Here is a 57671-nt window from a genome sequence, read left to right on the forward strand (position 1 = left end):
TTAGGGCCAGAAACATGATCAGCGAGGCTTGTGTCCAGTGCCAGAAGCGTTCAAACCCTTTATAAATATATACTTTTCGCATAGCTTGATAAGTTAATTGTAAAATGAACGTATAACTGTGTTGGCTTAATCGGTTATGTCGGGTTTGTCATAATCAATGACCTGTTTTTCGTAGTTGTTCTTTATGATGTTCGTCAGTATTCGCATCAATCCATGACCAATGACTGCGATCAGAGCCAGCACGATCAGCCATGTTCCTGCCGTGTCAAGTGTTTTGTTTCGGTCACGTCCGGGCATGTAAAAGCCTGTAAGTTCGGCCAGCCTTCCGTTGTGGGAGTGGCATTCCACGCAGCTCAGTGCCTGTTCTTTGGGAGCTACCATGTGGTTGACCGGCCAGTACATTTCGGTTTCCACAAAGCCATAGTCGCCACTAAAAGGTAAGCCTACGTCGTGCATTCCGGCAGCGGCAGCTTTTTCCCAGTCAAAATCTTTCCAAAAAGCACTGTCGCCTTGGTTGGCTGCGTAGAGTTTGGGTTGAATTAGTCGTTTGTATTTTTTATCGAAGATTTGGTCACCCACATGAATTTTTACCGGGATAATTTTTGCGTTTTTGTCGTTGTAGGAGCCATTCAGGGTGTTGATTTGTAGCGGCAGTGTTGTGATACTGTCGCCCAAGTGGTATTGGTCAGCTGTTCCGTTGAACCAGACGTAGTCGGGCTTGACATTTTTCTCCCATTTAAATGATCCTTTAATAGAGAGGTACCGGTGATTGCCAATGGAGTCTTCTTCGGAGTAGGGCTGACCATCTTTAAGTTTGCCGGCTTCCGACCATTTCCAGGCCATTTTGGTCGCATTAACTTTGGCGTACTCCGGAATATGGCAGGTCTGGCACGACACTTTGGATCCATGCCGGTTGAGCACGTGGCTGAAGTGCGGGGTGCTGGTGTGGCATTGCTCGCAGGTGGCCCGGTCGGTATTGCTTGTTGATACAGAATAGAGTTTTCCTTTGATTTGGTGGTTTTCGGCAGTGTGGCAGTCCACGCAGCTCATGTTCATGCCGTTTACTGCCATGTGAACGTCCACTTCGCGAGTGGTTGACAGTTGAGCCACTTCGAGATCGCCGTGTTTCACATTGTTGCCACCACCACTGAAGAAGTGACAGGAGCCACAATTGTTTCGTTCCGGAATACCTACGGACTGTGCTACTTTTTCGAGGTTAACCGTTCGGTCGGGATAACCTGCCATGGAGGAACCTTTTTTATATTCTTCGCTGTTGTCGTGGCAAACCATACAGTCCACATTCAGGGCATTGTTGTAGTCGAAATGATTGTCATTCATGCCAAAGCCAATGTGGCAGGCAGCACAGGCTTGTTGGTTGGAGTTGGAGCCGATGCAGAAATTATTGAGGACGGTGTTTTTCCCGGATGCCGAAATTCCCCGCCCTTCAACATAGGAAAGGCGCTCCCAGTTCCAGTGTGAGGAGTTCATAATTTCTTTGTGGGTTTCCGTATGGCATGAAATACAGGCCTCGGTTACTTCCTGTGGTGTGTTGAACTTTTTCTGCAAGGCCGGAAGTTTGCTGTGGTCAACAGAAGGCGTTGGCTTGATGGCATATTCCTGCTTTAACGTTTCCAGTTTGAGGTTGTACGATGGTTGTTTGTGAAGTACATTAACCAGAACAAGAGCAGTGATGACTGCCAGGATGATAAAAAGTATGTTTTTATACATGACTTTCATGAGCGTAAGGTTTAATGTGAGTCAAATTCGTTGAACTAATGTTCTTTTCTTACATGCAAATATATCGATATTTACAAATCAAGCTATTGATATGTGTTGGTTTGTAGATGTGTTGGGACTTTTGAGTTCGATTTTGACTTGGCGTTTGCTTTCTTTTATTCTGATATTTAGTGAATTGTGACGTAATTTGTAATCGTTCTAAATTATAAGTTTACTTTCTGTTAATGAGGTGTTTCGCATCGTTTTGTCTTTAATTTTAAGTTTGTTTCGCTGAGTTTTGAGCTGGATTTTTTTTCAGAATCAAGCATTGCAGTGATCAGGAAGGAGGTCAGCTTCGTTACTTTGCTGGTTTTGTTTTATGTGTATATTAAAGCCCCGTTTCAGCAATTAAACTGAATTTTTGAAAATGATAGTTTTGTGGGTTGTTGGCCAGCCTGGTTCTGAGTTGGCATACGATCTGGTTGGAAAGGGACTTTGGGGTGAAGTCAGCATGGTCGGGGAGGAGTGCAAGCGGTAGCCGTTTGTTGACTTTGTCCTTAACTATTAATACGTATGTTTACAAAGCGCGCAGAGGAATGCCGTTGACTTGTTGCGGCTTAAAGCGATGAATTCATGATTTTTTCACGAAAATACATTACAACAATTTCCAGTTTGCAGTTTATTCAAATGCTGCGGTTTGCTGTTTTGCTGCTGATCGGGGTGGTTTTGGTTCGTTTTTATCCCAGGCAGGAAATTGGGCAGTACGAATCCTTTTTATTTATTGCTGGTGCGCTTTCCTTCTTTTGGCTTCGGGGGGTGTTGCAAGCTTTTCTGGCATTGGACGATCAGGAGCAGGAAACGGGCGCCAAAGAAAGTGGGGCTGTGCTTTACTTCAATAGCTTTTTGCTTTTACTGGGATTCAGTGCCCTGGCCGTTTTGTTTTTGCTGATCTTCAAGCAGCAATTTCAGGTTGTGCTTAACGGAAATGCTGAAATACCGTTTTTCAACTGGTTACTGGTTTATCTCTTTTTGGCTTCGCCTTCAAATTTTATCGAATATCTTTTTCTGAAAAAGAATAAACCCCATGCAATTATTGCTTATGGATTGGTTTCTTATGGGGTGCAGTTTGTGTTGGTTATTCTTCCGCCTTTGGCCGGATGGCCCATTTTGTATGCTATTCAGGCCTTGGTGTTGGTTAGCGGACTTCGTTTTGTTTTTCTATTGGGCGTATTGAAACGCTATGCTGATTTTTCGCTGTCATGGCCATTTTTAAAGCGTCACTTTAAGTTGGCCTATCCGTTAATTGGGAGTTCCTTGCTGAGTGGCTCCGGACAGTATATTGACGGTGCCATTGTGTCGCATTTTTACAATCCGGAAATGTTCGCTGTTTTTCGGTATGGCGCACGCGATTTTCCCTTGGTTATTATTATGGCCAATGCCTTGAGCCATGGTATGATTCCGCACTTTGGGCGGTTGTCTTTAGCTGAAGCGTTGGCAAAACTGAAAGCAAGCTCAGCACGCTTGATGCATTTTCTTTTTCCACTGACACTTGTTGTGCTGGTATGCTCAAATTTGCTTTTTCCTGTAGTGTTCACCCCGCAATATGCTTTAAGTGCAAAGATATTCAACATTTATTTGCTGTTGATTACCTTGCGTTTGATTTTTCCGCAAACCATTTTGATTGGACGACAAATCACAGGTGTCTTCTTATTGGTGTCGTTGGGTGAAATTGTGGTGAATGTTGGGTTGAGTGTTATTTTGGTTCAGCATGTGGGGGTGATTGGCGTGGCCTATGCTACGCTGTTTGCCAATTTGTTTGAACGTATCGTGTTGGTTTATTTAGTCAGGAAGAAGCTTCATGTCGGAATGTCTCAATATGTTCCTGTTCGACTGTATCTTGGCTATAGCTTTGTCTTTGTTGTCAGCTATTTCGTGATTGATTTTCTGGTTTTTCCTTTTCCCCTCTAAGCCGAATTCGGATTTAACATCCCGGTAATAAAGTGGCTGAATAGTTTCAGGCAGCTAATCTATTCGCTATTTTTGCTCATTCAACTTTTGTGCGAACGAATTTGAAATTTTGAACTATGGACATACTTCTTGACGATCCGGTAGTGGATAAACAATTTATGGAGATTTTGGCGAAAATCAGAGGCCTGAAGAACGGTGCAACTGTGGCCCAGATGAAGCGCATGGGCTTGCAGTATCGAATAAACTGGGGTGCCTCTGTAATTTCGTTGCGCGAACTAGCCAAAAACTATGAGAAGAACCACTTGCTGGCACTGAAACTTTGGAACAAACAGTGGCGTGAGAGTATGATTTTGGCAACGCTCCTGGACGAACCGGAAAAAGTGACAGAGGAACAGCTCGATTTTTGGACCAAAGGTTTTGTGACAACGGAAATAGCCGAACAGGCAGTTGCCAACCTTTTTGTGTATTCTAAGTTCGCCTACATTAAGGCGTTGGAATGGTGTCGTGGAAAAAAGCACTTGGTTCGCTATACCGGCTTACAGCTGATGGGACGCTTGGCAATGGTGGATAAGCAGGCTATTGATGAAATGTTTGAGCCTTTCTTTGAGGTGATTCAACCTTTGATTAAGGATCCTGAACTGGGACAGGTATTCTACCGGAGCATGACGCTTTTGATTAACCGAAGCGATAAGCTGAGTGATGCGTGCCGTTCTTTTCTGGAGCAAGCCCGGGAAGCTGAAGAGGAGCAGGCACGTAAAATGGCTGCCTTGTTGTTGGAAGATATTGCCGAGCTGTAGTTTTTTAGTCGTATTCCAATTTGTACAAATTGGCAGCATACATAAAATTTGGTACAGTTTTTATAGTAAGTGAGGAAACAATTTAAATAACGAATTATGAATTTGACAAAATCATCGAACCCTGCATTGTCGAACTCGGTGTTTAGCAAGGTGCAAACCGGCGTTCAGACGGATGTGATGACAGTTGAGGGAACCGTAAATAAGACGGGCTTGATGTTCTTAATATTGGCCTTTGCTGCCACGTTTACCTGGCGGAAGTTTTTTGGAGCGTTGGAATACGGGTCGGCAGAAGGTGCCTTCTCGGTTGTTTCTCCCTGGTTGATTGGTGGAGGTATTGGTGGATTTATTGTGGCTTTGATAACCGTTTTTAGTCCCCGTTATTCCAATATTACAGCTCCCATTTATGCTGTTTTTGAAGGACTTTTTCTGGGCGGACTGTCTGCCTTTTTTGAAATGCAGTTTCCGGGAATGGTGATGCGCGCTGTGGCATTGACCTTCGGTGTGTTTTTCATTATGCTCTTTTTATTTCGCTCAGGTAAAATCCGCGCTACCGGGAAGTTCCGAATGGCCATTGTTGGAGCAACAGGCGGTATTGCTTTAATTTATTTCATCAGTTTTATTGCTGGCTTGTTTGGCGCAAACATTGGCTTTCTACACGGGAACAGCATGTTTAGCATCGGGTTTAGCCTGGTGGTGGTCGGTATTGCTGCATTGAACCTGATTCTGGATTTTGATTTTATTCAGCGAGGTGCCGACGCACAGGCTCCCAAAATTATGGAGTGGTATGGTGCTTTTGGACTCATGGTAACCCTGGTGTGGTTGTACATCGAAATTTTGAGGTTGCTATCCAAATTGGCAAGTCGCGATTAAACAGAAAAAATATCAACAGGCAGGGACTTCGGTCCCTGTTTTTATTTTCTTTTGATAAGTATTATTTTCGGTGCTCTTAAAAAATCAAGATAAAGGTAAATGCAGTTAGTAAAGGTAGAGGACAAAAGGCAGGTTGATGCTTTTCATCAACTTCCATACATAATTTACAAGGACGACAAAAATTGGGTTCCACCATTACGCATGATGGTGGAAGATGTGTTTAATCTTAAAAAGAACAACGCGCTAAAAAAAGGGAATGCCTGTAGATGGGTTTTGTATAAAAACGATGAGTTGGTTGGGCGTATTGCTGCTTTTCATACTTCTGGCTATGCTGGTCAGTTCGACCAATTGACCGGGGGCGTTGGCTTTTTTGAGAGCATTGATGATCAGGAAGTCGCAAATACCTTGTTTGATACTGCCAAGGCATGGCTTGAAAGCGAAGGGATGGAGGCCATGGATGGTCCGATTAATTTGGGAGAAAACTTTTTCAACTGGGGCTTGCTGGTCGATGGGTTTATGCAGCAAAGTTATGGCATGAACTATCATCCGCGTTATTACCAGCAGTTGTGGGAAAATTATGGTTTTCAAACCTATTACCAGCAATTCAGCTATCATTTGAACATTACCAGCCCTGATCTGCCAGAGCGTTTTTGGAAAATCGCTGCCTGGATGTCTAAAAAGCCGGGCTACAAGTTTGAGCACTTCCGGTTTAAAAAGTGTGAAAAGTACATCACTGACTTCATCGAGATTTACGATAAGGCCTGGAATAAGCATGATAACTACAAGCGTATTGACCGACAGGACTTGCGCGACATGATCAGCCAGTCGAAATTGATACTTGAAGAAGAATTTATCTGGTTTGTGTATCGCGATGGTAAGCCAATTGCTTTTTTTATGATGATTCCCGACGTTAATCAGTTGGTTAAGTATTTCCCGAGCGGAAAAATGAATTTGTTAAAATTGCTTCGGATGCTCTATTTGAAACGGAAAAAGGTAATTAACCGTTGCCGCGTGCTGGTGATGGGGGTTGTGCCGGAGTTTCAAAAATCAGGCATTGAATCGGCCATTTTTTACCAGCTTCGTCAGGTATTACTGAAAAAAGACTGGTATGACGAAATGGAACTGAGTTGGGTGGGGGACTTCAACCCCAAAATGATTTCTATTTTCGAGGCTGTTGGTGGGAAAAAAATGAAGACGCATCTCACACTGCGTTATTTGTTTGACCGGGACAAAGAGTTTAAGCGGTCCTCAATCATTGTGGACTAATGAAATTTAGTACCTGAGATTTATTTTTATTGTATCTTGTCACCAAAACTAGGAACCAAAACATGCAATTATACACAGTTAATAATTCAGCAACTAAAAAGCAGTTTCACCAGCTGCCACACCTTATTTATAAAAACGATCCGAACTGGGCTGCCCCTATTCAGGGAATGGTGGAAAATACGTTCAACCCGGAAAAGAATCCTTCGTTTAAAAACGGAGAAGCCGAACGATGGGTGATTGTCAATGAAGCCGGAACACCTCTTGGCCGAATCGCGGCTTTCATTAATTACGATAAAGCCAAAGCCTTTGAACAGCCTACGGGGGGGTGTGGTTTTTTTGAGTGTGTTGACGACCAGGAAGTCGCCGGTTTGTTGTTTGATACGGCTCGCGACTGGCTGAAGGAGAGAGGTATGGAAGCCATGGATGGCCCCGTTAATTTTGGTGAGAACTACATGAACTGGGGCTTGCTGGTTGACGGATTTATGCCTCAAGGCTATGGTATGCCATACAATGCCAATTACTACCAGAAGTTGTTCGAGAACTACGGATTCAAGCTCTACTTTAAGCAGTTCAGCTATCACCTGGATTATTCTGTTCCTTTTCCAGAGCGCTTTTGGAAAATTGCTGGCTGGGTAGCGCAAAAGCCGGGCTACAATTTTAAGCATTTCGACTACAACAATGCCGAGAAGTTCATTCAGGATTTTTGTTATATCTATGATGAAGCCTGGCGTTTTCATGAGCATTTTAATCCGCTGGATCCGCAGGATTTACGCGATTTTATTCAGGATTCGAAAGCGGTACTTGACCCCGAAATGATTTGGTTTGCTTACCATGACGATGAGCCCATCGCCTTGTTTGTGATGGTGCCTGACATTAATCAGATTCTGCAAAAACTAAACGGGAAGCTGAATTTCATCAACATGTTGAAGTTCTTGTATTACAAGAAGAAAAAAGTAATTACACGTACCCGGATTCTCATCATGGGGGTTACGCCCAAGTACCAGCGCTCAGGAATTGAGTCGGCTATTTTCTGGCATCAGGATAAACTGATGAAAAATAAGCCGCAGTACACCGAAGTCGAGCTTTCATGGGCGGGCGACTTCAATCCAAAGATTGTTTCCCTGTATGAGTCTGTGGGTGGTAAGCACGTAAAAACGCACCATACCATGCGTTATTTGTTCGACAGGAATAAACCTTTTGAACGGGCTCCTATTATAGGAGCTGAAAAAGAGCAATAAAAAGAGAAATTTCTTTGGAAAATAAGAAACAGTACTTATCTTTGCAACCCGATTGAAATAATGTTGAAAAAAGAATCAGCAATGAAAAAAGAAATACATCCGGAAAATTATCGCATAGTTGCGTTTAAAGATATGTCAAATGGCCAGGTTTATTTGACTAAATCAACCGTTAACACAAAAGAAACAGAAGTGGTTGACGGCGTTGAGTATCCATTGGTAAAAGTGGAGATCTCAAGTAGTTCCCATCCATTTTACACGGGTAAAATGAAGCTGGTTGATACCGCAGGACGTGTTGACAAATTCATGAACCGGTATAAAAAACACATGGATAATAAAAAGAAATAATTGAAGAATTATTCGATATACAAGCTTCGCTTTTTGCGAAGCTTTTTTTTTGCCTTATTTTTGCAAAAACCTCAAGATGAATATCATTTTATATGACGGGCAGGCACGCCAAGACCTTCTGCCGCTTTGCTTTACACGCCCTGTTTCAGAACTTCGAACTGGAATTTTGACCATTCGGGAAAAGTGGGAGCATCGCCTGGTAGGCACCTACTCGTGGAAAACCGAAGCATATTTACAGCCCAAATATCCGACGCACTTGACTTCGGATAATTGGCTTATTATGGGCAATGTGTGTCCTACCAATCGTTTAGTTGAGCAAGTGCGTCTGCTGAATAACGGTTGCGGAATTTCTTACCAGGGGTATCCGGTGGCTGCCCGATTGGATGAGACTTTGCTGGCCGCCTATCTGGTCAATGAAGCCAATGTTCAATGGACTGAATATTCGGAACCGTTGGAGCTTGTTCAATATTCATGGGATTTAATACGGATTAATGCGAATCAGTTGCAGCAGGATTTTGATTTGCTGACAGCTAACCGCGAGTCGGAAACGCTCAGTTTGACGAATCAGCTAATTCATCCGGAGAATATTTTTGCCGAGCCTGGCGTGAAAATGGAATTTGCTACGATCAACGCCACTGATGGCCCGGTTTTTCTGGGGCGTGATGCAGAAGTGATGGAAGGGAGTTTGATTCGTGGTCCTTTTGCTTTGGGAAGTCAGGCTACCGTAAATATGGGAAGCAAAATTTACGGCGCAACTACGATTGGACCAAATTGTAAAGTAGGAGGTGAAATTAGTCAGTCGATTTTAATGGGATTTTCCAATAAAGGGCATGACGGATTTTTGGGCCATTCCGTTTTGGGTGAGTGGTGTAATCTGGGGGCTGGAACCAATGTTTCCAACTTGAAAAATAGCTACGAACAAGTAAGAATTTGGAACTATCGCTCTCAGCGGTTTATGAAAACAGATTTACAGTTTGGCGGGGTGATTATGGGAGATCATTCCAAAGCCGGCATTAATGCCATGTTCAATACTGGAACCGTGGTTGGCGTAGGCTGCAATATTCATGGCTCAGGTTTTCCCCGGCAGTTTGTCCCTTCTTTTGCTGATGGTGGACCGGGAGGGTTTAAACTACATCCGCTAAAAACTGTTTTCAATACAGCAGGACGGGTCATGGAGCGCCGCAATAAAACACTGACACGGGTAGATGAGGAAATTCTAAGCCATGTTTTTGAGCAAACAGCTCCTTTTCGTCGTTTTTAAGAAAACAGCGTTTTCTTGGCATGGCTATTGACTTACAACAGACCATATTTATGGAGGGTGGCATTGCGCCAGATTGACACAACGATACAGAAAGAGATACAATGGGAAAAAATAGAGGACAATCATTTGGAAATATGCTTTTTACAGGAATGGGAGATGATGATGCAGAAATTATTCCGATCATCGCAGATGGAACTGAAGAAGAACTGAAGAACTTTCAGGCTCCCGAAATACTGCCAATTTTACCGCTTCGGAACACGGTTTTGTTTCCCGGTGTGGTGATTCCGATTACGGTCGGAAGGCAAAAATCATTGAAATTAATACAAGATGTTTTTCGGGGCGATAAATTATTGGGAACTGTTACGCAGATTGACGGAAGCATTGATGATCCTGATCAAAAGGATTTATACCAGGTTGGAACGGTTGCCCAGATTCTGAAAATTCTGGAAATGCCGGATGGCTCAACTTCTGTTATCATTCAAGGAAAACGTCGTTTTGAAGTGGCCAACTATTTGGAAGAATTTCCATACTTCCGGGCTCAGGTTACTTTGTTGGATGAAATACTTCCCAAAGAGAATAATGTCGAATTCAATGCGGTTGTTAGCTCGTTGAAAGACTTGTCCATCAAGGTGGCACAGTACTCAAGTAATGTTCCGCCGGAAGCTACTTTTGCTGTAAAAAATATTGAAAACTCTACATTTCTGATCAATTTTATTTGTTCGAACACCGACTTAAGTGTAGACGAAAAACAGAATCTACTGGAGATTGCCGACGTTCGCGAACGCGGAATTCAGGCCATTTCCTACTTGGTGAAAGAAGTTCAGATGCTGGAGTTGAAGCATGATATTCAATCCAAAGTAAAAACGGACCTGGATCAGCAGCAGCGTGAGTTTCTGCTGAATCAGCAAATGAAAACCATTCAGGATGAATTGGGTGGTAATCCGATTGAGCAGGAAGTAAACGAGATGAAAGAGGTTGCCAAAAGCAAAAAATGGAGCGAAGAAGTCGCGAAGTTTTTTGACAAGGAGGTGAACAAGCTTCATCGTTTAAATCCGGCAGCAGGCGAATATTCGGTTCAGTTTTCATACTGCCAGACCCTGCTTGATTTGCCTTGGAATGAATATACCGAAGATAATTTTGATCTGAAGCATGCCGAAGAAGTGCTGAATGAAGATCACTACGGGTTGGAGAAGGTGAAGGAACGAATACTTGAGCACTTGGCTGTGCTGAAGCTGAAGAAGGATATGAAAGCGCCGATTTTGTGTTTGTACGGTCCTCCAGGAGTTGGAAAAACGTCTTTGGGGAAATCAATCGCGCGTGCGTTGAATCGTCAATACATCCGAATGAGTTTGGGGGGATTGCACGATGAAGCTGAAATCCGTGGACACCGGAAAACATATATTGGTGCCATGCCCGGACGCATTCTTCAGAACATTAAGAAAGCAAAAACATCAAACCCGGTTTTTATTCTGGATGAGCTGGATAAAGTTTCCAGCGATTTTCACGGAGATCCCGCATCGGCCTTGCTGGAAGTGCTCGATCCGGAGCAAAACAGCGAGTTTCATGACAACTATGTGGAACTGGATTACGACTTGTCGAATGTCATGTTTGTTGCCACGGCCAATACGTTGAGCACAATTGCTGCCCCGCTGCGCGACCGCCTGGAGCTGATTGATGTGAATGGCTACATTGTAGAAGAAAAAATAGAGATTGCTAAAAGACACTTGATTCCGAAACAACTGGAAAATCATGGGGTGAAGAAAAGCCAGGTGAGTTTTTCAAAAGAGGTATTGGAATACATTGTTGAAAATTATACACGCGAATCGGGAGTTCGTGAGCTGGATAAAAAGCTGGCCAAAGTGGTGCGACGCATTGCCAAGAAAATCGCTTTTGAAGAGCCTTTTAACAAGAAGCTGACGAAAGATGATATTCGGGAGTACTTGGGAGTGGTGGAATACACCCGCGAAAGTTATCAAGGGAATGAAATCCCCGGGGTAGTGACCGGATTGGCCTGGACAGCACATGGCGGCGAGATTTTATTTGTTGAGTCGAGCCTAAGCACCGGCAAAGGTGGCTTGACACTAACCGGAAACCTGGGAGAGGTGATGAAGGAATCAGCGATGCTGGCTTTGGAATACCTGAAATCGCACCGGAAGGAGTTGGGGCTTGATCAAAAATTATTTGACGAAAATAACTTCCATATCCACGTTCCTGAAGGAGCGATTCCGAAAGATGGCCCTTCGGCAGGAGTGACCATGGTTACCTCGCTGGCATCAAGCCTTACGAAACGAAAAGTACGCAAGAATGTGGCCATGACCGGGGAGATTACCTTGCGGGGAAAAGTGCTTCCGGTAGGTGGAATTAAAGAGAAAATACTGGCCGCTAAGCGTGCCGGAATAAAAGAGATTTTATTGTCAGCAGATAATCAAAAGGACCTGGAAGAAATCAAGGACGTTTACCTGAAAGGCTTGAAGTTTCATTTTGTGAAAACCATTCAGGATGTACTTGACTTTGCTTTGCTGAAAAGTTAATTAACACTTTTTGACTCAATAGAAATCAGGACTCTGCATTGTGGAAAGACAGTTGAAAACAATAGGCGCTAATAGCAGCGATTGTTTTCAGCTGTCTTTTTTTTTGAGAAAAATGTGGGATTCTTTAAGTGAAAAGGGCTGGAGCTAGCTGATCGGAAAGCAGTTCATTTTTTCGAAAAAGGAAATCGTTGACCGGTTGATAGTTTCTTCCATGACTGTATCCTGATGGGTTAGAATGCAAATTTTCTTTTTGCGGTCAATCCGGCGTAAGAACTGAAGATTGATGTAGGTGTCCCGATTTGCTTTAACAAAACTGGGGGAGTTGATGTATTCAACAAGTCTGGTTATGGCCATGATAACCCGCTCCGTCTTTCCATTGGTTAAGGTGATGTAGTTCTTGCTTCCCTGTGATTTGATGCTCATGATTTCGTCCGGGTTAACTAAAATGACTCCGGAGTCGGTGGCTAGCTTTAGTTTTTGAATCGGCTGGTTGTTGTGGGAGGAGTTCTCCATATTACGCTCCAAAGCTTTGCGCTTAGCCCGGGTTTTGTAGCGGTTAACAACCGAGATGAGTTCTTCCGGGCCAAACGGCTTTACCAAGTAGTCAAGCGGTTTTACCTCAAGAGTTTTGAAGGCGTATTTGCTATGGGCAGTGGTGAAAACAATTTCAGTTGTTAGTTGATTGTTTTGGATGGCTTCAGCCACTTCAATGCCATTAATTTCAGGCATATCGATATCCAGAAATACCAAATCGGGCATCTTTTTGACCAATAACTTGATGCCTAGCTTGGGATTGATCGTTCGGTCGATGACTTGAACTTCCCGAAATGCTTTTAAATAGATTTCAAGCAACGATATCGCTTCTTCGTCATCGTCAATAATGATGGCTGTAATGATTTTATTATCCATTATTCGGTAATGTTCTCTATTCTGCAAAGTTCTCGAATTTGTCGCTTAGAACCATAGAGCTTGACTTCTTTTTTTTGAGCAACGAGCAGGCAAGAGCTTTCATGGCGGTTCACACTGCGCAATTTGTTCAGATTGATCAGGTAAGAGCGACCAATTCTGAAAAAATTATGATTCACCAGGATTTCTTCAATTTTCTTCAAATAGGAGTTGGCGAGTTCAATATCGCCATTGTCCAGGTAAATATTGGTGTAAGAACCTTCGGCCTCGCAATATAAAATATCCTTTGGGTCAACAATGGAATAGCTTGATGTTGTGGAGATTCTTAGTTTTGGAGCTTGTTGAAGTGCCTGAGTTGGCAATTCAGCTTCAACCGAAGTGCTGGATAATTGTTTAGTCTTAATGGCCGACAGGGCTGCATTGAGTTTTTCGTGATTCAAAGGCTTTAACAGAAAGTCATAGACCTCGTTTTTAATTGCCTCAATAGCCATGTTTTTGTGTGAACTGATGATTATGATGTTGGTATCTATTTTTTCTTTTCGAATTAATGAGATGAATTCCATGCCGCTTTTGCCAGGCATGACCAAGTCTAGTAAAACAAGATTTGGACGGATTTCGATGAGCTTAAAAAGTGCTGATTCTGCGCTGTCGGCTTCGTGAACTTCGGTAATGTCGGGATGCTTCTGAAGCATATAATTCAAAAGATCGCGGTCTGCTTTATCATCATCAACTATTAAGGCTTTGAACATAGTGTCTCTTAGTTAGCATTTCAAAAAGCAAAAGTATTAAAAAAAATGATTGGTTGCATGTGCTGTCAACTAGGCTTATAGCCATGGCTTGCCGGTGCAGTGGGAGCTTTTGAGTATATTTAATGAGGTGTTGAGGGAGTTAGGGAATTTTACTTTTACCTTTAAAACTTCAATTAATACGGTATATTTGTAGAAAAGATTTTTTTATGATAAAAGTTGAGGGGAAAACCAGAGCCATTTTACTTTTAACCGGTGTTCTGGTACTTGGTTTCTTGTTCTGGTATTTTAGTTCGCTTGTAACTTATATCCTCATCTCGGCGGTGCTGTCACTTATCGGTCGTCCAATGGTTCGTTTTTTTGGCGGGCTTAAATACGGGCGTTTTTCCATATCAAACTCAGTTGCTGCCTTTTTAGCCCTATTTATTCTTTGGGTCTTCTTTGTCGGCTCTTTTCGATTTTTGATTCCGCTATTAATTAATGAATTTCAACAGCTTTCAACCATTGACTTTAACTCAGTTATTGACGTGATTGAGAAACCCATTCAGCAATGGATGCAATTTTGGGGCGAAGATGCTGCCCCGGAAAGCCAAGGTCGTTTTATGACCTTGTTAAAGGCTCAGTTGGGCGACCGGGTTAACTTTTCTCAACTCACTGATGTTTTTGGTTTTGTAGCCGGAACGGTAGGCGAGTTGTTTATTGCGTTCTTTTCCGTTTCCTTCATAACTTTTTTCTTTCTAAAGGACGAGAACATGCTTCGGGATGGTATTTTACTCATGATTCCTTCAGATTACGAAGAGAAGGTGAGACGCATTTTACACTCCATTTATAATTTGCTTCGGCGCTATTTTATTGGTTTACTTTTCGAAGTAACTATGGTTGGCTTTTTGGTAACCATAGGATTAACCATTGTTGGGGTTGGATTTAGCCATGCGGTGGTTATTGGCTTGTTTTGTGGCTTGTTTAATGTTATTCCTTACCTGGGCCCGTGGATGGGGGCTTCAGTGGGCTTGCTCATTGGTATTGCGATTAACCTCAATGCGGACTTCATGGCGCATACTTTCCCGTTGTTGGGGCTGATGCTATTGGTTTTTGTAATTGTGCAGGTGATTGACAATATTCTTTTTCAGCCTTTAATTTATTCAAGCAGTGTGAAGGCACATCCTCTGGAGATTTTTCTGGTAATCATGGCTGCTGGAAGCGCTGCCGGAATTTTAGGGATGATTCTGGCCATACCTGCTTATACAATTGTCCGGGTTATTGCCAAAGAGTTTTTGGACAACCTGAAAATTGTTCGAAAACTCACCGAAAATCTCAATTAAAGAATCGATTTTATCTATCAGCGTTGGTTTTGCATCATTTTGATCTATTCTGATTTCTTTTCACTTAATTAAATCTTATTCAGCGTCAGGTATTTAGTGAATGGCGCTTGCTTATGTGTTCTACAAGCATCATCGGGATGTTATCTGGGGATAATTTTTTAACTTGAGCTTGAAAACCTTAAAGTATAAAATTTGTTAATTCTGATGAGTTGCTAAATCCTAAGGTTTGAAAAAAAACTTACTAAAGCTTGTAGAATGAAACTAAAGTCCCCTGTTTTACAGAATTACGGGTTTTCGTCCCGTCTTTTTCTGTTTATTCTCTCCATCTCCATCTTTGTTTTATCAGTGACAGCTTCTGCTGAAACACAAAATCCATCAAGTGAAACAGATTCTGTAGGTGCACAAACAGCAGTTTCAGAACCTGACTCAGCAATGGTGGATTCAATAACCAATGCAGAGCAATCAGCTACTGCTGAGGTACAGAAGCCCAAACGTAAAGTTGATAAGTACAGTCATTACCGAGACGACATTAAGCGTGGCGAACGGTTTTTCAGGGGGCTGTTGCCCCATAACAACAAGCAGGCTTCCTGCACTTCGTGTCATAATTTACTGCCTTCTGATACCTTGAATTGGAATCCATCCGCCATGGAGATTGCCATCAAGTATCTGGATAAGGATTTTGCCTCTTTTCAAGCGTTGGTGACGGAGCCTTCAGGAGGTAAAATGGCCGAAGTGCATCAAGGGTATGAATTTGAAGCGGCAGATCTTAAGACCGTTAAAGCCTATTTGGATGATTTGGCCATGCGTGGTCCTCAACCAGTTAAGCCCACTATTAATCGCTTACTCTTGTTCCTTTTCCTGGGAATGATTATCACCTGGGCGTTGCTGGAGCTGATCTTCTTTCATAAAATAAAATACAAGGCCATTCCACTGCTTATCTTCCTGGGAGTATTCGGCTATCAGGTGAAAATGATTTATGAAGAAGGAGTTAACCTGGGGCGGTCACAGGGCTATGAGCCGGATCAGCCTATCAAGTTCTCGCATAAAGTGCATGCCGGGCAAAATCAGATTGATTGTAAGTATTGCCACTTTACGGTAGAAGATAGTAAGTCGGCCGGCATTCCTCCGGCAGACCTTTGTTTAAACTGCCACTCGGTAGTGCGTGAGGGAACCCGTTCCGGAAAGTTTGAAATCGCGAAAGTGATTGATGCGGTTGAAAACAATAAACCAGTAGAGTGGGTGCGGATTCACGATTTGCCCGACCATGTTTTTTTCAGCCATGCTCAACACGTCAATTCCGGAAAACTGGATTGTATCGAATGTCATGGCGACGTGGCTGAGATGGATGTACTCAAGCAAGTGGAAGATTTGAGTATGGGCTGGTGTTTGGATTGTCACCGAACCAAAGAAGTTCAGTTTGTCGATAATAAATTCTATGAATCTTATGAGACGCTTCATGAGCAATTGAAGAGTGGTGAAATCAATAAAGTAACCGTTGATATGATTGGTGGAACAGATTGTATGAAGTGCCATTATTAATAAACCAACAAACCTAATCAGAATGAAGGAACAATACTATAAAAGTTTGGATGATTTGATTTATGATGCGCGCCAGGCGGCAGAAGAGGTTGATTCTGGCGATCGCAAATCCATTCTTCAAATGAAAAAGGAGTCACGATCAGAAGCCACTTCTCGCCGGGATTTTCTGAAGCTGTTTGGTTTTACAATTGCATCAGCAGCCATTGCTACGAGTTGTCAGCAGCCGGTTCAAAAAGCCATTCCTTTTTTGATTCAACCAGAGAAGATTATTCCGGGAGAGGCCAGCTACTTTGCTTCAACGTATTTTGATGGTAACGACTATTGCAGCGTTCTGGTAAAAGTACGTGACGGTCGTCCGATTAAGATTGAAGGAAATGCATTATCTCCGGTTACTCGCGGTGGAACGAATGCAAGGACCCAAGCTTCCGTTTTGGGCCTTTACGATAATAAACGGCATAAGAACCCCAAATTCAAAGAGAAAAAGATCAGTTGGGAAGATGCTGATCAGCAAATTCTGGAAGCGCTGGCCGAAATTAAGGCCAAAGAAGGTAAGTTGGTGCTTCTGACAGGTACAATTATAAGCCCCTCGACCAAAGCAGTAATTCAGGAGTTTTTGGCGGCCCATCCCGGAGCTGAGCATATTCAGTACGACGTGATTTCAGCGTCGGGTATGTTGCAAGCCAATGAACAAAGCTATGGCAAAGCCTTTATTCCTGCTTACGATTTTAGCAAAGCGGACCTTATCGTTAGCTTTGATGCTGATTTTCTGGGAAGCTGGCTTTCTCCCATCGAGTATACCAAGCAATATTCGGAACGCCGAAAGCTGGTTGATGGTCAGAGATCGATGTCCCGGCACCTTCATTTTGAAGGAGGAATGTCGTTAACCGGATCGAATGCCGATGAGCGCATTCAGATTCGGCCCTCGCAGGAAAAATTGGTCATTGCTAACCTGTATAACGAACTCAAAAAACTAGCTGGAGAGCAGCCGGTAAACTTAGCTGCTTCACCGGTTGATATCACCAAGGTAGCTGACGAGTTAATTGCAAAAAAGGGCAAGTCGCTGGTGGTTAGTGGAAGCAATGATGCGGAAACCCAACTGTTGGTGAATGCGATCAATGAGTTGCTCGGAAACTATGGAAACACCATCCGCACCGATGTGCATTTAAAATTGCGTCAGGCGATGGATGCGGACATGGCTGGTTTGGTGGGTCGAATGGAAGCGGGCCAGGTGGATGGATTGATTTTGTATGATGTTAATCCTGTTTACGATTATCCGCAGGGGGAGCGCTTCAAAACTGCACTGCAGCAAGTGCCGCTGAGCATAGCCTTGCCAATTCTGGGTGAAGAAACATCGGAGCATGTGCAGTACATTTGCCCTGATCATCATTACCTGGAAGCCTGGAACGATGCCGAAGTCAGATCGGGAAGTTATTCACTTGCTCAACCAACGATCCGTCCCATATTTAAAACCCGGTCGGCCCAGGAGAGTCTCTTGAAGTGGGCTGGAAATCCGGTTGATTTTCATACGTACGTCCAGAATTACTGGGAGAAGAATATTTATCCGCAGGCTCAAAGTGGGCAGGCCTTTATTGATTTTTGGAACAGCAAACTGCACGATGGGATTTTTGAATCGGGGAGAAAAGAAGACGGCCTTTCAGCTTATAATGGAGAACGGGTACCAACAATATTGGCTCAGGTAAAAGGTCTGAAAGGCAACGATGCGCTGGAACTTAACTTGTACACCAACGTGAGTGTGGGAACCGGAAAGCAAGCCAACAACCCTTGGCTGCAGGAATTGCCCGATCCGGTTACCAAAATTTGTTGGGACAACTATGCCGCTGTTTCGCCAAAACTGGCTAAAGAACTGGAACTGGAAGATGAGCAGCTGGTCATGATCAATGACTTTGGACCGATTCCGGTGGTTGTTCAGCCTGGGCAGGAGCATCGAACAATTTCGGTAGCTTTAGGCTATGGCCGGGTTAATTTGGGAACTCCGGAAGGAACCGTGGGAAAGAATGCTTTTCCGCTTGTTGCCTCTGAAAACGGAAGCCTCCGGTATACGCTGGAGCAAGTCAACTTGCAAAAAGTTGAAGGAGACTATCAGCTGGCCAAAACGCAATCGCATCACTCCATGGAGGGCCGGAATTTGGTTCGGGAAACTACCTTGGAAGATTATTTAGCTAACCCGGCTTCGGGAAATCAAATGCGTGAAGAACTGAAATCGCATTTGAAATCCTTATATGCTCAACGGAAATTTGATGGTTTCCACTGGGGAATGGCCATTGATTTGAACTCGTGTACCGGGTGTAATGCTTGTGTGGTGGCATGTTCTGCTGAAAACAATGTGCCGGTTGTGGGCAAAGAGCAAGTGATTATGGCCCGCGAAATGCACTGGATCCGGATTGACCGCTATTACAAAGGAGATCCGGATAATCCGGAACTTGTTCGCCAGCCGGTTATGTGCCAGCATTGCGACAACGCCCCTTGTGAGAATGTTTGTCCGGTTGCGGCAACGACACACAGCAACGAAGGTGTTAACCAAATGGCTTACAACCGTTGTATCGGAACGCGCTATTGCAACAACAACTGTCCGTATAAAGTGCGACGATTCAACTTCTTTGATTATACCGGAGCTGATGCGATGCCTGGAAATACAATTGATCCGGCAGAAATGACAACCGACCTGCGTCGATTGGTGTTAAACCCTGATGTGACGGTTCGGGCTAAGGGAGTCATTGAAAAATGCTCGTTCTGCATTCAGCGTATTCAAGAGAAAAAATTAACAGCTAAAAACGAAAGCCGACAACTGCAAGACGGAGAAGTGGTAACGGCCTGTGCCCAGTCTTGTCCGGCAGATGCCATTGTTTTTGGTGATTTGAATAATAAGGAAAGCCGGATTTCGAAATTTTTTGAAGATGAGCGTAACTACCATTTATTGGAAGAACTGCATACGCTACCATCCGTTGGCTATCTAACTAAGGTGAAAAATAAAACCGTCTAACTAAAACGAATAAGGAATGTATACATCTCCGCTAAGAGAACCGTTAATTCGGGGAAATAAGAACTACAAGCAGGTGACTGATGATATTTTGTCGCCCATGGCTGGCAAACCATCCAAGTACTGGTACTTGGGCATAACCCTGGCGGGAATTGCGGCCCTTTTTGGGGGCTGGGCTACTTTCCGTACCGTGTTTTATGGTATTGGGGAATGGGGCCTGAACAAAACCATTGGCTGGGGTTGGGGAATCACCAACTTTGTGTGGTGGGTTGGTATTGGCCATGCCGGAACGTTTATTTCGGCCATCCTGCTTCTTTTCCGTCAGAAATGGCGTACCAGTATCAACCGCTCGGCCGAAGCCATGACGTTGATTGCTGTGATGTGTGCGGGGTTTTTCCCGCTAATCCACATGGGGCGACTGTTATTGGGGTTCTACATTTTCCCGTATCCAAATACGAGAGCGTTATGGGTAAACTTTAACTCGCCCTTGCTTTGGGACGTTTTTGCCATTTCTACTTATTTTGCTGTTTCGCTGGTTTTCTGGTATGTCGGATTAATTCCAGATATTGGAACGGTACGCGACCGGGCTAAAACAAAAATTCGCAAGGCAATTTATGGATTCCTGAGTTTTGGATGGACAGGATCTGCCAAACATTGGTCTCGTCACGAAACCATCAGTTTGATTCTGGCCGGACTGGCAGCCCCGCTTGTACTTTCGGTACACACCATTGTAAGTTTTGACTTTGCTACCTCGGTTATTCCCGGATGGCATACCACTATTTTTCCTCCGTACTTTGTTTCCGGAGCCATCTTTTCGGGTTTTGCCATGGTGTTAACCCTCATGATTGTAACCCGAAAGGCTTTGAACCTAGAAGAATACATTACCATCAACCATATCGAGTCGATGAATAAGATTATCATTCTGACAGGCTCAATTGTGGGTATTGCTTATCTAACCGAGTTTTTTATTGCTTGGTATTCCGGGGTTGAATTTGAAACCTATGCCTTTTTTAACCGGGCTTTTGGACCTTATGCGTGGGCATACTGGATTATGATGACTTGTAATGTAATTACTCCACAGCTTTTCTGGTTTAGGAAGCTACGGCGCAATGTGATGTTTACTTTTGTGATCTCCATTTTCGTGAATATCGGGATGTGGTTCGAGCGTTTTGTTATTGTAGTAACCTCGTTGCACCGCGATTTCCTTCCTTCCAGCTGGACCATGTATAAACCAACGTTGGTTGAAGTGGGACTTTATGTTGGAACATTAGGACTGTTTTTTACGCTGTTCCTGCTGTTTATCCGTGTGTTCCCGGTTATTGCAGTTGCCGAGGTTAAAGGAGTTTTGAAATCATCAGGAGAAAATCAAAAATTAACTGGCCATGAGTAAATACATTACCGCTTATTATTCGGATGAGGAAGATCTGCTGAAAGGAATTGGTCAGATCAAGGCAGATGGCCTGAAAATTATGGATGTGCTTACGCCTTTCCCGGTTCATGGGCTTGACAAGGCCTTAAGTATTCCGCGTTCGCGACTTACCCGAGTGGCTTTTTGGGGTGGTGCTGTTGGTGCTACCTTGGGTTTTGGTTTTCAAGCTTGGGTTTTTACCATTGATTATCCCTTGAATATTGGTGGTAAACCATTTTTTGCGGTACCATCTTTTATGCCTGTCGCCTTCGAGCTGACGGTCCTCTTCTCGGCGTTTGCTATGGTCATTGCCTTTTTTCTTAGCAACAAACTAGGTCCCGGCGCGAAACCAGTCATCCATGATGAACGGGCAACCGATGATCGCTTTCTGGTAGTTGTTGAAGTGGAAGAGAATAGTCCGGAGGAACGGATTAGTCAAATAGAACAAGCACTTGCCAACGCTGGTGCTGAAGGAATAACCTTAAAAGCATAGATGAGTTATGGAGAATCAAAAGTTTATATTTCCCCGCAAATTGGCTACGATTACGTTAGGAATGGTGGGCATTGGCGTGCTCGCTTTGGTTGTTGGCTATTTTACAGGCGTGGGCTCTGAGCGTATTGCCGCCAATCTTTTGCTAAATTCTTATTATTTCCTTTCGCTCGGATTGATTGGCTTATTCCTGGTTACTGTGCATACCATTGCTGAGTCCGGATGGCACACCAGCATTCAACGGGTGGGAGAGGCGATGAGTGCTTTTATTCCTGTTGGAGGAGTGTTGCTTCTATTGCTTTTTGTGTTGGGAGGGATGCACCTGCTTTACCACTGGACCCATACCGATCATCTGGATGCCATTCTGCTTAAAAAGGTTGCTTACCTCAATACGCCGTTCTTCTATGGACGTTTGCTTGTTTATTTGGTTTTGTGGGTTGGACTGGCTCACTTTATTCGCAAAAACTCGCTTTTACTTGATCAAACAGGCGACTTGAAATTTTACCGCAAATTCAGAATGCTCTCGGCTGTTTTTGTGGTTGTGCTGGCCATAACCAGTGTTACAGCTTCGTGGGACTGGCTCATGTCTATCGATGCCCATTGGTTTAGTACCTTGTATGGATGGTATGTTTTTTCGAGTATGTTGGCTAGCGGAACGGCTATTTTAATTCTTTTGGTGATTGCCTTGAAACAAATGGGGTATATGACTCATGTTAATCAGGAGCATATCCATGATTTGGGGAAATACCTGTTTGGCTTCAGTATTTTTTGGGCTTACCTGTGGTTTTCACAATACATGCTGATTTGGTATGCCAATATTCCGGAGGAAACGGTTTATTTTTACGAGCGTCACAAACACTTCAGCGAAGTATTCTATGTGAACCTGATTCTGAATTTTGTGGTTCCGTTTTTTGCTCTGATGACCCGAAACTCCAAGCGTGGATCGTTAATTATGGTTCCCGTGGCATTAATTATCTTTATTGGTCACTGGGTCGATCTTTATCAGTTGATTATGCCAGGAGTGGTTGGCGGTGAAAATTCGGGCATTGGTATTCCTGAGATTGGAATTACCATTGGCTATGTGGGCTTGTTTTTATTTGTTGTTTTTCGCTCGTTAACCAAAGCTCCGCTGGTTCCGAAGCATCATCCATTTTATAAAGAAAGTCTTGAATATCATACCCAATATTGATTATGAAACGAACTGTAAAAATATACTTGTTGCTTTTGGTGGTAGGTCTTTCGGTGGCTTGTACGAAAAGCAAGAACAAGCCAGGACATACTTTTTTCCCGGATATGGCCTATTCTCCGGCCTATAAAACCTATTCCGAAAATCCGGTTTTTGAGGACGGCCAAACCATGCGTTTACCGGCTGAGGGAACGATTCCACGCGGATTTAAACCTTATCCTTATGCCGGGCGATCAATGGAAGAGCAGGTGCGAGCTGGCCAGGAACTGGAAAATCCGCTTCAAGCAACCCCTGAGGTGCTGGCAGAAGGAAAGCGTCAGTATGAAATTTTTTGTGTGAGTTGTCATGGCGATATTGGCGATGGCAATGGGCATCTATTCACCAGCCGGGTTTTTCCGGCAAAGCCTCGTTCCTTAATTGATGATTACTTGAAAGGGAAGCCTGATGGGGAAATTTACCATGTCATTACACGGGGATCTTTTTCGGGCTTGATGGGGCCCCACGGTGGCCAGATAAGCCCGGAAAACCGCTGGCGGATTGTTCACTATGTGCGAAGCCTGGCACAAGATCAGAACATCGCTTCCAGTGAAAATTGATTTTTGGGACTAAATTATTGACAATGAAGATCAGAAAAAACACGATTGCAACAATTCAATATTCGGTAACAGATGCTTCCGATGGCAAGCTGCTGCAAAAGGTTTCGGTTGAAGATCAGCAAGAGTTTTTGTTTGGAAACCAATTGTTACTCGAAGTCTTTGAATATCATTTGCAGGGGCTTTCTGCCGGCGATTCGTTTGAATTTCAGGCTGGATCTGAAGAAGCTTACGGACCGATAGACCCCAAAGCAATTGTTGATTTATCCATTCAAACATTTGCAGAAGAAGATGGCCGGATTGATCATGAGGTGGTTCAGGTAGGCCATGTTTTTCCTATGGGAGACCGACAAGGAAATCAGCTTTATGGAAAGATAATCAGGAAAAAGGAGGATTGGGTCACGATGGACTTTAATCATCCGATGGCAGGAAAAGACCTTCGGTTTTCCGGAAAAATATTGACTGTCAGAGAAGCCTCCCCGGATGAAATTCCATCTTAATCCGGGGAATTGTTTTTTTAGATACAAACTCAAGTAACCACTTTCAGCTTTTATGTGACAGAGAAATATTTATTTGCGGGGTTGTTTCTTCCCTGATTCCAATTTTGCTGCTGTTTGTTTTAACGCTCCTGAAGATTCAGGTACCAAGTAGATAATAGTCATCTCTTGCGATGATTGGTCAATGGCACTGAGATCTAAAACGTAGGTTTCATAACCCTCACACCGAATAAGGACATTCAGGGTATCTGAGGGCAAATTCCAAAGTCTGAAATCGCCATCTTCATTGGTAATTGTACCAATTCCTTGTTGGTCATCTTCAATGCATACACTGACTCCGTAAATCGGTTCCTGAGTAATTTTGTCGAGTACGCGTGCATGTACGTTGGTGTTTTCAATGTTGCCTGCTGTTGTAAACAGGGCGGATAGCATAAGTAAGCTAAATACAATAAGTGGTGTTTTCATACGTCATCAATGTTTTAAAAGTACGTATGGAACTTACTTTAATACTTTCACTTGATTGTTCTGGTTTCCTGACGTGGTAAATGAAATTTTAAAGTTTAATTCCTGTATTCTGAACTGTTATTTCTGTTTCTATTAACTACTACAAATACAAGGCCTAAGAGTTCTTGTGAGATGTTAAAAAAATACAAAATAGCAGAGCCACTTAAAATTTTGGGCTTTTGATCAATCTGTAGGGCTAAAACCGACCCAAATGAGCGGGGAAGTTCTCACTTTTGTGAGAGGAATTTATCATTTTGATTCTAGTCATTCTAATACGGAATAGCCTCTCTTTTCAATTGCTTTTTGGATCTCCTCTTTGTTTGTCTTAGCCGGGTTAAATACAACACGGGTTGTTGAATCTTCATGGTTGGCTTCAACCAAGCTTATTCCTTCCAGCTGATTGACGCCCTTTTGAATCGACTCTTCACAATGATCGCAGGTCATGCCCTCGATGTGGTACACAAGCTCTATTTGCTGAATGGCTTGTTCTGCTTCGGGTTGGGTACTTTTCGATGTACATGCAACGGTAGCTATACTTAGCAATAGTAGTAATGCGGCTGTTTTCATGAATGCTGATTGTTTAAGGTTAATATGGTTTTTCCTGTTATATCGACTTTTTCGGAGTGATAGGGAGCTCCAAACAGCTTAGTCAATGAGTGGTGCCAATATTTCTTCGCTGCCTTCTCCTGCTTCTCCCATAACTGCTTTTGCATGGGCACCAAGCAGCTTGGACAATAAGCCGGCATTGATCCGGGTAATGTATGTTTTTCCATCACTTTTTTCGAAGATGGCAATCCGGCAGGGCATCATGGCAGACAGCTGCCGGTCAGCATCGCCTGTCAGCAGACGTGCAGCTAAATCGGGTTTACAAATTGAAAAGACCCTAACAGGCTTTACCTCAAATCCATGTTTGGACAGGGTGGCCTGCAGGTTATACTGGTGTGGCATACTCCAGTTATTTTCTTGTACGGATTGTTCTATTCGTTCAATCGTTTCGGTAAAATTATAGTTGCTTTCACTTACAGTAAATAACATTTTAGGAACGGTAAGGAAAATTACCAGGAAACTAAGCAGAATTCCGGTCACTAATCCGGTTATAAAAATCATTGCTTTTTGTTGCATCTTTAAAATATTTAGAAATCTAGATGTATTGGTATAACATCTGCTTTTTTTATTTGTTCAACGACTCAAATGCGAAACAAAAGGCTGTCGATGATCAAGGCAATCATCATAAACAGGTAGAGGAAGTTAAGTTTGAAGAAGGTTGGCCGGACAGGCAGGTTGTGTCGAACCAGCAATTGTCGGCTAGTGGTGAAAAGCAGGTAAAATATATAAAGCAACAACACCGCAACAACAACAGGACTGATCATGATTTTTAAAGCAATAATCAGCGCGGCTGCAATGGTTGATAAAATCCAGGTATAACTGAGGCGTTTAATCTGGTTTTCAGAGAAAAGGTCATTCAGGCTGGGGTAGTTCACCAGTTTGTATTGTTCGCCGAACATAAGCAATAAGAGCCAGAAGTGCGGGATTTGTCCAATGAAAAAGAAAATGGCCACCCAAAAAATCACCGGATCCATTAGTGAGCCGCCAGCAGCAAGCCAGCCAATGTAAGGTGGCAGTGCGCCCACAAGTGAGCCGGGTACTACGGCAAAAGCGGTAACCTTTTTCAGGGGGGTATAAAATCCATTGTAGGAGATCAGGGTGATTACACTGGCTATCAGTGCTACGGGAGCAAAATGATTACTTAGAATCCAGGCCCCGGCAACAAAGTAGCTTAAGGCTACCATCAGAGCAAATGTTGGCGATATTTTGCCGGACGGAATTGGACGGTTTTGCGTCCTCGGCATATGCTTGTCGATCTTGTACTCTTGCCAATGGTTGATGGCACTCGAACTGCAGGACACTAAAAAAACACCAAGCGCCAGGTATAAACCTTCCATCCCAAAGCTTCCTGTTTGCAGCACATAACCGGTTACTGCAGATAATGAAATGGGCAAAGAAATACGTACTTTGCCCAATTGAAGAATAATTTTAAGGTAGGAGCCTGGTGTTTGTGGGCCCATATTATTTCAAGGTTTTCAAGTATTCAATAATATTGGCAATGTCCTCATCACTCAGCTGTCCCTGGTAGCTTTGCATCAGTCCTTTGTTAAAGCCATCCACGATGTCGGCTTCCGGCTCATAAATGGACCGTTTGATGTATTCATCATCCACCGTTATGGTGCGTTCGTCGCCTTGCGTTTTAACGGTCACTTCGTGCCCGTAAATGCCTTTAAACGAAGGACCGATGATTTTCGATCCGTCTACCGAATGGCAAGCAAAGCAGCCAATGTTGGTCATGATTCGTTTGCCGGTAGCTGCGGGTGACTCCACCGCAGCACTGGCCACTTGTTGTGTGGTGTCAGTGTACCAGTTGTTAAACTCGTCCTGAGGCATCACTTTCACCCAATTGTACATATAGGAGTGTTGAAGCCCACAATATTCGGTACAAAACAACTCATAGATTCCTTCATTCTGAGGGGTAAACCACATGAATTTATCGCGTCCTGGAACAACATCTTCCTTTACGCGAAACGAAGGGATGAAAAGAGAATGGACAACATCCATCGAACGCAAGTTGAGTTTTACCGGTTGATCCTTGGGAACGAACAGGGTATCGGTTCGGCGGCCGTTTTCATATTCAAACGTAAAGTTCCACATCCGGGCAATAACGGTAATCTCAAAGCTGTCTTCCGGTGCTTTTTTCATGGGTTTCCATCCGGCCCATCCATAATAAAACATGATTAAAACTAAGATGGTTGGTATGATGGTCCAGATCAATTCCAGCAGGTTACTTCCTTTGATTTGCTCGGCTTTGGGATGTCGCTTTTTGTTGTACCTGAAAATAAAGTAAATCATGACTGCTGTCAGCGCAATCAGAAAGAAAAAACTGACGGCAAGAATAAACAGGAATGCCCGGTCGACATCGGCAACAAAATTAGAGGCTTGTGTTGATGCTAAAATATACATAGTTTTTTATCTGAAGGAGTAGTCAAAAAATGTAACAATAACCACAGCGATAAATACTGCTAAAACAAATCCGACCATGATTCGAATATAAGGCTGATCAAATTTCAGGTGCATGAAATAGGTCAGTACTAAACTTGATTTAATCGAGGCCAGCAATAAGGCTCCGACAACCGTGTAGCTTCCCAGTTCGATATCGGTAATGGCTATCGAAAGAAAGGTTAGTACCACTAAAACCAGCAAGACGATGGCGTAAACACGGTACGGTACGATATGATGTTTTTCATTTTCCATAGGTCAGTCGTTAAGTGATTAAGTAAAATAATGGGAAAAGGAAAATCCAGATTAAGTCGACCAGGTGCCAGTAAAGCCCGGCATTTTCCAGCAGGGTGGGGCGTCCGGCATGAACGGTTCCTTTGTGTACCCGGGCTAGGGCAAATCCCATAATAACCAGCCCGGCAACAATGTGCAATGCGTGCAAGCCGGTCATTACAAAGTATAAACCAAAGAACAAGACTTCCCCTTGACTCATTTCTTCTTTCATGTATTCGGAGCCCGGAAAAATACCATGATCAAACTTAACGCCCCACTCGAAATATTTATTGATCAAAAAGATGATTGCCAAAATAAATGTGATTTCAAGCAGGAGAATAGCCGTGCCTTTTTGCTTTTTCTGAAGGGCGGTGGTCGACATGGCAATGGTCATACTACTCACCAGCAAAATAAGCGTATTTAAGGCACCAACCGTCAGGTTTAGCTCTCCGGCTGCCATGTGAAAGGCATCGTGATTTAAATAGCGGTAAACTGAATAAATAATGAACAGGCCACCAAACAGCAGCAATTCACTAAAGATGAAGAGCCACATTCCGATCTTCGATCCTTCGGGATCATAGTGCTCATCATGTTGAATAACTTGTGACATAGGTATAGCGTTTATTGATATTCGTAAGGTCCGTCTTTTTCGTGATATTCAGGAATCTGATCAAAGTTTTCCAAGGGCGGTGGCGATGGTACGGTCCATTCCAGCGTTTTTCCTTTCCATGGATCCTTGGGGGCAATGGGGCCGCTTTTGGCTGAACGGAACAGGTTGATCAGAATAATTATCAAGCCCAGAGTCATTACCCACGAGCCAAGTGTAGAAAGGATGTTGGCTGCGTGAAACTCTTCGAGATAATCGTAATACCGACGAGGCATTCCCTGCATACCAAGGTAAAACATGGGCGAATACAAGGCCAGAAAACCAGTTGTGAAAATCAACCAGCCAATGTTGGCCCAAGTGGCGTCGTACATCCGTCCAAACATTTTAGGAAACCAATAATGAATGGCACCAAAGAAAGAGAACCCAACACCTCCAAAAACAATGAAGTGAAAGTGAGCAACCACAAAAGCCGTATCATGCAAATACACATTGGTGGCCAGTGCGCCAACCACCAGTCCTGACAAACCTCCGATCATGAAAACGAAGATGAAACCGGCAGCCCAGTAAAAAGGCGTTTGTAGGTTGATCGAGCCTTTATACATGGTCGAGATCCAGTTGAAAACCTTGATGGCGCTGGGAATGGCAACCAGAAAGGTTAGAATGGAAAAGGTATATTGGGCGGTGCCGCTCATTCCGGAGGTAAACATGTGATGTCCCCAGACAAAGTAGCCGACAAAAGCAATGGCAAGGGTAGAGGCTACAATCGCCTTATAACCAAAAATATGCTTTTGCGAGAAGGTCGGAATAATTTCAGAAATGGCTCCCATGGCAGGCAAAATCATCACGTAAACAGCCGGGTGCGAATAGATCCAGAACAGGTGTTGGTACAAAATAGGGTCACCTCCCAAGGCGGGGTCAAATACGCCGATTCCGAAAATACGTTCGAGTGCAACTAGTACTAGGGTAATCCCCACAACCGGAGTAGCCAGCAACTGGATCCAGGCCGTGCCATAAAGGGTCCACGGAAACAAGGGCATTTTCGTCCAGGTCATTCCGGGAGCACGCATCCGGTGAATGGTTACAATGAAGTTCAGACCGGTCAAAATGGATGAGAACCCTAGCACAAAGGCTCCAAATATGGCCGGCAGCATGTTCGATCCTGTTTTGAAACTGTAGGGGGCGTAAAAAGTCCAGCCGGTGTCGGGCGATCCGTCACCAAACAAAACCGATGAAATGACCAGAATGGCTCCGGCAATGTACACCCACCAGGATAATAAATTCAGCTTTGGAAAAGCCACATCTTTAGCTCCAATCATGATGGGAAGCATAAAGTTTCCAAAAACAGCCGGCAGTCCGGGAATCACAATCATAAAGATCATAATCACACCATGGACCGTAAAGACGGCATTGTAATCTTTCGCTTCCATAATGGTTTTACCCGGAGCAATCAGCTCAAACTTCATGGCCAATCCCAGGGTAACGCCAACTAAAAATAAAGTCATCATCGAATACAGGTAGAGTAGGCCAATACGTTTGTGGTCGGTGGATAAAATCCATTTCCACAATCCTTTGTGCTTGCCTTGGTATTCTAAATAACTTACATCATTTGGGGTTTTAGAACTTGCTTGCATAGGAATGTTCGTTTGTTAAACTTCTTTTCGTTTAGGTTTGAGTATCAAAAACAGGAAAATAACGAGTGCAAAAAAGATGATGACCGTTCCGGCAACTTTGGTCACATTTAAGACATAGGTTTGTCCTTGTGGGTCATACGAATAACAGAATTGCAATATTTTATTGATTGTCGGGCCGGATTGCCCTTTGTTGGCTTCGATAATAGCCATTTTAAATTCAAATGGCAGGAAATAAATCCCGTTGAGGTAGCGCGTAATTTTCCCGTCGGGACTGATTACCATGACTGAGGCAGCATGTAAAAAATCGTTGCCTGTTTTTTTGTATTGAAAACCTACTGCCTGCACCGCCTTTGCAATACTGGCACTATCGGAAATGAAAAATTTCCAGCCGGCGGCAATGGCTTCTTTTTTATTCACCAGGTTGAGGTAGTTGGTCTTTTTGCGCTGCGCCAAGTCCAAGGTTTCCGTTGGATCGAAACTGATGGTGAGTACCTGGTAATCTTCGTTTGGTTTCAAATCCGATCGATCCATCACTTCAGCCAGCCCTTCCATAAGCGGACTGCAAATGCCGGGACAGCGGTAGTAAACAAAGTTTAAAATGGTCGGTTTGTCAATTAAATCAGAAAGCAGCACCTGCTGCGAATCCAATCCGGTGAGATAAATGCCTTCCGGCAGGTAGTCGTCTAAATGCTCAATTACCCCAATTTCAGGACTGTTCTGAGCATTGGTTGCAGGATTGATTTGCCCTAGGGAGTTGATTTGTAAACAAACTAAAGCCGCAACAAAAAATAGCACTTGTTTAGGAATTAGCCTCATATAGTTTAGCCTCTTGATTTTTGATTTTCTACAAGATAGAAAGACCGATTTACTTTATCACCATAAGAAACCCCAAACCACTACTGAATGTTTATGAAAAAAGCGATAAATGCGTTATTTTATTCTGATTTTAGACGGTACCTCGTGCTTCAAGTCCGTATTTCTTTTATGTTTCTTAGTTCAATGGGTTCAACCTCAGGTTGTAGGGGTTGGTTGTTGATTTAATTCAATGACAGCAGCTTTCTTCCATAACCCGCTCTGCCGGCACCAGTTTTTCGGCTTTGGGGCTCACGTAAGGAATGCCCAGTGACAGACCTCGAAGAATAAAGAGAATTCCGAGCAAGACAATAAAGTAGGGAACCACGCGCCGCATGCCAGTGCGTAAGCGTCCACTAATCATGTTTCCGGTTAGCGATAAAAGCATCATCATGGGGATGGTGCCCAAGCCAAATAAAACCATAAACAAGGCTCCGGAGAACAGTTGGTTGGTGTTGATGGCTCCGGCAATGGCCACGTAAACCAAGCCGCAGGGAAGTAACCCATTGAGCAGGCCAATGCTAAACAATGACTGAAATGAATGGTTGGCAAACAGCTGACGTAATTTTGAAATCAGTCGTCCGGCATAACCTGTAAATAGATTGTTCAGGCTGATGCGTTGTTTAAAGAAATAAGGGAAAAGCACGTTCAGAATCATGACAATCCCCAGCAGGATTGATGTCCATTGTTGGAAGCCGGCCAGCTGAATTCCTTGGCCCAATAAGCCGAAAAGTAAACCTAAAACGGCGTAGGTCAGCGTTCGTCCCAGGTTATAAAGCAGGCTGCCTACAACTTTTGCTGCCGGTTTGTGGCTTTTTAAGGGCAGGGCTACGGCAATAGGACCACACATGCCAATACAGTGAAAACTGCCGATTAGTCCAATGGTTAGCGGAGTTATCAAATCAAACATCATGGCACTTGAATTTCCAGTTCCTGAAAGTAAGGCTTTTCATTGGCCGTCCAATCCAGCTTGACAATGTATCGGCCTTTGGGCAGTTTCTTGATTGAAACGGATTGACTCAGCTGCTCATCCAATTTGAGGGGTAGGCTCAGGTCATTATTTTCACTCATCGGGCTGTAAAAGTGAATGGTGCCCTCGAGCAGTTCATGCTTGAATAGTTGAGGAAAATTGATTTGAACAGCATGGGCCGATTGAACCAATTTCACTCGTTCGGTCAGTTTGTTGACATTTTGAATCTTGTCAATTTGTGCCTGATAGTTAACCGACTTTTGGTAGTAATCGTCTTCTACCAGGTAATAATCTTGCCTGACGGCAATTGAAACCAGGTACACCATCCCCGACATCATAATCAGCAGTGCGATGGCAATTCCTGTTCCCCAATTTATTTTTAGTTTCATATGCGTTTCATTTTTTATAGTCCAAAGCATTTGGTCCGACAAAAGTTGTCCGGATCGTTTCAATCAACTCGCCATTTTCATAAACCCCAATGCTTAAGTGGGTGTTGGAGCTTTTCACGTCTTCCTTTTTCAGGATAATCATCAGGTTGCGTTTGGCAACTTCGCCCACGTCGACATTGAGCTCATCGCCCAATATTTTCAATTCACCTTCAGGATCCAGTAGTTCAAGCTGAACTGAAGCAGCCTGGCTTGTTTTATTCAGCATTTGCACGTTGTAGAGGTTGCTGTAGGCATCGGCTCCATATTCTTGAAACATGCTACCTTGCATGCGGGTGATGGTTGTTTCAATATCGCCCCGGTGGATGAATGAATAGCTTAGCACACCAAGTAAAAGAGCCAGCACTACCGAATAGGCAATGGCCCGTACGTTAAGCACATGTTTTTTACCTTCTGAAATGGATTGTTCCGAAGCGTAACGGATTAAGCCTTTGGGTTTGTTGATGGTGTACATAACCGAGTTGCAGGCATCAATACAGGCTGTACAGTTGATACATTCCATTTGGGTGCCATTACGAATATCAATTCCGGTAGGGCACACATCCACACAGCGTTTGCAATCAATGCAGTCGCCTTTATCTTCATTGTGACCCCGTCCGCGCGGTTCGCCACGAATGTAATCGTAGGCAACAACGATGGAGTTATTGTCGAGCATTACACCTTGCAAACGGCCGTAGGGACATACCAGGGTGCAAACTTGTTCGCGAAACCAGGCAAACACAAAATAGTGCATCCCGGTAAAGGCCAGCACGACAATCAGGGGCGTAATACTGGTTTCCGGTAGTAGACCAAAATAGGCCTGCACTGCAGGATAGCCAACCAGGTAAGACCAAAAGGTGAGGATGGTCCAGAAGGAAATGAACAGAAAAAGGGCATGTTTGATTATTCGTTTGATAAACTTTTCCGGGGTCATTTCCTGTTGGGCCAGCACTTGTTGTTTGCGGCGGTCCCCGTCAATCAGGTATTCAATGGGGCGGTACAAAAACTCCATAAAAACGGTTTGCGGACAGACCCATCCACAAAATATTCGCCCGTAAACTACCGTGAATAAGATGACAAAAACAAGCAGCGTAATAAATGAGAGGACCAGCAAATGAAAATCTTGCGGGTAAAAGGTATTCCCAAAAAGAATGAACTTGCGCTGAATGAAATTCAGCAAAATGAGCGGTTCGCCTTTTAAGGTCAGATGAGGGGCCAGGTAAAAAAACAGCAGCAGCGTATAAGCAACAATTCGACGATAATTGTAAAATTTGCCTTTGGGCATTTTGGGGAAAAGCCAAACACGTTTTCCTTCGCTGTCAACTGTTGGCATTTGGTCGCGAAAGCTGGCCAGTTGCTTGTCTGCGTTTTTCATATCAGGACTCATCGTTGCCTCCTTTTTAATTCTCCAAACTAACTTGCAGTTTCTTCTTCTGACTCCGGCACGTATTTTTCACCCTCCGGTGCTTTCTGGTTGGGCGGATTGGTGCCTTGCAGACTCTGAATGTAAGTAATAACATCCTGAATCTGGTTTTCTGTCAGGATGTTCTTGTACGAGATCATCCCTTTTTCAATAACTCCGGTGGTAATCACCTCGTGCATGTTGTCGCGCGATCCGCCATGAATCCAGTATTCATCGGTAAAGTTAGGACCAACCAGGCCTTCTCCGAATTTGCCATGACAAACCGAACAAATTTTCGAAAAAGTGGCTTGTCCGCTGGCCATAATTTCCTCTTGGGTTCGAATGACGGGAGCAGCCGTTTCATCTTCTTCGGCAGCTTCCTCTTCCTCAATAAAAGCGGCCATCTCATTTTGATATTCCTTGGCTTGAATGATATTCTCATCTTCAAAAACGAAGACCAGGGTGAGGTATGAAGCTGCAAAAATGATGCTGCCGTAAAACAAGTATTTTAACCAAGGGGGGAGCTGGTTGTCCAGTTCCCGTATTCCGTCAAATTCATGCCCTGCAAGTAACTTTTCATTGGTGAAGTCATCATATTCGTGTTGCGAATTTGCCTGATCCTGTTTTTTGTCGTCTATCGTGCTCATAAGATTAAATAATAGTTTAGGCTACTCCTGGTTCGTAATGAATTCATCTTCCAGCGGAATCTCACTAAGTTTCCGAACCCGCAGTTTATCCATTCGGATCGTATGAATAGTGATCAGAATGAAAAATATAAAGAAGATCAGAAAGCCAATGATGGCGTAGAGTTCAACTCCAATGATGCTTTGTAAGTGTTCTTTTATCATGACCTATTCCTCCTCCGTTTCTGGTTCTTCCTGGGGCTTCATGATGTCGGTTCCCAAACGCTGCATATAGGCAATCAAGGCAATGATTTCCTTGGTGCTTTCGGTTTCAATACCGGCTTCGCGAAGGTTTTGAGCAATCTCTTCGGCTTGCTTCAGTAAGTCGTCATTGGCCTGATGCTCATAATTGTCAGGGTAGGGAACACCCAGCTTTTTCATGGCCCTGATTTTAGGAGCAGTCGATTTCAGGTTGATGTCCTTTTCTGCCAGCCAAGGGTATTTGGGCATAATTGATTCTTCATTCATCTTTTGCGGATCGATGAAGTGGTTGTAATGCCAGGCGTTGGGTTTGTATATTCTTCCTGTTTTCACCCCTTCGCGTGCCAGGTCTGGCCCGGTACGTTTGGAGCCGAACTGGAACGGATGATCGTAGATGAACTCACCGGCTTTGGAATATTCGCCGTAGCGCTCTGTCTCCGAACGGAAAGGACGGATCATCTGGGAGTGGCAGTTGTAACAGCCTTCTCTAACGTAAATATCACGCCCCTGCAATTCCAGTGGTGTGTAGGGTTTTACACTGGAAATGATGGGGACATTGGAGTTGATGAGGTACGTTGGAATAATTTCGAACATCCCACCAATGAGGATAGCGATGGTGGAAAAAACCAGGAACCGGATGGGCTTTCGCTCCAAAAAGCTGTGCCAGCTTTCGGTTGATTTTTTGCCCACTGACTGGGTTTGCAGTGCCGGAGCTTCCACTTCTTCCTCTTTCACCAACTGACCTTGTTTGGCTGTTTTCACCACGTTGAAAATCAAAAGCAACATCCCCAATACGTACATGCCTCCTCCAAAGGCACGAATGGCATACATTGGGATTAGCTGGGTTACAGTCTCCAGAAAGTTGGGGTAGGCCAGAAAACCTTCCGGCGTAAATTCTTTCCACATCAACGCCTGGGTTATTCCACCAATATAAAGCGGTACGGCGTAGAAGATGATGGCCAGCGTGGAAATCCAGAAATGGACATTGGCCAGTTTTGTTGAGTAGAGTTTGGTATTGTAAAGTCGGGGAATCAGCCAGTAAAGCATTCCAAAAGTGAGCATGCCGTTCCAGCCCAAGGCACCAATATGAACGTGTCCAACTGTCCAGTCGGTAAAGTGGCTGATGGCATTCACTGTTTTCAACGACAGCATGGGGCCTTCAAAAGTGGCCATGCCGTAAGCGGTAATTCCTACCACAAACATCTTCAAAACCGGGTCTCGCCGCACTTTGTCCCAGGCACCGCGCAAAGTAAGCAGTCCGTTCATCATTCCACCCCAGCTTGGGGCAATCAGCATGATGGAGAAGGTGGTCCCCAATGCCTGAAGCCAGTCTGGCAGCGAGCTGTAAAGCAAGTGGTGCGGTCCGGCCCAGATGTATATGAAAATGAGAGACCAAAAGTGGACGATGGATAATTTATACGAATACACCGGACGGTTTGCCGCTTTCGGTACAAAGTAGTACATCAAGCCGAGGAAAGGAGTAGTCAGGAAAAAGGCGACGGCATTGTGTCCGTACCACCATTGTACCAAGGCATCCTGAATACCGGCATAAACCGGGTAACTTTTTAAAAGACTGTATGGAATTTCGATGGAGTTAACAACATGAAGCACGGCTACGGTAACCCAGGTGGCAATGTAAAACCAAATGGCCACGTAAATGTGGCTGACCCGTCTTTGGAGAATGGTGCCAAACATGTTGATTCCGAAGATTACCCAAATGATGGTGATTGCCACGTCAATGGGCCACTCTAATTCGGCATATTCTTTTCCGGAGGTGTACCCGGCAAGCAGGGTAATGGCTCCGGCAATGATAATCAATTGCCATCCCCAGAAATGGATTTTCCCCAAGAGCTTGCTGTACATGTTTGTTTTGAGCAAGCGGGGCATTGAATAATAGACGGCGGTAAAAATGGCGTTACCTACAAAAGCAAAAATGACCGCATTGGTATGCACGGGTCTTGTTCTTCCGAAGGTGGTGTATTCCAGGCTGAAATTCATTTCCGGAATGAAAATCTGCAGGGCCACCAATAAGCCAACCAACATCCCTATAACACCCCACACCATTGTTGCCACAGCAAAATCGCGTGTAATCTTGTTGTCATAGGTAAACTTCTGTAATTCCATATAGCTATGATTTATTTAGATTGCTTTTTTTGCGGCTTGTCCGTTGACAAGTCACTTTCGTTTTCTTCTTTTGGAGTTGGATCATCAAATAAAATGCGGACGGATGGGGTGTATGAATCGTCAAACTGGCCGTTGCGCACGGCCCAGATAAAAGCCAGGAGAAAAGCAGATGCCACTAATATTCCAATAATAATTAATACAAATACTACTGACATACCTTTTTGTCTTAGTTAAAGATTTAGTTTTTTCTCTTTGCTTAACTGTTGCGGGTCACAACACGTATCCACAAATCAATTTCAAACAACAAGCCGGGGTGAACTTTGTTTCCTAAAATAAGCATTTTTTTTGAACAGTTTTTAACAATAAGCTTAAAGCCCTCTTTTCCTGACCATCAGGTTGACCGAGAACGTGGCAAAAGCAACGACTGTAACCGAACTTAGCGGCATTAGAATGGCTGCAACAATAGGGGACAAGTTGCCCTGAACAGCAAACGAAATCCCGACAATGTTGTAGAGGAAAGAGATTAAAAAAGCAAGCCGGACAATGGTCATACTTGTTTTTGTAAACTGGATAAAACGTTGCAACGAAGCAAACTTGTCGGCTTGCAAAATCGCATCGCAGGCTGGCGTGAAATTGTAAATGTTGTCGGCAATCACCAGCCCGACCTGGCTTTCGTTGAGGGCACCAGCATCGTTCAACCCATCACCAATCATCATGGCCGGTTGGCCGTTTTGCTGAAGTTGCTGAATGTAGTTGAGCTTGTCGGTGGGCGACTGGTTGAAATTAAGACGGGCATGATCCTTGAACAGGGGGACCAGGTTGTCACGTTCCGACTCGTTGTCGCCACTAATCAAATGCAATTCGTAGCTGGAATCCAGGTTTGAAATGGTATCCTGCAGTCCTTCGCGGTAGCTGTTCTCAAACTGGAAATAGCCCAGAATCTGTTTCTCGATAAAGACCCAAACCTGTGTTTTCAGTTCCTTGTCGCCCGACTGGTCTCCGGTGACAAAATATTTGGAGCCCATCGTGATGGTTTTGTTGTTCACCTTGCCGGTAATTCCCAGGGATGGAATTTCCTTGAAATCGGCTACCTCCAGATTTTTAGGCTCTTCCAGCGATTCGTAAATCGTTTTGCTCAAGGGGTGGGTGGAGTGAAATGCCAGTGATTTGATCAGCTGTTGCTGTTCGTCAGTTAAAGTTTCTCCCTTAAATTCAATGCGGGAAGACTGGGCATGCGTGATGGTTCCGGTTTTATCAAAAACTATGGTTTTGATCCGGTATAGTTTCTCAATGACTTCTGCATTTTTCAGGTAAAATCCCTTGCGGCCAAATTGGCGCATGGTACTACCAAAAGTAAACGGAATGGTGAGCGCCAAGGCACAGGGGCAGGCAATAATCAGAACCGAAGTAAAGGCAAACAGCGCTTTTTCGGGGTTGGAAAAGTTCCAGTAAATGGCTGCGCTTAAAGCAATGGTAATGATAATGACGGTGAAATACTGGCTTACCTGATTAATGGTATTGGCCATGGGAGCTTCTTTGGCTCGCTGTTGTCCTTCCTGGTTCCAAAGTTGAGTAAGGTAGCTTTGTTCCACCTCTTTTTGAACTAAGAGCTCAATGGCACTGCCTTGCTGACGTCCTCCGGCGAAAACAAAATCACCTGGGTTTTTACTAACGGGGATTGATTCACCCGTAACAAAACTGTAGTCAATATTGGCGTTTCCTTTTTCAATGGTGGCATCAGCCGGAATTAGCTCCTGGTTGCGAACGAGAATCCGGTCGCCTGCCTTTAGCTCGTTCAGGGGGATGGTGGTGTTTCCGTCCGCACTTACTTTGGTCACAGCAACTGGGAAGTAGGATTTGTAGTCGCGCTCAAAAGTCAGTGCTTCGTAGGTAATACTTTGGTACCATTTGCCAATGAGCAGGAAGAAAACCAGTCCGGTCAGTGAGTCGAAGTAGCCAATTCCTTGGTCGGTAAGTACTTCATAAGAGCTTTGAAGAAATAGTGTAATCAGTCCCAAAGCAATGGGTAAGTCGATGCTGATAATTTTTTTACGCAGGCTTTTGTAGGCTGACAAAAAGTAGTCGCTGGAACAGTAGAAAAGCACGGGGAGGCTTAACAGAAAACTGAGCCAACCGAAAATAACACGAAAGCCGGTTTCCAGGCTTTCACTGCCGGGAAGGTACTGCGGAAAGTGATACATCATGGCGTTCATGAAGCTGAAGCCGGCAATCCCGATTTTGATGAGCAAGGTTTTGCTGCTTTTTCCCTTTTCCGTTTTTTCCAGCGATTGTTGACTGATTTCGGGCACATAATGAATGGAGGCCAGCAGTTCAACCAACTGGCGAAGACCTATTTCTTCATCTCGAAACGTGATGCTCACTTCCTTTTTCGGAAAATTAACCGAGGACTGAATGATGCCCCGGTGAAGGGTATTCAGATTTTCGAGCAGCCAAATGCAAGAAGCACAATGGATGGAGGGAACGAAAAAACGAACCTTTGAAACTCCGGCGTCGGAGAAGTCGAGCAGCCGGCTTTGAATTTCTTCTAAATCCAGGTAGGCGAATTTATCATCAGCGGGTAGCTGGTCGGTTTGTATTTTGATTCCCGGGGCGGTTTGTATTTGATAATATTGCCCCATTTGGTTGTCATTCAGAAGCTGATAGACCGTTTGGCAACCCTGGCAACAAAAGGATTTGCCCTCCCATTGAATTGGCGCTGGTCCGCAATCTTCTCCGCAGTGGATGCATGCTTGATGATCTTGTTTCAAGGCAAAAGTTTTTAGTCGTTGATTTAATTTATCAGTACAACACCGATCGGATTTAAAGGTTGCAAAAAAAACGGACAATTGATTGGTTAAGGAGCAAATGGCTCTGAGTGGTTTTTGAATTTTATTTAGAGATCATAAGTTCGTTTAATAACCGGTTGTCTGATGTTTTTAGCCAGCCGGTTGTTTTAAGTTTTTAGCGTACAGTTCCTTATTGATTTAACGATAAAAAGGTACTTAATTCATTAGTGTGTATGATTGATTTTACTTCAATGAATTGAATAGGAACTTGTTTGACTTTTTGGTATTTTCGGAAGGAAATTGAATTGATGAACAAAATAGAATGCCGTTATGTCGAAAAACGAATGGCCCGGATTGTGGCGTTTTTATTACGATGGATTTAAAAATATGAGCAGGTGGGGCCGTCAAGTCTGGTTGATCATCCTCATAAAAATCTTCATCCTCTTTTTTGTACTGAAGTTGTTTTTCTTTCCCAACTTTCTGAATACCAATTTTGAAACGGATGAGGAGCGGGGAAATCATGTGTTGGAAAATTTAGTAGAACCGATAAAATAAAAGATCATGTTAGAATCGATCGACTTATCATTAGTTAACTGGTCGCGGGCGCAATTTGCGCTGACTGCCATGTATCACTGGGTGTTTGTGCCACTCACCTTAGGACTGGCCGTGATTATTGCCATCATGGAAACCCTGTATGTGAAGACTGGTGACGTGGAGTGGAAAAAAATTACCAAATTCTGGATGACCTTGTTCGGAATTAATTTTGCCATTGGGGTAGCCACCGGTATCATATTGGAGTTTGAATTTGGAACCAACTGGTCCAACTATTCCTGGTTTGTGGGCGACATTTTTGGAGCTCCCCTGGCCATTGAGGGGATTTTTGCCTTTTTTATGGAATCGACTTTCATTGCAGTCATGTTTTTTGGCTGGAACAAAGTGAGTAAGAAGGTTCACCTTACGGCTACCTGGCTAACGGCCTTTGGGGCCAGTTTGTCGGCCCTGTGGATTTTGGTAGCCAATGCCTGGATGCAGAATCCTGTTGGGATGCACTTTAATCCGGAGACTGTGCGCAATGAGATGATTAACTTCTGGGAAGTCTTGTTTTCACCTACAGCAATCTATAAGTTTCTGCATACCATTACTTCGGGGTTTGTGTTGGCCGGTGTTTTTGTTATCGGCATCTCTGCCTGGTTTTTGTTGAAAAAGCGGGAAGTGGTATTTGCCCGGAAAAGTATTGTGGTGGCTGCTGTTTTTGGAATCGTTTCATCCATTTACCTGGCATTTACCGGCGATAGTTCGGCGCGCGATATTGCCCAAAACCAGCCGATGAAGTTTGCGGCTTTCGAAGGCTTGTACAATGGTAGTGAAGGAGCCGGACTGATTGCAATGGGGTTTATGTCGACTACTGAAACCGACCCATCCAATGAAAACCTGCTGGATTTTAACATGAAACTTGAGATTCCCAACATTCTTTCCTACATGGCTTATATGGATTGGAATGCTTTTGTTCCGGGAATTAATGACCTGATTGATGGTAACGAAAAGTACGGCTATATGTCAGCCGACGAAAAAATTGAGCGGGGAAAAGTAGCCATGGCTAAGCTAAAAGCTTTTAAAGAAGCCAAAGATCAGGGCAATGAGCAGCTAGCCAAACGCCTGAAAACAGAATTTATGGATCCTGATTTTCAGCAAAACTACTTCAGCTACTTTGGTTACGGCTACCTTACCGATAAAAACATGCTTATTCCCAATGTGCCCTTGTCATTCTATAGTTTCCACGTGATGGTGGGGCTGGGTTTTTACTTTATTGTGTTCTTCTGTTTTGCCCTGTTTTATGCGCTGAAAGGACGCTTGGAGCAGAGACGAAAATTTTTACGCCTGGCCATCTGGTCCATCCCCATGGCATACCTGGCTTCTCAGGCCGGTTGGATTGTGGCTGAGGTGGGGCGCCAACCCTGGGTGATTCAGGATTTGATGCCAACGGTGGCTGCCGTAACTAAAATTAGTACAAGCGCCGTGCAAACCACCTTTTGGCTGTTTGCAGTCATCTTTACCCTTCTGCTTATTGCAGAACTTAAAATCATGTTTCGACAAATTAAAATCGGACCTAAAATGGATGGAGGGCAGCACTAATGTTTGAAAATTTATCATACCTCGCTTTACAACAATACTGGTGGGTGATCATTTCCCTGCTAGGCGCTTTGTTTGTTTTTCTAACCTTTGTACAAGGTGGGCAAACCTTGCTTTACACGATTGGTAAAACGCCCAATGAGCGGACCATGCTGGTCAATACCTTGGGGCGTAAATGGGAGTTTACCTTTACCACGTTGGTAACTTTTGGTGGTGCCTTTTTTGCCTCTTTTCCCTTGTTTTATGCCACCTCCTTTGGCGGGGCCTATTGGGTGTGGATTGCCATTTTGTTCTTTTTTGTGATTCAGGCAGTTTCCTATGAATTTCGAACCAAACCGGGCAACTTTTTAGGACGAAAGACCTATGAAATGTTTTTGTTTTTGAATGGTGCTTTTGGAACCATCTTGATTGGAACTGCCGTGGGAACTTTTTTCAATGGCGCACAATTCAGCCTGAATGACATGAACAATGTCAATTGGGAAACACCCTACCGTGGGCTGGAAGCGGTTTTGACCTTCCATAATGTGGCCTTGGGCTTGTCGGTTTTCTTTCTTTCGCGGGTGCTTGGTGCCTTGTACTTCATGAACTCGGTGGATAGCCCCATGATTTTGGAGCGCTCGAAGAGGCAGGTGCTGTTTAATGCGGTACCCTTTTTAGTGGTCTTTCTGTATTTTTTAATCTACTTGTTGCTGAAGGATGGCTTTGCTTACAACGCAGAAGGGGTTTATATTGAAAAGTACAAGTACCTGAATAACCTGCTCGAATTACCTGTTGTGGCAGTTTTATTGCTACTGGGCGTGGTGGGCGTGCTGTATGGTATTGCCGTAGCCCTGCTGAAAAAAAGTACATCGGGCATTTGGTTTGCCGGTGGAGGAACGGTGCTGACTGTTTTTGCTTTATTCCTGATCGCAGGACTGAATGGAACGGCTTTTTATCCCTCGGCTTTTGAATTGCAGGATTCGTTGACCATTGAAAATGCCTCTTCCAGTCACTTTACACTGAAGGTGATGAGCTATGCCTCTTTGGGCGTTCCGGTTGTGATTGCCTACATTTGGTGGGTTTGGAAGGCGATGAATTCCAAAAAGATAGATGAGGCCGAAATGCAGGACGAAGATTCGCATGCCTATTAAAATGAGAAATCTTAGTGATTGCTGTTTAACTTTTTAACCTATTGAAATTATGTATTGGACTTCAATTATATATTTAATCTCTTGGCCGGCTTTGGTCTTGGTATCCTACTTTTTGGTGAAATGGGTAATTAAAAAATATACGCCTTTTTTGGAGAAAATAGAAGAGGAAAACTCTTGAAAAATACCTAGAGATTTGGTTTTAATTGGGCTGCAACTATTGATTTGCGGCCTTTTTTTGTGCTATGGTGCTTTGCCAGTCGTTGAACGAAGTTGTTTTTCTGCAGAAATCAGCACTTTTACAGGGATGATTACAGGTATTTGCCCGGAAGCAAGGTATGTTCAGGATTAAGGATTTCTTTACTTAAGGAACTTTCCGGGAATCAATTCGGTATGCAACTAAATGATAACCTATATTTGTCCGGATTTTCCAGTCACGTTTATTGGTTCCTGTTTTGCCCACGAAGAAGTTGATAAAGCGCGATCAATTTCAGCTTGTAGCTTGTAAAGCAATGGATGGGTGTGAACATGATTTTTTCAGGTTGTCATTTTTGAAATTCATGGTATCTGATGAATTTTATTGATAACGATGGAGACTATATTTTCGTTAAAACTGGCAGGGAATCTTCATGGAAACTAGCAGCACGTAAATGGATTTTAGACCAGTCTTACATATTCTAATGCGAATCGTATTGATAACAGCGGTTTCGCTTCTGATGTGTGTCCCCGTAGCCTTGATTTATCATGAGCCGGTGTCCCCCTTTTTATATACATCTCTTATCGCAACCATCTTAGCGGCATGTGCCTATGGGGGCAGGGGAAAACAAGAGCTAACAACTTTTAAGCGCCGGGAGGCTTACTTGTCGGTTACCTTATCGTGGCTCATTGTTTCGTTGATTGGTGCTTTGCCTTATTTATTTAGTGGAGCCATTCCCGGAATTACGGATGCTTTTTTCGAGTCGGTTTCCGGATTTACCACCACCGGATCGTCTATTCTAACCGATATTGAGAGCTTGCCCAAGTCGGTTTTGTTTTGGCGAAGCATGACCCATTGGGTTGGCGGTTTGGGAATCATTGTTTTGGTCGTTATCATCATGCCTTCACTCAATATTGGCAGCTACAATTTATTTACGCTTGAGTCTTCTTTTCAGGAAAAAATACATCCGAAAATCAGGTCGGTGGGGCGCCGATTGTTATACATTTATTTGTCGCTCACCTTTATTGAAACGTTCTTTCTGCTTCTTGGAGGAATGAACCTGTTCGAAAGCCTCTGTCATTCGTTTGGTACAGTGGCTACGGGAGGCTTTTCACCCAAAAACACCAGCATTGGCGACTATTCGCCTTACATTCAGTATGTCATTACCATTTTTATGCTGTTGGCCGGAACCAATTTTGTGGTTCATTACTACGCTGTGAAAGGGCAGTTCCGGAAGATAAAGCAGAATGAAGAGCTGCGGTTTTACTACAAGGTAACCTTTGTTGCCGGGATTGCCATTACGGCTATCTTGTTTTTTCAAACTGACCGTTCCCTGGAAACAGCTTTTCGCGAGTCTTTCTTTCAGGTGGCCTCCATCATTACCTGTACCGGTTTTGCAACGGCTGATTACTTGCTCTGGCCATCTGTTGGCTGGGTAATTATCTTTTTCCTCATGTTTTTTGGTGGCAGCACCGGGTCTACTGCCGGAGGAATAAAAATGGCTCGCCATCTGGTTGCCTTAAAAAATGTCAAACATCATTTTCGTATTCTGAATGCACCCAATGCGATTATTCCGCTACGAATCAATTCGAAGCCGGTAAGTGCGCAGGATAACAATGGTATTCTGACTTTCATTTTATGGTATTTTATGCTTTTTCTGGGGGGAAGTTTACTGATGGCGTGGTTGGGATCGGATGTGCCTACTTCCTTAAGTTCGGTGGCAACAGCCATGGGGGGCATTGGGCCTGGCTTGGGATCGGTTGGACCGGCCAGTAATTTTGCCCACCTGTCGGACAGCTCCAAATACGTGTTGTGTGGAATGATGCTTCTGGGGCGCCTGGAAATCTATACCATGGTAATGCTTTTTAATCCTTGGTTCTGGAAGAACTAAAACGGAACGGTGTTGGTGCTTTTCTGGCTTGGCGAATACCATTGCCTGTCAATGTTTGCAATGGCATTCCACTACTTTCACGAAAGAAGGATGCAGCATTTATCTTGAACCAAGGACAAAAGCCTGCTTGATTGTGCATTCAGGATGTGAAATGGTTCCCGTATCAGGCTGTCAACTTCTGAAGCAGGGAAAGCACGATGTAGCCCACAATAATCAGGGGAAGTGCATAAAACTGCAGCAAAATGGCCAAGACCAGACAGAAGGCGATAAACACAAAACGGACTTCGTTACCCGTCCATTTCAGGTGTTTGAATTTCAGTGAAAACATGGGGATTTCGGATAGCATCAGGGCCGATAGCACGATCATGACCGTTAACAGGTTGAAACGGTTTAAGATGATTTTGGTGACCACTTCATTTGCTCCCAGTTCCAATATCAGTCCCAGCGAAGCATAAAAAATGGCATTGGCCGGAATGGGTAAGCCCAGAAAACTTTCGGTTTGCCGGGTGTCAACATTGAATTTAGCCAGACGAAAAGCTCCTGAAATAGGAACCAGCAGAACCGATAACAAGAATATCCATTGTAGTGGGGTGGCTTCAATTTCAAAGATGGCTTGATTTTTTCCAAAGAGAGCCAGCTCGAGCATGGTAAACAGCATAGCGGCTGGCGCCAGTCCAAATGAAACAAGGTCGGATAAAGAATCCATTTGTTTGCCTACTTCAGAATAGCTGTTGAGCAGCCGGGCTGCAAAGCCATCCAGAAAGTCGAAAACCGAAGCAGCCAGAATAAAAATAGCCGCCCAACCCAATTGTCCTTCAATGCCAAAAAAAACGGCCAAACTTCCGGAGGCCAGGTTCATGGCTGTGATAAAGTTTGGAACCCAGAAAAAAAGTTCGCTGATTCGTCTCATTATTTTAATTTTCCAATGATGGTTTGTGATCCGGTCACCTTGTCACCCAGCTTCACCTGGATGTCTGTATCCAACGGGAGGTAAAGGTCAACACGGCTTCCAAATCGGATAAAGCCCATTTCCATATCCTGGCTTACCACTTGTCCGACATGCAAAAAGTTTAGAATCCGACGGGCCATGGCACCTGCTACCTGATTGGCCATGATTTCACGACCATCTTTCATTCTTATGGCCATGCAAGTACGTTCGTTTTCGTCTGCCGACTTGTCTTTAAAAGCCGCGTAGAAATGTCCTTCGCGGTGCTCCAGAAAACTGACTGTTCCCGGAACCGGTACCCAGTTGATGTGTACATTCAGCGGCGACATGAAGATGGATACTTTTTTGCACGTGGTTTTCAGGTAATCTTTTTCTTCACATTCTTCAATGACACAAATGGTTCCATCAGCAGGAGAAATCACGTTTTTGTCATTAAGAGAAACTGTGCGGTTTGGATAACGGAAAAACTGCAAAACCAAGACTAACACAATCAAACTTGCAACAGATACAACTGTGCCAATAATCAGGCAGGAGCTCAATAGCCAAGCCGCTACGTTTACTAAAAGAACGATCAGGATCGTATTGCGAATGATCGATTTTCCCGCAGGATGAAATTTCATAATGTCAAATATCTATTGTAAATAAATACAAATTTAATGTTTCGGGAGACCTGTTTTTAGGTTCCCCGATAAATCAGTGCAAAAGTAAGGAAATTAATTATAGTCCCGTAGAATGAACCGTTTTTAGGGGCCTTTTTTACAGAATATTCATGCAGCTGATACTCGATTGAATAGCAGTTTGCCGGACTTAGATGAATAGTTTGATGTACAGTACCACTGAGGGGACGGCAAAGAAAAGGCTGTCAAAACGGTCGAGAATGCCACCGTGCCCGGGGAGGAAATTACTGCTGTCTTTTAAGTTGAACTGACGTTTGAATAAGGATTCAGTCAGATCGCCAAAAGTAGCTGATACCACCGTAATGGCTGCCAGAATTAACCAATGATGCATGGCAATTTCAGGGATGAAATAATAACCAATCACTGCAGCAGCGCCAAAGGCTGAAAATGCACCTCCAATAGCTCCTTCCCACGATTTTTTAGGCGATATCCGTTCAAACAAACGGTGCTTTCCAAAGCTCATTCCAAATAGGTAAGCTCCCGAATCATAGGTCCAGATAATGACAAAAAGCGCCAGAAGCGGTGCGGGATTATAGGTGTGATTGGTGAATACCAACAGGCTAATCATGCTAAGTGGGAGGGCGATGTAAATAAGGCCTAAAACGCCGGCTGCCATGTTTTCAAAAGGAAACGGCTTTTTCCGGTACAACTCAGCAATAAAAACCAACAGAAATATGGGAATGAGTCCGTAATAACTATTGAGCGGAAGGACACCGGCGCCAACCAAAAAGAACGTAGCAAAAAAAATACAGCCAATAGCTGTTGCTAAGAGGTGGTTGGGCGAAATCTTTGCATTCTTAAAGAAATTGAAGAATTCCTTCAATCCAATAACTAGGATAAAAAGAAAAAGAATACCAAAAGTGTACTCACTTAATAAAAGACTACCGATGACAACCCCAGTGAAAGCTATTCCGGTAAGCGTTCTGACAAGAAGGTTTTTCAACGTTTTAGCTTTTTGAGGATTTTTTCTGCGGCTTGCTGATCTTTTTTATTGACATAAAGTTCAATGAGGCCGATTGTAGGGATGACTGAGTCGTGCTGATTTAACGTGAAAGATTCAATGTCATTTTCATCCAGCAATTCCTTGGCAATCTGGATTTGATAATCCTGATCGGAAGAATAAACAATGATTAAATCCTTTTCCATGGTTGGGTTTTAAAACGGTTCGTCAGCTAAAAGTACAAATAATTTCTTGGGTCCGTGCATTCCCATGACCAATGTTTTTTCAATATCTGCTGTTCGGCTTGGTCCAGTAATGTTGGTTATCATGCTTGGAAGCCCCTTCGGATACTTGGCATCCATCTGTTCCAGAGCATCGTCAAGGTAGTTGACAAGCTGCCCGGTGTGGGCAACAACAATGTGTGTTTCAGGGAATACATGCAATCGCCGTCCCGATACCGAAGCGGAACTGACCAGGATTGAGCCCAAATGGGCCACCAAAAATTCGCAGCTGGTAATGCCCACGCCTATGTGTTTTAAATCGGCTAAAGATTTTTCAAAGGAAAGCTTTCCTTCCAGTACTTTTTGCAAATGTGGCTCCAAACATATCAGGTTCGCCAGATTTTCGGATTGCACCAGGTGCCTTAATTCATCCAGAGCCTCCTCCAGGTTTTTCACGCGTACCACCTGCCCGCCTATCAATTCAAGATTATCCTTGAAGGAGTCAGCAGCTTGCTTGTCAAATTCCAGGTAGATGGGCGATTCAAAATCGGGGCGGGCTTTGGACTGCCCACCCCTTTTATTTTGTGCTTCTTTTAAGCGATTGATTATATTCTCTTTCGATGAACTCATGAAAAATGGACTTAGGCTGAAGTGGCCTGATCGGTCTCTTCAGTAGTTGTTTTAGGCTCGATGACAGTTTGATTTTCGGCAGTCAGTTCTTCGCGAACCCATGGACGTTTTCCAAAGATTTCTTCCAGATCCTCGCCAAAAATAACTTCTTTCTCAAGCAGGCGTTCTCCCAGTTTTCGGTGGCCTTCAGCATTGTCTTTTAAAACCTGAAGAGCGCGTTCGTACTGCGCGTCAATCAGCGCTTTAGCTTCAGCATCAATCAACTCAGCAGTCTTCTCACTGTACGGTTTGGTAAACCCATACTCGTTTTGACCGGTTGAATCGTAGAAACTTACATTGCCAACTTTCGGACTCATACCAAAAATGCTAATCATGGCATAAGCTTGCTTGGTAATTTTCTCCAAGTCGTTTTGTGCGCCTGAAGAGATGGTACCAAAAATGATCTCTTCCGCAGCCCTTCCGCCTAATGCCGAACACATTTCGTCGAGCAACTGCTCTTTAGTTGTCAGCGAACGTTCTTCCGGAAGGTACCAGGCAGCGCCCAGTGCTTTTCCGCGCGGAACAATGGTTACTTTAACCAGCGGGTGAGCGTGTTCAAGCAACCAGCTTATGGTAGCGTGCCCAGCCTCGTGAAAGGCGATCCGCTTCTTCTCGTCTTTGGAAATGATTTTGTTTTTCTTTTCCAGACCGCCAATAATCCGGTCTACGGCATCCAAAAAGTCCTGACGACCAACTTTGTCTCTATCTTTACGGGCAGCAATCAAGGCTGCTTCGTTACATACGTTTGCAATATCAGCACCTGAGAAACCTGGGGTTTGCTTGGCCAGGAAGGATGCATCTACCTCATCCGACAGCTTAATCGGACGCAGATGTACCTGGAAAATCTCGCGACGCTCATTCAGGTCTGGCAGTTCCACATGAATCTGACGATCGAAACGTCCGGCACGCATCAGCGCGCGGTCAAGCATATCCGCCCGGTTGGTGGCTGCTAAAATGATTACCCCTGAATTGGTGTCGAAGCCGTCCATCTCGGTCAGCAATTGGTTCAAGGTATTCTCCCGTTCATCATTCGAACCCATGTTGGGGTTCCGTCCCCGGGCACGACCAATGGCATCAATCTCATCAATAAAGACAATACAAGGTGCTTTTTCTTTGGCTTGTTTAAACAGGTCACGAACACGAGAAGCTCCTACACCAACGAACATTTCAACAAAGTCAGAACCTGACATGGAGAAAAAAGGAACATTGGCTTCACCGGCAACCGCTTTGGCCAACAAGGTTTTTCCTGTTCCCGGAGGACCTACCAGCAAAGCGCCTTTCGGAATTTTACCTCCCAGTTTGGTGTATTTAGCCGGGCTTTTCAAGAAAGAGACCACTTCTTCAACTTCCTGTTTGGCTTCTGCCAAACCGGCTACATCTTTGAAGGTGGTGCTTACCCGTGAGTCTTTATCAAAAACTTTGGCCTGTGATTTTCCAACGTTGAAAATATTTCCGGCACCGCCGCCTCCGCCAGCTCCTTTGCTCATGCGGCGGAAAATCCACCACCAAATGGCAATGATGATCACAAAGGGAAGAATCCAGCTAAGGAGTTCTCCGAAATAATCATGAACCGTAGCGTACTCTACCGGTACTTTATCCGAATCGTTGAAGTTGGCTTGCGCTTCCTGAAGGTTACTTTCGAAAGTTTCTACAGAGCCAATGGTATAGACAAAGTGCGGACCAATTTTCGAAGGAGCTCCGAAACCCGTATTTAGCTTGTCTGCATATTCGTCGTAGCTGTCTTCTTTAAGGTAAACCTGTGCTTCATCGCGGTTTACCACAACGATGCGTTCGATGTCGTGGTTGGCCAGCATGGTGTTTTTAACCTCATTCCAGGTTGTTTTTACCGGGCCGCCTCCAAAACTAAAGTAGTTGATAGCCAGGAAAATGACAATCACTACTCCATAGATCCAGTAAGGGTTAAATTTTGGCGGTTTGGCCCCTGGCTTAAAATTCCCCAGGTTGGGCCGCTGTTTATTTTTGTTGTTATCTTCTGCCATTTCGTCTAATTTTCTGTTTGTATTTTTTCGATGGCTGCGTCAGCCCAAAGATTTTCCAAATCGTAAAACTTGCGTGATTCATGTTGAAAGACGTGCACCATGACATCAACGTAGTCCAATAGGATCCAGACTGAGTTTTGGTAGCCGTCTTTGTGCCAAACTGTTTCTCCAACCATTTCTTCAACAGTATCTTCTACTGAGCGTGCAATGGCATCCACCTGGGTGGTGGAGTTTCCGTGGCAAATAATAAAATAATTACATTCTGAATGATTAATTTTTGTTAAGTCTATTTTTACGATGTCCATTCCCTTTATCCGTTGAATCCCTTCCAGAATGGCATCAATTAATTGTTTGCTATCGTTTGCTGCTGGTGTTTTTTGCATAGATTTATTTTAGAACTACAAAGATAAATTTTTTCACTTATTATGATGGAATTACTTGGTTTCATTCCATACGTTAGTTCCAGCGTCTTTTTTGCTTGAGTACAGATAAATTTTCATGATTTTTGTTTATTCTTGAATGCTGATTTTTGTTTCCTGTTTTTTCTGCCTAAAATCGGTCGAAATAACCATGAAAACATAAACACAGCAAGATCATTATTGTTTTTTTAGCTGCAAAGCAAGTGTGCTTTCGCTAGCTTAAAGATAAACACTTGAATCATAAAAAAATAGTTTATTTTCAGCTTATTTAAAACCTGGAACGTATGGGGCAACACATCGGTGAAACCATTAAAATAATTGAACGCACAGCAAGTACCAATAACTATGCCACCAGTCAAGTGCGTGAAAATGATGTAGAAACAGGGACTGTCTTTTTGGCATACGATCAAACGGCAGGCCGTGGACAGTTTGCCAACCGCTGGGAAAGTGAAGCCGGAAAAAACCTGACATTTTCACTGGTGTTGCGTCCGGGATTTCTGGAAATCTACAAGCAGTACATGCTGTCGAAGATGGTGTGTCTGGGCTTAGAGCGCTTTTTAAGTGCTCATACTGAGGGTGTGAAAATTAAATGGCCCAATGATATTTACGTACACGACCGAAAGATTTGTGGTATTTTGATTGAAAACTCTATCATGAGCGGACAACTGAGTCTATCGGTAATTGGCATTGGACTGAATGTAAACCAAACGGTCTTTTTGTCTGATGCGCCTAATCCCGTTTCCTTAAAGATGCTTACCGGAGTGGACTATTCGCTTGAAACCATGTTGAAAGAGCTTTTGCAGCACATGGACAAGTATTATCAGCAATTGGTGCAAGGCCGCTTCGATGTGTTGGATGAAGAATTTGAGCAGAAGCTTTACCGGTTGGAAGAATGGCATCCTTTTCAGGATGAAGCCCACCATTATACGGGCAAAATCATTGGTGTAAATGCCATTGGGCAACTTCGGATTGAAGAAAAGGATGGCCCTGTTCATGAATATCATTTCAAAGAGGTGAGCTATTTGTAGGGCTCTTTTATTTCATTTCTTATCTTTAAGACACACTTAATAAACCCGATTTATGAAAGCGCTTGTCTTGGAGACTTACAATCATTTCGAATTTAAGGATGTTGAACAACCGGTTCCGGCAGCCGACGAAGTGTTGGTGAAAGTTGCGGCGGTGGGAATTTGTGGCAGCGATGTGCATGGAATAGACGGAAGCACGAGGCGCCGGCAGCCACCTGTCATTATGGGGCATGAAGCTTCCGGGGAAATCGTGGCCTTGGGTTCTGCGGTTACCGACTGGTTTCTTGGCGATCGGGTTACGTTTGATTCGACCATTTATAAGTTGGATGACTGGTTTACTCGCCGGGGAATGTACAACCTGAGTGATCACCGGGTTGTTCTCGGAGTGTCCTGTGACGATTACAGGCGGCATGGTGCTTTTGCCGAATATGTGGTCGTTCCGAAGCATATTCTTTATCGTCTTCCCGAGCAGGTTAGTTATACGCAGGCGGCTATGGCCGAGCCTGTAGCTGTAGCCTTGCACGCCGTGTCGCTGGGGCAGCCCCGGATTCATGATTCTGCAGTAGTTGTTGGGGCTGGTATGATTGGCCTGTTTGTTATTCAACTTCTGAAGGTGGCCGGATGCAGCCCAATCATTGCCATTGATCGGGATGACGATAAGCTGCAATTAGCGGCGAAGCTTGGAGCGACCCATTGTTTCCAAAGTACTTCACCTGAATTGGAAGAAGCTGTTCTTGATTTAACGGATGGGCGGGGAGCAGACCAGGTCTATGAAGCCGTTGGAATATCCGAAACCGTGCAACGAGCAATTGGCAGCGTGCGAAAAGGTGGAACAGTAACTTTGCTGGGAAACCTGGCAGCTGAAATAGATTTTCCACTTCAGTCGGTTGTTACCCGCCAAATTAAAGTGCAGGGAAGTTGCGCTATTTGTGGTGAATATCCGGCTGTATTGGAACTGATAGCTTCCGGAAAAGTCAATGTAGATGCTTTGATTAGCGCGGAAGCTCCACTGTCGGAAGGGGCGGCATGGTTTAAGCGACTTTATGAGCAGGAAAAGGGGCTGGTTAAGGTGATTTTGAAGCCTTAATTGAATGCTGCCCGACAATACAAAGCGCTCCCTTCAAACGGGGAATTATCTGACGACTAAAAATCAAAAATGAGATGAGAAAAATACGTACAGCTCTGGTGGGGCCTGGAAAAGTGGCTCATTTGCATGCCCGCGGAATGGCCGGTTTATCCTCGGCCGAATTGGTGGCGGTTTGTGGGCGAACTGCTTCAAAAGCGGAAGCTTTTGCGCAAACCTATGGCCTTTCAGCTTACAGCGATTTGGAGGAAATGATTCAACAAGAAAAGGTGGAGGCCTTGTTGGTCTGCACACCTCATCCTTATCACCGGGAAGCGGTGGTGAAGGCTGCCCATTTAGGCGTTCACTGTCTGATTGAAAAGCCGATGGCCAGTACACTAGCCGATTGTGATGCCATGCTTGATGCGGCCCAAAAGAATAAGATTACCCTGGGAGTCATCAGCCAGCGCCGGTTTTACGAACCGGTTGTGCGCATGCGAAAAGCGATTGACGAAGGGAAGCTGGGAAAGCCGGTATTAGGCCATGCGGTGATGTTGGGATGGCGCGATGAAGCTTATTACAGCAGCGATCCCTGGCGAGGCCGTTGGGATACGGAAGGCGGAGGTGTGTTGGTTAACCAGGCACCGCATCAGCTCGATCTTTTTCAGTGGATGATGGGGGAGGTGGAACAGGTTTATGCGGTAACCCGAAACCTGAATCATCCTTACATCGAAGTGGAAGACACTGCGGTGGCTGTGGTGCAGTTTAAAGGAGGAGGCTTGGGTAATATCCTGTTGAGTAACTCGCAGAAACCCGGGATTTATGGGAAAGTTCATATTCATGGTGAAAACGGAGCATCGGTTGGAGCACAAACCGAAGGCGGTGCGATGTTTATTGCCGGGCAGACTTCGGTGTTGGAGCCTCCGATCAATGATTTATGGACCATTCCCGGAGAAGAAACCTTCCTGGAGGGCTGGATGCATGCTGATCGGGAATTTTTCAAGCAAATTGATGCGACCACCTATTACATCGGTTTGCAGATTGATGACTTCATGCGTGCCATTCAAAAAGGAGAGCAACCCTTGGTGAATGGAGCAGAAGGGCGCAAGACGGTGGAACTTTTTACGGCAATTTACCGGTCGAATCGAGACCATGCGCCTGTTCTGTTTCCTCTTAGTCCCGAAACAGGTCCTGACTTCGATGGCCGCTTAACGCTTTAACTATTCTTTTAGCAAACAACCAAAAACCTAATAAAACCGATAACAAATGAATGAAATTTTGCTCCTTGCCGGAATTGCTTTTGCCATTCTCTTACTCTTATTCCTGGTTCTGAAATTAAAAATACATGCCTTTATTTCTTTGCTGATTGTCAGTTTGGTTGTTGGCATTGTAACCGGAATGGATTTTTCGCTGATTATAAAAAGTATGCAGGACGGCATGGGCAATACGCTGGGGTTTGTAGCGACAGTGGTAGGGCTGGGGGCCATCTTCGGACAGATGCTCGAAGCTTCCGGCGGGGCTGAATCCATCGCTCAGAGTCTGTTAAAACATTTTGGCGAAAAGCGAGCGTCCTGGGCTTTGGTGTTAACAGGCTTTATTGTGGCCATTCCGGTTTTTCTGGATGTTGGGTTCATCATTCTTATTCCGATTATTTACGAGCTGACCAAGCAGGCCAAACGCTCGGTGTTGTATTATGCCATTCCTTTACTGGCCGGGCTGGCTGTTACCCATGCTTTCATTCCGCCAACCCCTGGGCCGGTGGCCGTAGCCGAAATTCTGGATGTTCAGTTAGGATGGATCATTGTGTTGGGGTTTATTGTTGGGCTGCCAACGGCGATTATTGCTGGGCCTGTGTTTGGGCGCTACATCAGCCAAAAGATCAAGGTTCAGGCTCCGGATTATTTTTCAGAACGGAAAGCGGAAAATAATGGGGAAGGACTTCCTTCGTTCCGCAGTATTTTATGGATTATTGCGCTGCCTTTGCTCCTTATTGTGGCCAGTTCGGTAGCCGATGTGTTACACGACAAAGGGATTCTAAAAAATGAAGGGGTTTATCAAAGCATTGCGTTGCTGGGGCATCCTTTTACAGCACTGATTATTTCTACTTTGCTGGCTATTTATGTGTTGGGGATTAAGCGCGGGTTTAACAAAGAGCAAATCATGAAGTTGTCGAACAAAGCCTTGGGGCCAGCCGGACTGATTATCCTGGTAACTGGGGCGGGCGGTGTTTTCAAACAAATACTGATTGACAGTGGAGTTGGAGGGATGTTGGCCGAGCGACTGGCTGAATCAGCCATGCCACCTCTAGTGCTGGCTTACCTGATTGCTGTGGTGGTGCGGGTAGTTCAAGGTTCAGCAACGGTTTCGATGATTACAGCAGCCGGCATTATGGCTCCGTTGATTACGGTTTTTGACCTGTCGCAGCTCGACAAAGCCTTGCTGGTTTTGGCGATTGCAGCCGGATCAACCATTTTGTCGCATGTGAATGACAGTGGTTTCTGGCTGGTTGGGAAATATCTGGGTATGAATGAAAAGGAAACGCTTCGCTCCTGGACGGTGATGGAAACCATCATTTCGGTGGTTGGCTTCACGTTTGTGTTGCTGCTGAGCTATGTGGTGTAGTCACTGTTTCCGACAACGACACCAATAGCCTCAAAAGGCAAGGTTTTTGGTATTGATTGCCAGTGACTATCTAATACCCACGCTAGAAGGCTATTTTGTATTCCAGGGCCAGAATGTGCGATTTCCGGTCGTTGTTCGAATAGGTGTGTAAGAGGTAATCCAATTCGACTTTGTGGCGTTTGTTGATTTTATAGGCAGCACCCAAAATGTACCTGATTTTGTTGATTTCTTTGTTTTCCAGCTGATGAAATAATTCAACGCCAATGGAAGGGGTGAGCTTCATATTCGGAATGTCGTACTCCGATTTTAGCCGGTAGCGCAGGGTGGCATCGTTAAAACCTTCGTTGTTTTCCAGTTCGTCGTAATTGGTGTACCTCGTGCGCAAGGCAAACTCCAAGCGGCTGATGTCGTACTTTCCGGTCAAGTCAAAGGCAATGCGGTGAAAATATTCGGTTGACTTGGTTTGGCGCTCATTGATCAGGTAGCGGTAGTTGCCACCCACTTCCAGAAAACTAAAAAGATCGTATTCCATGCCGGCTTCCAGAAAATACTCATCCAGCCCATCTTTATTGGCGTAGCGGACTTGCGGAGAAAGGTAGGCCTTAAATTTATCTCCAAAGTCTTTAGTCAGCTCCACGGAAAGCCAGGTGTTCCAGTCGTTGGTTTGGGCATGCAACGTTTGGCTGAACAAAGAGCCAATAAACAGGCAGGCAATGCTGAAGATTGCTTTCAGTTTTTGGGTATCGTTTATCATGAGTTATTGTTTTATCTGGTAACGTGAGTCTTCAATCGGATCAAAATAAATGGTGATGTTGGCAATGTCCCGCAGAAAATCAATTTCCTTGATTTCGTAGCGCTTAATCTCAATGCCGGTCCGGTTGCGCAGGTCACTAATCAGCTCTTCTTCTTTTAAGCGATGGATATTTTCAATTTGTTCATATCTGATTTCCAGAGAGTATTCCTGACGAAGCATCAGAACACGCTCAAGCAGATAAAGGCCTCCCACGAGAATGCCGTTAGTAACGACCAATTCAGTGTAACTAACTTTTTTATTGGCCAAGGCGTTGATAACCGAAACTCCGATGACCACAAACAAATAGGTCATTTCCTTGATGGGAATGGGATCGGTGCGGTAGCGAATGATGCCAAAGATGGCAAACAAGCCCAAGGCGAAACCCAGTTCGAGCTTGACACTTTCGAGCAGGAAGCATAGCAGGAAAACGGTGATTCCTACGGCAAAATAACTGAAGAAGAAATCTTTGCGCTTGCTGTTTCTGGCGTAGAGGTACCGAATGATGAGTAACAAAACAAGCCCGTTGAAAAGAAACCGAACCAGTAGTTCGACAAAATCTTCAACATTGATCAGTTTAATGTCGAGGAAGCGGATTTCTTCAATCCATTCAATAAATGGTGTCGAGAGTAAAAATGATGATAGCATAACTAGGGTTGAATTAGTTTTGTGAGCCTTCGGATTTTGGGCTTAAAGGTATTCTTTTTTATTTTTTCTTCAGCAAGTACGCGCCCGATGCAGTATTTGCTGAATCCCATGGGTTTGATGCGGTTCTTTTGGAGGCATTTGCTCAAGGGCGACATGCGGGAAAAACGATTTTGTTTGATTTCAATAATGGCAAATTCATCGAGGCTGGCCATTTGTTGTCCGCTTTCAACCCGAAAATTAAAATCGATGGTGCACCGTTCAGTCATTTGTTTGTCAGCCAGCGTTATGCGATGAAACTGATTGGTGGATTTTGGAAGCAGCTCCTCCGGATTAATTGGTGAAACCTGGCGAACAAATGCTTTTTCCTGTTCGCTAAGCTCGGGATGGTTGTTCTTTATTTTCAAACGCTGCTTAATGGTCTTTCCCTTGTTGGTTTTTTGCTTGACTTCCAAAAAGCTGGTCTGGGTGTCTACATAGGTGCGCTTTCGTACTTTGTATCGGTTGAGTTTTCCATTGTGGTGGTGGTGGAAAAGTTGATCATCCGTGGTGTCGAAGTAGTGTGTGTGGTATTCAAGAAGTCGTTTCGAGTCGATTTCCAGAATGAAATAATGAAGCTCGATAGCCTGAAAAATACCAGGCAGCATGCTAGCAGGTACTAAAAATTTTTTATCGGTTCGTTCCATCAGCTGAACCTGATCCAGGTCCTCCAGTCCAATTGCTTCGAAACGAAAAGCATGTTTCGCATTCATGTTAGCGTACTTAAGTTGAGCTGGATGGCAATATAGCAGAATTCGGCTTGATTTGCTACAAATTCAAATGATATTGTTTGTTTTGAAACAATGAGTTGTTCATAGACAGGTTTCAATGATCAAACTAAAGAATCAACTGATCTGGTGCTGATTGCTTTACTAGAGGGCACTTAGTTTGGGGAGATTCTGGTCAGTACACTAATTTTTTTAGGGTTGATTAATTGGAAATGCGTGAACTTCGATGGCCTTGGCTCAACCAGAAAGACCTGAATCAACCGGATTATTTCAGCAATTTCCCAGTCAGACAGCAAAAGTTTGAGGGGGGTGTTGGCAAACGGAATTAAGATCTGGCGCCGGTCATTATTCTTCCGGATC

Annotated in this window: 56 protein-coding genes (2 of these 56 cut by a window edge); 24 read left to right on the forward strand and 32 right to left on the reverse strand. The window is 44.2% G+C overall.

The window, feature by feature from the left end:
• Together ACRD6K_RS15505 and ACRD6K_RS15510 are read right to left on the reverse strand one after the other, a co-directional pair.
• Positions 1–82: the beginning of a cytochrome b/b6 domain-containing protein gene (locus ACRD6K_RS15505; protein ID WP_430973993.1), read on the reverse strand. The gene continues 557 nt to the left of window position 1, outside the view; only the first 82 of its 639 coding nucleotides appear in the window; it begins with the start codon at positions 80–82; the stop codon falls past the left edge of the window.
• A 44-nt stretch (positions 83–126) separates the two neighbouring features.
• The gene (locus tag ACRD6K_RS15510; protein WP_430973994.1) at positions 127–1737 is read right to left on the reverse strand and encodes a tetrathionate reductase family octaheme c-type cytochrome; all 1611 of its coding nucleotides are present in this window, start codon (positions 1735–1737) and stop codon (positions 127–129) included.
• Between the two features lie 612 nt (positions 1738–2349).
• Between ACRD6K_RS15510 and ACRD6K_RS15515 the strand changes: the two genes are divergently transcribed.
• The 8 genes from ACRD6K_RS15515 to lon all read left to right on the forward strand — a co-directional run bounded on the left by ACRD6K_RS15515 (position 2350) and on the right by lon (position 11992).
• On the forward strand, positions 2350–3684 hold the full coding sequence (locus tag ACRD6K_RS15515) for a lipopolysaccharide biosynthesis protein (protein WP_430973996.1): 1335 nt from the start codon (positions 2350–2352) through the stop codon (positions 3682–3684).
• 116 nt (positions 3685–3800) lie between these two features.
• On the forward strand, positions 3801–4481 hold the full coding sequence (locus ACRD6K_RS15520) for a DNA alkylation repair protein (RefSeq protein ID WP_430973997.1): 681 nt from the start codon (positions 3801–3803) through the stop codon (positions 4479–4481).
• 96 nt (positions 4482–4577) lie between these two features.
• Positions 4578–5351 carry a Bax inhibitor-1/YccA family protein gene (locus ACRD6K_RS15525; protein WP_299576129.1) on the forward strand — a complete coding sequence of 258 codons (774 nt, stop codon included), beginning with the start codon at positions 4578–4580 and terminating at the stop codon, positions 5349–5351.
• A gap of 99 nt (positions 5352–5450) precedes the next feature.
• Positions 5451–6617, forward strand: a complete 1167-nt coding sequence (locus tag ACRD6K_RS15530; RefSeq protein WP_430973998.1) for a GNAT family N-acetyltransferase — start codon at positions 5451–5453, stop codon at positions 6615–6617.
• A 62-nt stretch (positions 6618–6679) separates the two neighbouring features.
• On the forward strand, positions 6680–7855 hold the full coding sequence (locus ACRD6K_RS15535) for a GNAT family N-acetyltransferase (protein WP_430973999.1): 1176 nt from the start codon (positions 6680–6682) through the stop codon (positions 7853–7855).
• 81 nt (positions 7856–7936) lie between these two features.
• Positions 7937–8200, forward strand: a complete 264-nt coding sequence (locus tag ACRD6K_RS15540; RefSeq protein ID WP_299576135.1) for a type B 50S ribosomal protein L31 — start codon at positions 7937–7939, stop codon at positions 8198–8200.
• A 76-nt stretch (positions 8201–8276) separates the two neighbouring features.
• Positions 8277–9461 carry a GlmU family protein gene (locus ACRD6K_RS15545; RefSeq protein ID WP_430974000.1) on the forward strand — a complete coding sequence of 395 codons (1185 nt, stop codon included), beginning with the start codon at positions 8277–8279 and terminating at the stop codon, positions 9459–9461.
• 101 nt (positions 9462–9562) lie between these two features.
• Complete coding sequence (gene lon, locus ACRD6K_RS15550) at positions 9563–11992, forward strand: endopeptidase La (RefSeq protein ID WP_430974001.1); 2430 nt, start codon at positions 9563–9565, stop codon at positions 11990–11992.
• Between the two features lie 144 nt (positions 11993–12136).
• Here lon and ACRD6K_RS15555 read toward each other — a convergent pair whose 3' ends face one another.
• Complete coding sequence (locus ACRD6K_RS15555; protein ID WP_430974002.1) at positions 12137–12901, reverse strand: LytR/AlgR family response regulator transcription factor; 765 nt, start codon at positions 12899–12901, stop codon at positions 12137–12139.
• Positions 12901–13647: a LytR/AlgR family response regulator transcription factor gene (locus ACRD6K_RS15560; protein WP_430974003.1), complete on the reverse strand. Its 747-nt coding sequence runs from the start codon at positions 13645–13647 to the stop codon at positions 12901–12903. Before ACRD6K_RS15560 ends, ACRD6K_RS15555 begins: the two co-directional genes overlap by 1 nt.
• 206 nt (positions 13648–13853) lie before the next feature.
• On the opposite strand from ACRD6K_RS15560, the gene ACRD6K_RS15565 reads away from it, so the two are divergent.
• The 8 genes from ACRD6K_RS15565 to ACRD6K_RS15600 all read left to right on the forward strand — a co-directional run bounded on the left by ACRD6K_RS15565 (position 13854) and on the right by ACRD6K_RS15600 (position 23680).
• On the forward strand, positions 13854–14966 hold the full coding sequence (locus ACRD6K_RS15565; RefSeq protein WP_299576145.1) for an AI-2E family transporter: 1113 nt from the start codon (positions 13854–13856) through the stop codon (positions 14964–14966).
• A 255-nt stretch (positions 14967–15221) separates the two neighbouring features.
• Positions 15222–16505: a cytochrome c3 family protein gene (locus ACRD6K_RS15570; protein ID WP_299576148.1), complete on the forward strand. Its 1284-nt coding sequence runs from the start codon at positions 15222–15224 to the stop codon at positions 16503–16505.
• 22 nt (positions 16506–16527) lie between these two features.
• The gene (locus ACRD6K_RS15575) at positions 16528–19506 is read left to right on the forward strand and encodes a 4Fe-4S dicluster domain-containing protein (protein ID WP_430974004.1); all 2979 of its coding nucleotides are present in this window, start codon (positions 16528–16530) and stop codon (positions 19504–19506) included.
• Positions 19507–19522: 16 nt separating this feature from the next.
• The gene (gene nrfD / locus ACRD6K_RS15580; protein ID WP_430974005.1) at positions 19523–20893 is read left to right on the forward strand and encodes an NrfD/PsrC family molybdoenzyme membrane anchor subunit; all 1371 of its coding nucleotides are present in this window, start codon (positions 19523–19525) and stop codon (positions 20891–20893) included.
• On the forward strand, positions 20886–21404 hold the full coding sequence (locus tag ACRD6K_RS15585; RefSeq protein ID WP_430974006.1) for a DUF3341 domain-containing protein: 519 nt from the start codon (positions 20886–20888) through the stop codon (positions 21402–21404). The genes nrfD and ACRD6K_RS15585 overlap by 8 nt, the downstream gene beginning before the upstream one ends.
• Before the next feature lie 7 nt (positions 21405–21411).
• On the forward strand, positions 21412–22590 hold the full coding sequence (locus ACRD6K_RS15590; protein WP_430974007.1) for a hypothetical protein: 1179 nt from the start codon (positions 21412–21414) through the stop codon (positions 22588–22590).
• Positions 22591–22592: 2 nt separating this feature from the next.
• Positions 22593–23183: a c-type cytochrome gene (locus tag ACRD6K_RS15595; RefSeq protein WP_430974008.1), complete on the forward strand. Its 591-nt coding sequence runs from the start codon at positions 22593–22595 to the stop codon at positions 23181–23183.
• A gap of 23 nt (positions 23184–23206) precedes the next feature.
• Complete coding sequence (locus ACRD6K_RS15600; RefSeq protein WP_430974009.1) at positions 23207–23680, forward strand: FKBP-type peptidyl-prolyl cis-trans isomerase; 474 nt, start codon at positions 23207–23209, stop codon at positions 23678–23680.
• Positions 23681–23749: 69 nt separating this feature from the next.
• On the opposite strand, the gene ACRD6K_RS15605 is transcribed toward ACRD6K_RS15600, so the two are convergent.
• The 17 genes from ACRD6K_RS15605 to ACRD6K_RS15685 all read right to left on the reverse strand — a co-directional run bounded on the left by ACRD6K_RS15605 (position 23750) and on the right by ACRD6K_RS15685 (position 39165).
• Positions 23750–24142 carry a carboxypeptidase-like regulatory domain-containing protein gene (locus ACRD6K_RS15605; protein WP_430974010.1) on the reverse strand — a complete coding sequence of 131 codons (393 nt, stop codon included), beginning with the start codon at positions 24140–24142 and terminating at the stop codon, positions 23750–23752.
• Positions 24143–24445: 303 nt separating this feature from the next.
• The gene (locus ACRD6K_RS15610; RefSeq protein ID WP_430974011.1) at positions 24446–24748 is read right to left on the reverse strand and encodes a heavy-metal-associated domain-containing protein; all 303 of its coding nucleotides are present in this window, start codon (positions 24746–24748) and stop codon (positions 24446–24448) included.
• A 78-nt stretch (positions 24749–24826) separates the two neighbouring features.
• Positions 24827–25303, reverse strand: a complete 477-nt coding sequence (locus ACRD6K_RS15615; protein WP_430974012.1) for a DUF302 domain-containing protein — start codon at positions 25301–25303, stop codon at positions 24827–24829.
• 65 nt (positions 25304–25368) lie between these two features.
• Positions 25369–26247: a protoheme IX farnesyltransferase gene (locus tag ACRD6K_RS15620; protein ID WP_430974013.1), complete on the reverse strand. Its 879-nt coding sequence runs from the start codon at positions 26245–26247 to the stop codon at positions 25369–25371.
• 1 nt (position 26248) lies between these two features.
• On the reverse strand, positions 26249–27193 hold the full coding sequence (gene coxB, locus ACRD6K_RS15625; RefSeq protein WP_430974014.1) for a cytochrome c oxidase subunit II: 945 nt from the start codon (positions 27191–27193) through the stop codon (positions 26249–26251).
• A 6-nt stretch (positions 27194–27199) separates the two neighbouring features.
• Positions 27200–27484 (reverse strand): cytochrome C oxidase subunit IV family protein, encoded by a 285-nt coding sequence (locus tag ACRD6K_RS15630; RefSeq protein ID WP_299576173.1) that lies wholly within the window; start codon positions 27482–27484, stop codon positions 27200–27202.
• A 10-nt stretch (positions 27485–27494) separates the two neighbouring features.
• Entirely contained in the window at positions 27495–28112 is a 618-nt protein-coding gene (locus ACRD6K_RS15635) for a cytochrome c oxidase subunit 3 family protein (RefSeq protein WP_299576175.1), read from the reverse strand.
• Between the two features lie 11 nt (positions 28113–28123).
• Complete coding sequence (locus ACRD6K_RS15640; protein ID WP_299576177.1) at positions 28124–29740, reverse strand: cytochrome c oxidase subunit I; 1617 nt, start codon at positions 29738–29740, stop codon at positions 28124–28126.
• Positions 29741–29755: 15 nt separating this feature from the next.
• Positions 29756–30556 (reverse strand): SCO family protein, encoded by an 801-nt coding sequence (locus ACRD6K_RS15645; RefSeq protein ID WP_430974015.1) that lies wholly within the window; start codon positions 30554–30556, stop codon positions 29756–29758.
• Positions 30557–30782: 226 nt separating this feature from the next.
• Positions 30783–31505 (reverse strand): sulfite exporter TauE/SafE family protein, encoded by a 723-nt coding sequence (locus ACRD6K_RS15650; RefSeq protein ID WP_430974016.1) that lies wholly within the window; start codon positions 31503–31505, stop codon positions 30783–30785.
• On the reverse strand, positions 31502–31951 hold the full coding sequence (locus ACRD6K_RS15655; RefSeq protein ID WP_299576183.1) for a FixH family protein: 450 nt from the start codon (positions 31949–31951) through the stop codon (positions 31502–31504). The genes ACRD6K_RS15650 and ACRD6K_RS15655 overlap by 4 nt, the downstream gene beginning before the upstream one ends.
• A 7-nt stretch (positions 31952–31958) precedes the next feature.
• Positions 31959–33374: a cytochrome c oxidase accessory protein CcoG gene (ccoG, locus tag ACRD6K_RS15660; RefSeq protein ID WP_430974017.1), complete on the reverse strand. Its 1416-nt coding sequence runs from the start codon at positions 33372–33374 to the stop codon at positions 31959–31961.
• 26 nt (positions 33375–33400) lie between these two features.
• Positions 33401–34036, reverse strand: a complete 636-nt coding sequence (locus tag ACRD6K_RS15665; protein WP_430974018.1) for a cbb3-type cytochrome c oxidase N-terminal domain-containing protein — start codon at positions 34034–34036, stop codon at positions 33401–33403.
• A 21-nt stretch (positions 34037–34057) separates the two neighbouring features.
• Positions 34058–34237 (reverse strand): cbb3-type cytochrome c oxidase subunit 3, encoded by a 180-nt coding sequence (locus ACRD6K_RS15670; RefSeq protein WP_299576189.1) that lies wholly within the window; start codon positions 34235–34237, stop codon positions 34058–34060.
• A 3-nt stretch (positions 34238–34240) separates the two neighbouring features.
• Positions 34241–36397, reverse strand: coding sequence for a cytochrome-c oxidase, cbb3-type subunit I (gene ccoN, locus ACRD6K_RS15675; RefSeq protein ID WP_430974019.1), 2157 nt, complete (start codon positions 36395–36397; stop codon positions 34241–34243).
• A gap of 11 nt (positions 36398–36408) precedes the next feature.
• Complete coding sequence (ccoS, locus tag ACRD6K_RS15680) at positions 36409–36612, reverse strand: cbb3-type cytochrome oxidase assembly protein CcoS (RefSeq protein ID WP_299576192.1); 204 nt, start codon at positions 36610–36612, stop codon at positions 36409–36411.
• Positions 36613–36765: 153 nt separating this feature from the next.
• The gene (locus ACRD6K_RS15685) at positions 36766–39165 is read right to left on the reverse strand and encodes a heavy metal translocating P-type ATPase (RefSeq protein WP_430974020.1); all 2400 of its coding nucleotides are present in this window, start codon (positions 39163–39165) and stop codon (positions 36766–36768) included.
• A 348-nt stretch (positions 39166–39513) separates the two neighbouring features.
• On the opposite strand from ACRD6K_RS15685, the gene ACRD6K_RS15690 reads away from it, so the two are divergent.
• From ACRD6K_RS15690 to ACRD6K_RS15705, 4 genes are all read left to right on the forward strand, one after another.
• Positions 39514–39738 (forward strand): DUF4492 domain-containing protein, encoded by a 225-nt coding sequence (locus ACRD6K_RS15690; protein ID WP_430974021.1) that lies wholly within the window; start codon positions 39514–39516, stop codon positions 39736–39738.
• Positions 39739–39744: 6 nt separating this feature from the next.
• A complete protein-coding gene (locus tag ACRD6K_RS15695; RefSeq protein WP_430974022.1) occupies positions 39745–41316 on the forward strand; it encodes a cytochrome ubiquinol oxidase subunit I in 1572 nt (523 codons plus the stop codon).
• A complete protein-coding gene (cydB, locus tag ACRD6K_RS15700) occupies positions 41316–42443 on the forward strand; it encodes a cytochrome d ubiquinol oxidase subunit II (RefSeq protein ID WP_430974023.1) in 1128 nt (375 codons plus the stop codon). Before ACRD6K_RS15695 ends, cydB begins: the two co-directional genes overlap by 1 nt.
• A gap of 647 nt (positions 42444–43090) precedes the next feature.
• Positions 43091–44527, forward strand: coding sequence for a TrkH family potassium uptake protein (locus ACRD6K_RS15705; protein ID WP_430974024.1), 1437 nt, complete (start codon positions 43091–43093; stop codon positions 44525–44527).
• Between the two features lie 163 nt (positions 44528–44690).
• Here the strand turns inward: ACRD6K_RS15705 and ACRD6K_RS15710 are convergent, their stop codons facing one another.
• The 7 genes from ACRD6K_RS15710 to rsfS all read right to left on the reverse strand — a co-directional run bounded on the left by ACRD6K_RS15710 (position 44691) and on the right by rsfS (position 50363).
• On the reverse strand, positions 44691–45437 hold the full coding sequence (locus ACRD6K_RS15710) for a CDP-alcohol phosphatidyltransferase family protein (protein WP_430974025.1): 747 nt from the start codon (positions 45435–45437) through the stop codon (positions 44691–44693).
• Positions 45437–46093, reverse strand: coding sequence for a phosphatidylserine decarboxylase family protein (locus tag ACRD6K_RS15715; RefSeq protein ID WP_430974026.1), 657 nt, complete (start codon positions 46091–46093; stop codon positions 45437–45439). Before ACRD6K_RS15715 ends, ACRD6K_RS15710 begins: the two co-directional genes overlap by 1 nt.
• Before the next feature lie 187 nt (positions 46094–46280).
• A complete protein-coding gene (locus tag ACRD6K_RS15720) occupies positions 46281–47093 on the reverse strand; it encodes a phosphatidate cytidylyltransferase (protein WP_430974027.1) in 813 nt (270 codons plus the stop codon).
• Entirely contained in the window at positions 47090–47296 is a 207-nt protein-coding gene (locus ACRD6K_RS15725) for a putative signal transducing protein (protein WP_299576210.1), read from the reverse strand. Before ACRD6K_RS15725 ends, ACRD6K_RS15720 begins: the two co-directional genes overlap by 4 nt.
• A 9-nt stretch (positions 47297–47305) precedes the next feature.
• Positions 47306–47941: a LutC/YkgG family protein gene (locus tag ACRD6K_RS15730; protein ID WP_430974028.1), complete on the reverse strand. Its 636-nt coding sequence runs from the start codon at positions 47939–47941 to the stop codon at positions 47306–47308.
• 11 nt (positions 47942–47952) lie between these two features.
• Positions 47953–49980 (reverse strand): ATP-dependent zinc metalloprotease FtsH, encoded by a 2028-nt coding sequence (gene ftsH, locus ACRD6K_RS15735; RefSeq protein ID WP_299576214.1) that lies wholly within the window; start codon positions 49978–49980, stop codon positions 47953–47955.
• 5 nt (positions 49981–49985) lie between these two features.
• Positions 49986–50363, reverse strand: a complete 378-nt coding sequence (gene rsfS / locus ACRD6K_RS15740) for a ribosome silencing factor (RefSeq protein WP_299576216.1) — start codon at positions 50361–50363, stop codon at positions 49986–49988.
• A gap of 320 nt (positions 50364–50683) precedes the next feature.
• Here rsfS and ACRD6K_RS15745 point away from each other — a divergent pair, with 320 nt between their 5' ends.
• The 4 genes from ACRD6K_RS15745 to ACRD6K_RS15760 all read left to right on the forward strand — a co-directional run bounded on the left by ACRD6K_RS15745 (position 50684) and on the right by ACRD6K_RS15760 (position 55109).
• The gene (locus ACRD6K_RS15745; RefSeq protein ID WP_430974029.1) at positions 50684–51427 is read left to right on the forward strand and encodes a biotin--[acetyl-CoA-carboxylase] ligase; all 744 of its coding nucleotides are present in this window, start codon (positions 50684–50686) and stop codon (positions 51425–51427) included.
• 52 nt (positions 51428–51479) lie between these two features.
• Positions 51480–52511 (forward strand): galactitol-1-phosphate 5-dehydrogenase, encoded by a 1032-nt coding sequence (locus ACRD6K_RS15750; RefSeq protein WP_430974030.1) that lies wholly within the window; start codon positions 51480–51482, stop codon positions 52509–52511.
• A gap of 74 nt (positions 52512–52585) precedes the next feature.
• Complete coding sequence (locus tag ACRD6K_RS15755) at positions 52586–53707, forward strand: Gfo/Idh/MocA family protein (RefSeq protein ID WP_430974031.1); 1122 nt, start codon at positions 52586–52588, stop codon at positions 53705–53707.
• Positions 53708–53753: 46 nt separating this feature from the next.
• Positions 53754–55109, forward strand: a complete 1356-nt coding sequence (locus ACRD6K_RS15760) for a GntP family permease (protein WP_430974032.1) — start codon at positions 53754–53756, stop codon at positions 55107–55109.
• Positions 55110–55191: 82 nt separating this feature from the next.
• On the opposite strand, the gene ACRD6K_RS15765 is transcribed toward ACRD6K_RS15760, so the two are convergent.
• From ACRD6K_RS15765 to ACRD6K_RS15780, 4 genes are all read right to left on the reverse strand, one after another.
• A complete protein-coding gene (locus ACRD6K_RS15765; protein WP_430974033.1) occupies positions 55192–55863 on the reverse strand; it encodes a DUF2490 domain-containing protein in 672 nt (223 codons plus the stop codon).
• A 3-nt stretch (positions 55864–55866) separates the two neighbouring features.
• Entirely contained in the window at positions 55867–56547 is a 681-nt protein-coding gene (locus tag ACRD6K_RS15770; RefSeq protein ID WP_430974034.1) for a DUF4956 domain-containing protein, read from the reverse strand.
• Positions 56548–56549: 2 nt separating this feature from the next.
• Entirely contained in the window at positions 56550–57296 is a 747-nt protein-coding gene (locus ACRD6K_RS15775; RefSeq protein WP_430974035.1) for a polyphosphate polymerase domain-containing protein, read from the reverse strand.
• A gap of 170 nt (positions 57297–57466) precedes the next feature.
• Positions 57467–57671, reverse strand: partial view of a DUF6686 family protein gene (locus tag ACRD6K_RS15780; protein ID WP_430974036.1) — the 3' portion only. The gene runs 161 nt beyond the window's last position; the window shows 205 of its 366 coding nt (coding positions 162–366); its start codon lies off the right edge, out of view; its stop codon occupies positions 57467–57469.

This window comes from Sunxiuqinia rutila, from assembly GCF_050589705.1.
In the GTDB taxonomy this organism is placed as follows: Bacteria; Bacteroidota; Bacteroidia; order Bacteroidales; family Prolixibacteraceae; genus Sunxiuqinia; species Sunxiuqinia rutila.

Bases quoted from the DNA above. Each gene is read 5' to 3' on its own strand.
- ACRD6K_RS15510 (WP_430973994.1), bottom strand. From the start codon at position 1,737: ATGAAAGTCATGTATAAAAACATACTTTTTATCATCCTGGCAGTCATC.
- ACRD6K_RS15645 (WP_430974015.1), bottom strand. From the start codon at position 30,556: ATGAGGCTAATTCCTAAACAAGTGCTATTTTTTGTTGCGGCTTTAGTT.
- ACRD6K_RS15690 (WP_430974021.1), top strand. From the start codon at position 39,514: ATGTCGAAAAACGAATGGCCCGGATTGTGGCGTTTTTATTACGATGGA.
- ACRD6K_RS15535 (WP_430973999.1), top strand. From the start codon at position 6,680: ATGCAATTATACACAGTTAATAATTCAGCAACTAAAAAGCAGTTTCAC.
- ACRD6K_RS15655 (WP_299576183.1), bottom strand. From the start codon at position 31,951: ATGAAACTAAAAATAAATTGGGGAACAGGAATTGCCATCGCACTGCTG.
- ACRD6K_RS15605 (WP_430974010.1), bottom strand. From the start codon at position 24,142: ATGAAAACACCACTTATTGTATTTAGCTTACTTATGCTATCCGCCCTG.
- ccoN (WP_430974019.1), bottom strand. From the start codon at position 36,397: ATGGAATTACAGAAGTTTACCTATGACAACAAGATTACACGCGATTTT.
- ACRD6K_RS15775 (WP_430974035.1), bottom strand. From the start codon at position 57,296: ATGAATGCGAAACATGCTTTTCGTTTCGAAGCAATTGGACTGGAGGAC.
- ACRD6K_RS15665 (WP_430974018.1), bottom strand. From the start codon at position 34,036: ATGAGCACGATAGACGACAAAAAACAGGATCAGGCAAATTCGCAACAC.
- cydB (WP_430974023.1), top strand. From the start codon at position 41,316: ATGTTTGAAAATTTATCATACCTCGCTTTACAACAATACTGGTGGGTG.
- nrfD (WP_430974005.1), top strand. From the start codon at position 19,523: ATGTATACATCTCCGCTAAGAGAACCGTTAATTCGGGGAAATAAGAAC.
- ACRD6K_RS15530 (WP_430973998.1), top strand. From the start codon at position 5,451: ATGCAGTTAGTAAAGGTAGAGGACAAAAGGCAGGTTGATGCTTTTCAT.
- ACRD6K_RS15520 (WP_430973997.1), top strand. From the start codon at position 3,801: ATGGACATACTTCTTGACGATCCGGTAGTGGATAAACAATTTATGGAG.
- ACRD6K_RS15750 (WP_430974030.1), top strand. From the start codon at position 51,480: ATGAAAGCGCTTGTCTTGGAGACTTACAATCATTTCGAATTTAAGGAT.
- ACRD6K_RS15555 (WP_430974002.1), bottom strand. From the start codon at position 12,901: ATGGATAATAAAATCATTACAGCCATCATTATTGACGATGACGAAGAA.
- ACRD6K_RS15760 (WP_430974032.1), top strand. From the start codon at position 53,754: ATGAATGAAATTTTGCTCCTTGCCGGAATTGCTTTTGCCATTCTCTTA.
- ACRD6K_RS15725 (WP_299576210.1), bottom strand. From the start codon at position 47,296: ATGGAAAAGGATTTAATCATTGTTTATTCTTCCGATCAGGATTATCAA.
- ccoG (WP_430974017.1), bottom strand. From the start codon at position 33,374: ATGAGTCCTGATATGAAAAACGCAGACAAGCAACTGGCCAGCTTTCGC.
- ACRD6K_RS15615 (WP_430974012.1), bottom strand. From the start codon at position 25,303: ATGCAACAAAAAGCAATGATTTTTATAACCGGATTAGTGACCGGAATT.
- ACRD6K_RS15710 (WP_430974025.1), bottom strand. From the start codon at position 45,437: ATGAGACGAATCAGCGAACTTTTTTTCTGGGTTCCAAACTTTATCACA.
- ACRD6K_RS15715 (WP_430974026.1), bottom strand. From the start codon at position 46,093: ATGAAATTTCATCCTGCGGGAAAATCGATCATTCGCAATACGATCCTG.
- ACRD6K_RS15695 (WP_430974022.1), top strand. From the start codon at position 39,745: ATGTTAGAATCGATCGACTTATCATTAGTTAACTGGTCGCGGGCGCAA.
- ACRD6K_RS15650 (WP_430974016.1), bottom strand. From the start codon at position 31,505: ATGATGTTTGATTTGATAACTCCGCTAACCATTGGACTAATCGGCAGT.
- ACRD6K_RS15600 (WP_430974009.1), top strand. From the start codon at position 23,207: ATGAAGATCAGAAAAAACACGATTGCAACAATTCAATATTCGGTAACA.
- ACRD6K_RS15670 (WP_299576189.1), bottom strand. From the start codon at position 34,237: ATGATAAAAGAACACTTACAAAGCATCATTGGAGTTGAACTCTACGCC.
- ACRD6K_RS15610 (WP_430974011.1), bottom strand. From the start codon at position 24,748: ATGAAAACAGCCGCATTACTACTATTGCTAAGTATAGCTACCGTTGCA.
- rsfS (WP_299576216.1), bottom strand. From the start codon at position 50,363: ATGCAAAAAACACCAGCAGCAAACGATAGCAAACAATTAATTGATGCC.
- ACRD6K_RS15635 (WP_299576175.1), bottom strand. From the start codon at position 28,112: ATGTCACAAGTTATTCAACATGATGAGCACTATGATCCCGAAGGATCG.
- ACRD6K_RS15570 (WP_299576148.1), top strand. From the start codon at position 15,222: ATGAAACTAAAGTCCCCTGTTTTACAGAATTACGGGTTTTCGTCCCGT.
- coxB (WP_430974014.1), bottom strand. From the start codon at position 27,193: ATGTATATTTTAGCATCAACACAAGCCTCTAATTTTGTTGCCGATGTC.
- ACRD6K_RS15770 (WP_430974034.1), bottom strand. From the start codon at position 56,547: ATGCTATCATCATTTTTACTCTCGACACCATTTATTGAATGGATTGAA.
- ACRD6K_RS15575 (WP_430974004.1), top strand. From the start codon at position 16,528: ATGAAGGAACAATACTATAAAAGTTTGGATGATTTGATTTATGATGCG.
- ACRD6K_RS15565 (WP_299576145.1), top strand. From the start codon at position 13,854: ATGATAAAAGTTGAGGGGAAAACCAGAGCCATTTTACTTTTAACCGGT.
- ACRD6K_RS15595 (WP_430974008.1), top strand. From the start codon at position 22,593: ATGAAACGAACTGTAAAAATATACTTGTTGCTTTTGGTGGTAGGTCTT.
- ACRD6K_RS15630 (WP_299576173.1), bottom strand. From the start codon at position 27,484: ATGGAAAATGAAAAACATCATATCGTACCGTACCGTGTTTACGCCATC.
- ACRD6K_RS15745 (WP_430974029.1), top strand. From the start codon at position 50,684: ATGGGGCAACACATCGGTGAAACCATTAAAATAATTGAACGCACAGCA.
- ACRD6K_RS15755 (WP_430974031.1), top strand. From the start codon at position 52,586: ATGAGAAAAATACGTACAGCTCTGGTGGGGCCTGGAAAAGTGGCTCAT.
- lon (WP_430974001.1), top strand. From the start codon at position 9,563: ATGGGAAAAAATAGAGGACAATCATTTGGAAATATGCTTTTTACAGGA.
- ACRD6K_RS15765 (WP_430974033.1), bottom strand. From the start codon at position 55,863: ATGATAAACGATACCCAAAAACTGAAAGCAATCTTCAGCATTGCCTGC.
- ACRD6K_RS15525 (WP_299576129.1), top strand. From the start codon at position 4,578: ATGAATTTGACAAAATCATCGAACCCTGCATTGTCGAACTCGGTGTTT.
- ftsH (WP_299576214.1), bottom strand. From the start codon at position 49,980: ATGGCAGAAGATAACAACAAAAATAAACAGCGGCCCAACCTGGGGAAT.
- ACRD6K_RS15560 (WP_430974003.1), bottom strand. From the start codon at position 13,647: ATGTTCAAAGCCTTAATAGTTGATGATGATAAAGCAGACCGCGATCTT.
- ACRD6K_RS15705 (WP_430974024.1), top strand. From the start codon at position 43,091: ATGGATTTTAGACCAGTCTTACATATTCTAATGCGAATCGTATTGATA.
- ACRD6K_RS15730 (WP_430974028.1), bottom strand. From the start codon at position 47,941: ATGAGTTCATCGAAAGAGAATATAATCAATCGCTTAAAAGAAGCACAA.
- ACRD6K_RS15540 (WP_299576135.1), top strand. From the start codon at position 7,937: ATGAAAAAAGAAATACATCCGGAAAATTATCGCATAGTTGCGTTTAAA.
- ACRD6K_RS15545 (WP_430974000.1), top strand. From the start codon at position 8,277: ATGAATATCATTTTATATGACGGGCAGGCACGCCAAGACCTTCTGCCG.
- ACRD6K_RS15515 (WP_430973996.1), top strand. From the start codon at position 2,350: ATGATTTTTTCACGAAAATACATTACAACAATTTCCAGTTTGCAGTTT.
- ACRD6K_RS15590 (WP_430974007.1), top strand. From the start codon at position 21,412: ATGGAGAATCAAAAGTTTATATTTCCCCGCAAATTGGCTACGATTACG.
- ACRD6K_RS15585 (WP_430974006.1), top strand. From the start codon at position 20,886: ATGAGTAAATACATTACCGCTTATTATTCGGATGAGGAAGATCTGCTG.
- ACRD6K_RS15620 (WP_430974013.1), bottom strand. From the start codon at position 26,247: ATGGGCCCACAAACACCAGGCTCCTACCTTAAAATTATTCTTCAATTG.
- ccoS (WP_299576192.1), bottom strand. From the start codon at position 36,612: ATGTCAGTAGTATTTGTATTAATTATTATTGGAATATTAGTGGCATCT.
- ACRD6K_RS15640 (WP_299576177.1), bottom strand. From the start codon at position 29,740: ATGCAAGCAAGTTCTAAAACCCCAAATGATGTAAGTTATTTAGAATAC.